At 38.1% G+C, this 57,671-nt stretch carries 50 protein-coding genes, 2 tRNA genes and 3 rRNA genes (2 of these 55 only partly in view); 26 read left to right on the forward strand and 29 right to left on the reverse strand.

Annotated elements, in window-relative coordinates; genetic code table 11:
- The 3 genes from NOX80_RS14555 to NOX80_RS14565 form a co-directional block, all read left to right on the forward strand.
- A protein-coding gene (locus tag NOX80_RS14555; protein ID WP_256550528.1) for a hypothetical protein crosses the window boundary here: on the forward strand, positions 1-338 show its 3' portion. Its footprint begins 94 nt before the window's first position; 338 of the gene's 432 nt are visible here — the last part of the coding sequence; the start codon falls outside the window, past its left edge; its stop codon occupies positions 336-338.
- A 76-nt stretch (positions 339-414) separates the two neighbouring features.
- Positions 415-831 (forward strand): hypothetical protein, encoded by a 417-nt coding sequence (locus tag NOX80_RS14560; RefSeq protein ID WP_256550529.1) that lies wholly within the window; start codon positions 415-417, stop codon positions 829-831.
- 150 nt (positions 832-981) lie between these two features.
- The gene (locus NOX80_RS14565) at positions 982-1,422 is read left to right on the forward strand and encodes a hypothetical protein (protein ID WP_256550530.1); all 441 of its coding nucleotides are present in this window, start codon (positions 982-984) and stop codon (positions 1,420-1,422) included.
- 82 nt (positions 1,423-1,504) lie between these two features.
- On the opposite strand, the gene NOX80_RS14570 is transcribed toward NOX80_RS14565, so the two are convergent.
- Together NOX80_RS14570 and NOX80_RS14575 are read right to left on the reverse strand one after the other, a co-directional pair.
- Positions 1,505-3,259, reverse strand: coding sequence for a carboxypeptidase-like regulatory domain-containing protein (locus NOX80_RS14570; protein ID WP_256550531.1), 1,755 nt, complete (start codon positions 3,257-3,259; stop codon positions 1,505-1,507).
- Positions 3,260-3,417: 158 nt separating this feature from the next.
- The gene (locus NOX80_RS14575; RefSeq protein WP_256550532.1) at positions 3,418-5,487 is read right to left on the reverse strand and encodes a M1 family metallopeptidase; all 2,070 of its coding nucleotides are present in this window, start codon (positions 5,485-5,487) and stop codon (positions 3,418-3,420) included.
- Between the two features lie 90 nt (positions 5,488-5,577).
- On the opposite strand from NOX80_RS14575, the gene NOX80_RS14580 reads away from it, so the two are divergent.
- Genes NOX80_RS14580 through NOX80_RS14590 form a run of 3 tightly spaced genes read left to right on the forward strand, consistent with a single transcriptional unit; the run spans position 5,578 to position 7,569 of the window.
- Positions 5,578-6,300 (forward strand): diphthine--ammonia ligase, encoded by a 723-nt coding sequence (locus NOX80_RS14580; RefSeq protein ID WP_256550533.1) that lies wholly within the window; start codon positions 5,578-5,580, stop codon positions 6,298-6,300.
- Between the two features lie 57 nt (positions 6,301-6,357).
- A complete protein-coding gene (locus NOX80_RS14585) occupies positions 6,358-6,873 on the forward strand; it encodes a hypothetical protein (protein WP_256550534.1) in 516 nt (171 codons plus the stop codon).
- A 3-nt stretch (positions 6,874-6,876) separates the two neighbouring features.
- On the forward strand, positions 6,877-7,569 hold the full coding sequence (locus NOX80_RS14590) for an aspartyl/asparaginyl beta-hydroxylase domain-containing protein (protein ID WP_256550535.1): 693 nt from the start codon (positions 6,877-6,879) through the stop codon (positions 7,567-7,569).
- Positions 7,570-7,691: 122 nt separating this feature from the next.
- Here NOX80_RS14590 and NOX80_RS14595 read toward each other — a convergent pair whose 3' ends face one another.
- The 3 genes from NOX80_RS14595 to NOX80_RS14605 all read right to left on the reverse strand — a co-directional run bounded on the left by NOX80_RS14595 (position 7,692) and on the right by NOX80_RS14605 (position 8,848).
- Positions 7,692-7,970: a hypothetical protein gene (locus NOX80_RS14595; RefSeq protein WP_256550536.1), complete on the reverse strand. Its 279-nt coding sequence runs from the start codon at positions 7,968-7,970 to the stop codon at positions 7,692-7,694.
- 72 nt (positions 7,971-8,042) lie between these two features.
- Positions 8,043-8,480, reverse strand: a complete 438-nt coding sequence (locus tag NOX80_RS14600) for a hypothetical protein (protein WP_256550537.1) — start codon at positions 8,478-8,480, stop codon at positions 8,043-8,045.
- Positions 8,481-8,503: 23 nt separating this feature from the next.
- Positions 8,504-8,848: a hypothetical protein gene (locus tag NOX80_RS14605; protein ID WP_256550538.1), complete on the reverse strand. Its 345-nt coding sequence runs from the start codon at positions 8,846-8,848 to the stop codon at positions 8,504-8,506.
- Positions 8,849-9,134: 286 nt separating this feature from the next.
- Here NOX80_RS14605 and recG point away from each other — a divergent pair, with 286 nt between their 5' ends.
- The 3 genes from recG to NOX80_RS14620 all read left to right on the forward strand — a co-directional run bounded on the left by recG (position 9,135) and on the right by NOX80_RS14620 (position 13,172).
- Positions 9,135-11,237 (forward strand): ATP-dependent DNA helicase RecG, encoded by a 2,103-nt coding sequence (recG, locus tag NOX80_RS14610; protein WP_256550539.1) that lies wholly within the window; start codon positions 9,135-9,137, stop codon positions 11,235-11,237.
- A 45-nt stretch (positions 11,238-11,282) separates the two neighbouring features.
- Positions 11,283-12,146, forward strand: a complete 864-nt coding sequence (locus tag NOX80_RS14615) for a bestrophin family protein (protein ID WP_256550540.1) — start codon at positions 11,283-11,285, stop codon at positions 12,144-12,146.
- Positions 12,147-12,254: 108 nt separating this feature from the next.
- The gene (locus NOX80_RS14620; protein ID WP_256550541.1) at positions 12,255-13,172 is read left to right on the forward strand and encodes an AraC family transcriptional regulator; all 918 of its coding nucleotides are present in this window, start codon (positions 12,255-12,257) and stop codon (positions 13,170-13,172) included.
- A gap of 2 nt (positions 13,173-13,174) precedes the next feature.
- Here NOX80_RS14620 and NOX80_RS14625 read toward each other — a convergent pair whose 3' ends face one another.
- Both NOX80_RS14625 and NOX80_RS14630 read right to left on the reverse strand, forming a co-directional pair.
- Positions 13,175-13,549 carry a DUF779 domain-containing protein gene (locus tag NOX80_RS14625; protein WP_256550542.1) on the reverse strand — a complete coding sequence of 125 codons (375 nt, stop codon included), beginning with the start codon at positions 13,547-13,549 and terminating at the stop codon, positions 13,175-13,177.
- Positions 13,550-13,622: 73 nt separating this feature from the next.
- The gene (locus tag NOX80_RS14630; protein WP_256550543.1) at positions 13,623-15,128 is read right to left on the reverse strand and encodes an aldehyde dehydrogenase family protein; all 1,506 of its coding nucleotides are present in this window, start codon (positions 15,126-15,128) and stop codon (positions 13,623-13,625) included.
- Positions 15,129-15,381: 253 nt separating this feature from the next.
- Between NOX80_RS14630 and pheT the strand changes: the two genes are divergently transcribed.
- Together pheT and NOX80_RS14640 are read left to right on the forward strand one after the other, a co-directional pair.
- Positions 15,382-17,808 (forward strand): phenylalanine--tRNA ligase subunit beta, encoded by a 2,427-nt coding sequence (pheT, locus tag NOX80_RS14635; protein WP_256550544.1) that lies wholly within the window; start codon positions 15,382-15,384, stop codon positions 17,806-17,808.
- Between the two features lie 99 nt (positions 17,809-17,907).
- Positions 17,908-19,133, forward strand: a protein-coding gene (locus NOX80_RS14640) for an IS3 family transposase (RefSeq protein ID WP_256550545.1) whose coding sequence is annotated in 2 segments (ribosomal slippage) — positions 17,908-18,256 and positions 18,256-19,133 — 1,227 coding nt in all. Because the reading frame shifts where the segments join, the coding sequence is not laid out codon by codon here.
- A gap of 44 nt (positions 19,134-19,177) precedes the next feature.
- Here NOX80_RS14640 and NOX80_RS14645 read toward each other — a convergent pair.
- The 12 genes from NOX80_RS14645 to NOX80_RS14700 all read right to left on the reverse strand — a co-directional run bounded on the left by NOX80_RS14645 (position 19,178) and on the right by NOX80_RS14700 (position 32,919).
- A complete protein-coding gene (locus NOX80_RS14645) occupies positions 19,178-19,642 on the reverse strand; it encodes an HAD domain-containing protein (RefSeq protein WP_256550546.1) in 465 nt (154 codons plus the stop codon).
- A gap of 45 nt (positions 19,643-19,687) precedes the next feature.
- Positions 19,688-20,083 (reverse strand): hypothetical protein, encoded by a 396-nt coding sequence (locus NOX80_RS14650; protein WP_256550547.1) that lies wholly within the window; start codon positions 20,081-20,083, stop codon positions 19,688-19,690.
- 193 nt (positions 20,084-20,276) lie between these two features.
- The gene (locus tag NOX80_RS14655) at positions 20,277-20,843 is read right to left on the reverse strand and encodes a fasciclin domain-containing protein (RefSeq protein ID WP_256550548.1); all 567 of its coding nucleotides are present in this window, start codon (positions 20,841-20,843) and stop codon (positions 20,277-20,279) included.
- Positions 20,844-20,990: 147 nt separating this feature from the next.
- Positions 20,991-22,754, reverse strand: a complete 1,764-nt coding sequence (gene rpsA, locus NOX80_RS14660; protein ID WP_256550549.1) for a 30S ribosomal protein S1 — start codon at positions 22,752-22,754, stop codon at positions 20,991-20,993.
- A gap of 256 nt (positions 22,755-23,010) precedes the next feature.
- Positions 23,011-24,387: a nucleoside permease gene (locus NOX80_RS14665; RefSeq protein ID WP_256550550.1), complete on the reverse strand. Its 1,377-nt coding sequence runs from the start codon at positions 24,385-24,387 to the stop codon at positions 23,011-23,013.
- Between the two features lie 140 nt (positions 24,388-24,527).
- The gene (gene cmk, locus NOX80_RS14670; protein WP_256550551.1) at positions 24,528-25,214 is read right to left on the reverse strand and encodes a (d)CMP kinase; all 687 of its coding nucleotides are present in this window, start codon (positions 25,212-25,214) and stop codon (positions 24,528-24,530) included.
- Between the two features lie 12 nt (positions 25,215-25,226).
- On the reverse strand, positions 25,227-26,246 hold the full coding sequence (gene porQ, locus NOX80_RS14675) for a type IX secretion system protein PorQ (protein ID WP_256550552.1): 1,020 nt from the start codon (positions 26,244-26,246) through the stop codon (positions 25,227-25,229).
- Between the two features lie 135 nt (positions 26,247-26,381).
- Positions 26,382-28,841, reverse strand: coding sequence for an endopeptidase La (lon, locus tag NOX80_RS14680; RefSeq protein ID WP_256550553.1), 2,460 nt, complete (start codon positions 28,839-28,841; stop codon positions 26,382-26,384).
- Between the two features lie 367 nt (positions 28,842-29,208).
- The gene (locus NOX80_RS14685) at positions 29,209-29,991 is read right to left on the reverse strand and encodes a hypothetical protein (protein ID WP_256550554.1); all 783 of its coding nucleotides are present in this window, start codon (positions 29,989-29,991) and stop codon (positions 29,209-29,211) included.
- Positions 29,992-30,138: 147 nt separating this feature from the next.
- Complete coding sequence (locus NOX80_RS14690; protein ID WP_256550555.1) at positions 30,139-30,693, reverse strand: lipocalin family protein; 555 nt, start codon at positions 30,691-30,693, stop codon at positions 30,139-30,141.
- A 61-nt stretch (positions 30,694-30,754) separates the two neighbouring features.
- Positions 30,755-32,050, reverse strand: a complete 1,296-nt coding sequence (locus NOX80_RS14695; protein WP_256550556.1) for an MFS transporter — start codon at positions 32,048-32,050, stop codon at positions 30,755-30,757.
- Between the two features lie 56 nt (positions 32,051-32,106).
- Entirely contained in the window at positions 32,107-32,919 is an 813-nt protein-coding gene (locus NOX80_RS14700) for a M48 family metallopeptidase (RefSeq protein WP_256553020.1), read from the reverse strand.
- A gap of 181 nt (positions 32,920-33,100) precedes the next feature.
- Here NOX80_RS14700 and NOX80_RS14705 point away from each other — a divergent pair, with 181 nt between their 5' ends.
- Genes NOX80_RS14705 through NOX80_RS14720 form a run of 4 tightly spaced genes read left to right on the forward strand, consistent with a single transcriptional unit; the run spans position 33,101 to position 35,462 of the window.
- The gene (locus NOX80_RS14705; protein ID WP_256550557.1) at positions 33,101-33,961 is read left to right on the forward strand and encodes an alpha/beta hydrolase; all 861 of its coding nucleotides are present in this window, start codon (positions 33,101-33,103) and stop codon (positions 33,959-33,961) included.
- Between the two features lie 7 nt (positions 33,962-33,968).
- Positions 33,969-34,451 carry a peptide-methionine (R)-S-oxide reductase MsrB gene (gene msrB, locus NOX80_RS14710; RefSeq protein WP_256550558.1) on the forward strand — a complete coding sequence of 161 codons (483 nt, stop codon included), beginning with the start codon at positions 33,969-33,971 and terminating at the stop codon, positions 34,449-34,451.
- On the forward strand, positions 34,426-34,818 hold the full coding sequence (gene msrB, locus NOX80_RS14715) for a peptide-methionine (R)-S-oxide reductase MsrB (protein WP_256550559.1): 393 nt from the start codon (positions 34,426-34,428) through the stop codon (positions 34,816-34,818). The genes msrB (NOX80_RS14710) and msrB (NOX80_RS14715) overlap by 26 nt, the downstream gene beginning before the upstream one ends.
- 2 nt (positions 34,819-34,820) lie before the next feature.
- Complete coding sequence (locus NOX80_RS14720) at positions 34,821-35,462, forward strand: endonuclease III domain-containing protein (RefSeq protein WP_256550560.1); 642 nt, start codon at positions 34,821-34,823, stop codon at positions 35,460-35,462.
- A gap of 127 nt (positions 35,463-35,589) precedes the next feature.
- On the opposite strand, the gene rrf is transcribed toward NOX80_RS14720, so the two are convergent.
- The 6 genes from rrf to NOX80_RS14750 form a co-directional block, all read right to left on the reverse strand.
- Positions 35,590-35,699: ribosomal RNA gene (gene rrf, locus NOX80_RS14725) — 5S ribosomal RNA — on the reverse strand.
- A 111-nt stretch (positions 35,700-35,810) separates the two neighbouring features.
- Positions 35,811-38,690 (reverse strand): 23S ribosomal RNA (locus NOX80_RS14730).
- A gap of 113 nt (positions 38,691-38,803) precedes the next feature.
- Positions 38,804-38,877: transfer RNA gene (locus NOX80_RS14735), tRNA-Ala, on the reverse strand.
- A gap of 95 nt (positions 38,878-38,972) precedes the next feature.
- Positions 38,973-39,046 (reverse strand) — tRNA-Ile (locus tag NOX80_RS14740).
- A 157-nt stretch (positions 39,047-39,203) separates the two neighbouring features.
- Positions 39,204-40,719: ribosomal RNA gene (locus tag NOX80_RS14745) — 16S ribosomal RNA — on the reverse strand.
- Together the 16S, 23S and 5S rRNA genes with 2 tRNA genes alongside form the textbook arrangement of a ribosomal RNA operon.
- 731 nt (positions 40,720-41,450) lie before the next feature.
- Positions 41,451-42,170 (reverse strand): DUF4294 domain-containing protein, encoded by a 720-nt coding sequence (locus tag NOX80_RS14750; RefSeq protein ID WP_256550561.1) that lies wholly within the window; start codon positions 42,168-42,170, stop codon positions 41,451-41,453.
- Between the two features lie 82 nt (positions 42,171-42,252).
- Here NOX80_RS14750 and NOX80_RS14755 point away from each other — a divergent pair, with 82 nt between their 5' ends.
- The 4 genes from NOX80_RS14755 to NOX80_RS14770 all read left to right on the forward strand — a co-directional run bounded on the left by NOX80_RS14755 (position 42,253) and on the right by NOX80_RS14770 (position 47,479).
- A complete protein-coding gene (locus tag NOX80_RS14755; protein ID WP_256550562.1) occupies positions 42,253-43,341 on the forward strand; it encodes a M42 family metallopeptidase in 1,089 nt (362 codons plus the stop codon).
- 5 nt (positions 43,342-43,346) lie between these two features.
- Positions 43,347-45,305 (forward strand): tetratricopeptide repeat-containing sensor histidine kinase, encoded by a 1,959-nt coding sequence (locus NOX80_RS14760; RefSeq protein WP_256550563.1) that lies wholly within the window; start codon positions 43,347-43,349, stop codon positions 45,303-45,305.
- A 2-nt stretch (positions 45,306-45,307) separates the two neighbouring features.
- Entirely contained in the window at positions 45,308-46,024 is a 717-nt protein-coding gene (locus NOX80_RS14765) for a LytR/AlgR family response regulator transcription factor (RefSeq protein WP_256550564.1), read from the forward strand.
- A 114-nt stretch (positions 46,025-46,138) separates the two neighbouring features.
- Positions 46,139-47,479: a hypothetical protein gene (locus tag NOX80_RS14770; protein WP_256550565.1), complete on the forward strand. Its 1,341-nt coding sequence runs from the start codon at positions 46,139-46,141 to the stop codon at positions 47,477-47,479.
- 51 nt (positions 47,480-47,530) lie between these two features.
- Here the strand turns inward: NOX80_RS14770 and NOX80_RS14775 are convergent, their stop codons facing one another.
- Positions 47,531-47,914, reverse strand: a complete 384-nt coding sequence (locus tag NOX80_RS14775) for an ankyrin repeat domain-containing protein (RefSeq protein WP_256550566.1) — start codon at positions 47,912-47,914, stop codon at positions 47,531-47,533.
- 314 nt (positions 47,915-48,228) lie between these two features.
- Between NOX80_RS14775 and NOX80_RS14780 the strand changes: the two genes are divergently transcribed.
- Complete coding sequence (locus NOX80_RS14780) at positions 48,229-48,705, forward strand: hypothetical protein (protein WP_256550567.1); 477 nt, start codon at positions 48,229-48,231, stop codon at positions 48,703-48,705.
- A gap of 91 nt (positions 48,706-48,796) precedes the next feature.
- Here the strand turns inward: NOX80_RS14780 and dnaK are convergent, their stop codons facing one another.
- Positions 48,797-50,686: a molecular chaperone DnaK gene (gene dnaK / locus NOX80_RS14785; RefSeq protein WP_256550568.1), complete on the reverse strand. Its 1,890-nt coding sequence runs from the start codon at positions 50,684-50,686 to the stop codon at positions 48,797-48,799.
- 371 nt (positions 50,687-51,057) lie between these two features.
- Here dnaK and NOX80_RS14790 point away from each other — a divergent pair, with 371 nt between their 5' ends.
- Positions 51,058-52,479 carry an L-serine ammonia-lyase gene (locus tag NOX80_RS14790; protein WP_256550569.1) on the forward strand — a complete coding sequence of 474 codons (1,422 nt, stop codon included), beginning with the start codon at positions 51,058-51,060 and terminating at the stop codon, positions 52,477-52,479.
- Positions 52,480-52,541: 62 nt separating this feature from the next.
- Here the strand turns inward: NOX80_RS14790 and NOX80_RS14795 are convergent, their stop codons facing one another.
- A complete protein-coding gene (locus tag NOX80_RS14795; RefSeq protein ID WP_256550570.1) occupies positions 52,542-53,219 on the reverse strand; it encodes a hypothetical protein in 678 nt (225 codons plus the stop codon).
- Positions 53,220-53,297: 78 nt separating this feature from the next.
- A complete protein-coding gene (locus NOX80_RS14800; protein ID WP_256550571.1) occupies positions 53,298-53,729 on the reverse strand; it encodes a nuclear transport factor 2 family protein in 432 nt (143 codons plus the stop codon).
- A gap of 100 nt (positions 53,730-53,829) precedes the next feature.
- Between NOX80_RS14800 and panB the strand changes: the two genes are divergently transcribed.
- The 5 genes in view from panB to ypfJ are tightly spaced (at most 45 nt apart) and all read left to right on the forward strand, a layout consistent with a single transcriptional unit that may run on beyond the window.
- The gene (gene panB, locus NOX80_RS14805) at positions 53,830-54,648 is read left to right on the forward strand and encodes a 3-methyl-2-oxobutanoate hydroxymethyltransferase (protein WP_256550572.1); all 819 of its coding nucleotides are present in this window, start codon (positions 53,830-53,832) and stop codon (positions 54,646-54,648) included.
- 17 nt (positions 54,649-54,665) lie between these two features.
- Positions 54,666-55,361 carry an RluA family pseudouridine synthase gene (locus NOX80_RS14810; protein WP_256550573.1) on the forward strand — a complete coding sequence of 232 codons (696 nt, stop codon included), beginning with the start codon at positions 54,666-54,668 and terminating at the stop codon, positions 55,359-55,361.
- Positions 55,362-55,406: 45 nt separating this feature from the next.
- Positions 55,407-56,735: a hypothetical protein gene (locus tag NOX80_RS14815; RefSeq protein WP_256550574.1), complete on the forward strand. Its 1,329-nt coding sequence runs from the start codon at positions 55,407-55,409 to the stop codon at positions 56,733-56,735.
- Between the two features lie 34 nt (positions 56,736-56,769).
- Positions 56,770-57,558, forward strand: coding sequence for a hypothetical protein (locus NOX80_RS14820; RefSeq protein ID WP_256550575.1), 789 nt, complete (start codon positions 56,770-56,772; stop codon positions 57,556-57,558).
- An 18-nt stretch (positions 57,559-57,576) separates the two neighbouring features.
- Positions 57,577-57,671, forward strand: partial view of a KPN_02809 family neutral zinc metallopeptidase gene (ypfJ, locus tag NOX80_RS14825; RefSeq protein WP_256550576.1) — the start only. The gene runs 760 nt beyond the window's last position; 95 of the gene's 855 nt are visible here — the first part of the coding sequence; its start codon is at positions 57,577-57,579; the stop codon falls past the right edge of the window.

The raw sequence follows: 57,671 nt of genomic DNA on the forward strand, positions 1-57,671 counted from the left end.
TTAAATCTAAGTCCAGTCCCGAAAAAATTACTTTTCTCAATCAAATGGAAATTAACAGATGGGTCTGTACATCTCCCGGAGAAAATCCAACGGCCACTGTATTACTCAATCATTTTTTCGAACGTAATTCTATCTATCGTGATAAAGGTATCTATTCCAAGTATGGAGGTAATGTAATATTTACTTTTATAGGCAAGATTGGAGGAGAAGGCAGAAGTGATTCTATGATTCTTAATATTTCAATCGTTATGAACTCAACACTTACACTAAGTTTACAAACCCGAAATGAAATAACCGGAGTTGACAAGTTTCAGACATTGGAATTTAAGACAAGTTAAAAATGAAAACACTTCAAAAAATTAATACCGTTTATTTTAAAAACAGTCACTAACATTTAATATAGCAATATAAATTATGAAAAAATCTTTATACTACCTAGCCTTAATCACAATATTAGTGACCGGAATTTGTTTAGCAAACAATTCCGGAGAATTAGCCTCAAACGGGAATAATGACAAAAGAGATTTTATCCACAACATAACTGATGGTGTATGGGAATGTACCTCTGTCGGAGAAAATGTATTTGTTACAACATTTCTTATCAATCATTTGTTTGACTATGATTCTCCTTATACTATAGATGCTTTTTATTTTGATGGCGGTCATTCCTTTTCTTTTTTAGGCAGGCTTGGAAAAGGAGATAAAAAAGATTCTATAATTTTAAAAATTAGCATAGAAGACAATACACTCAAAGCGAAACTATGGAGTACAAATGAAACAACAGGTACGGAAGAAACTCAAGAATTAGATTTTGTCAGAAGACGTAAATAATATGTCATAAAAAAGACCTTTCATTGGTTTAGAGCGTCTTTTTTTTTTCAAGCCGACAAAAAGACAAACAATTGAATATCAAGGACAAACAAGCCAAGTAGATTGCTTTTCAGTTCTATCATTCATACTTTTAGATAAAAACATAAAATCATGAAAAAAACATTACTTTATTTAACTGTTGTTACGCTTCTTACTGTTGCTTGTACCTTAGATATAGATAGTACTACATCAACAAAAGCATCTGAAGGTCTTTTTTCTTCTAAAATGAGTCAAAATAAAAAACGCTTTATTGATAATATGCATGATGGCGTATGGGAAAGTACCGAGGGACATTTATTTGCAACATTGATTATTAATCATATGTTTGACCATCCTCACCTTGTTAAAGGATATTATACCTTAAACGGCAGCACTTATACATACATAGGCAAACTTGGTTTTCCGGGCAGACAAGACAATATTGTATGTAATATAAAAATAATCGGTAACACACTTACACTAATGGTGGAAAGCACCAATGAAGTAACCCGTCTAAAAAAAGGACAAGAATTAACATTTACCAGACAAAGAAATTCTTTAGTTGTTGACTAATCCTAAATTCCGATAGCACAAAGTAAAAAAGACTTTTCAAATCAATGAAAAGTCTTTTCAATTAAAATAACAAACAAAACAATTAATTATCGCGAATTACATGGGCTACCCCAGTAATTGTATGTGTAACAGCCGGGTTATTATTATCCGTATATGTACCGTTAAAGGTGAGATCAATATATTGTCCTACCGATCCGAAACTACTCAAATTAAACGATACCGTATTAGGTGTTTGCAATGAAATATAACCTACTCCGCTTCCTTCTATTGAAAAATTCGTAGTAGTATATATTCCCGGTATATTGGTATTTCCCCAAATATATATCCCGCCAGTTCCTGTTGCACTGGAACTAATCGATAAGCCATTCGGTGTATAATTTGCATTAATTCCTGTGATGTAATAAGTTATAGGATCATTATCAATCTGATAACTGATAAACTCCGTTACTGTATTACAAGCAACCAGGTTACCAACATTAGTTGTTGGATTTGTAAAAGTATACGTAATCTCACCGGTTACCTGCAAATTATCATAATCGGCACCTTCTAAAGTAAAAGTGGCATTCGGTCCGCCGCAAACCAACGTATTGAAGCTAAAACTTCCGTTTGAAACCGGTGCTACCTGTGTAGTATAACCAATATTCATGATCACATAACCATTGGTAACCGCTGCATTATTACAAGTCACCAGATTTCCTTCTACAGTTGTCGGTACTGCTAAAGGGTTATTAATCGTAATCGTAGGCAATGTTGTATTGGAGGACAATGGCCCTGCTGATCCGCTATAAATAGTATTTCCGCAATTATCAATTACAACGATTGTCAGTGTTTCATTTGCCGGAACCAATCCGCAAACCTGTCCGTCTGCATTAGTTGTTCCGATTGAAGGATACGTATTTCCACTTCTTATAATTCCGACCTTAGTATTAGCCAGCGGATTACCGTTAGCATCTTCCAGATTAACACACATGGATACTACCGGGAACGGAGCATCACAATTCCACCATGAAAAATGCGATACGGTTCCTACATAATTATTCCCCTGACGGGTAGCACTACCTTCCTGAATCCAATAGCCTTTATCGTTATCAAAATGCCATAACGGAATCGTGTTAGGCGCGGTACTTAATTGACTGTTATCGATTTTCATTACAATCTGAGCCGTATGCCCGGAAGCAATCTGTAACTTTTGTCCTGAAGCGCCTCGTAACTCCACACTAAGCATACCCAGTGTTTCTAAAGCTTTTGCATTACCGTTTTCATCCTGTGCAAAAAGAGTACCCGGCATTAAATCGGATAATTTATTATCAGATGGCAATAAATGATACATTGAGACCGAAACACTTCCATTATAAGCAGCACCGTTTTCATCCTGAAAAGCACCGTCGAAAACAACTTTAGTACCGGAAGACAATGCTACTTCACTACTTACTCCGGCATTGATCACCTGAGTAGGCTGTAACGGCAGTAACATAATTTTCACATTATTATCTCCATTAGTCGGAACCATTGTACGGGAACCATCTACATAACCCGCTTTTTTAGCAGTGATATAGGCAAAACGTTCGTAAACCGAAGCATTTTTAATGATAAAAACACCGTTAGAATCGGTTATCCCTGTAGTATTTCCAATTTTGATATTGGCATTTGAAACCGGATTTCCGTTGACATCTACAACTTGCCCGATAAAATTTCTTGAAACCTGACTACCGAAACTGGATGACATAGTACCGCCTCCGCCCGGATTATTACCTCCTTCATAGGTGCTATCGGATTCACATCCGATCATCAATATCATGGAAGTAACTATTACTAAAAAAAGTTTGATTTTATTCATACGCTTCCGTTTTGTGTTGTTACTAGTATAGATACATCCTAACGCTTTTAGTTGCGTATAACTTAATGTTATTTTTACACTATTTTAATCACAAATCAATACATATCTTAAAAATCAACACATTACATTGATCAAAAATTAAAAATAAATTTAAAAAATTACTCTTTTAATAATTTATCCAATTGTATTTTTTCATTTTCAGGCAATCCGGGTAATATTTCCTGAAAATACTGTCTGAGTTTTTCATTTTTAAGTAAAGCCCGAATCGTATCTTTCGAGAACTTAACAAATTGCCACTTATGATGTATAGTACCATTTACCAACCAACGCAATGTATTCAGATCACTTTTATTCAGGTATAGCAAGTTAACCAATGCATTCTGACGTGTGCTACTTTCATATTTAGGCGAAGCATAATCCAGTAATTCTTCATACCATTTTAATTTTTCAGCATTCTGATAATCCGGTGTAGCTAAAGCCAATGTCAGCCAACTAATCCGAAGATTTTTATCATTAAATCCCTGTCTGTTTTTTGTTTTATCCAATAACGGAAAACGACCATCCGGGAATTGAGCCCAAAGTGCTTTTAAAGCAATTTCCTGTGTGATATAAGACGAATCATCCAATAAGGTTTCATATTGTTTTTTAAATGATTGCGGAATCGTTCGCAATGATTTAGCTACGGCTTGTCTCACTTTTAAATCGGTTGACTGCATCGCTAACTTCAGCAAGGGTTCATTCTGCTCAAACGGTGTATTTTCCAATTGATAAATAACCTCTTCCTTTGCCGGATAGAACACTTCCGATTTTAATACCTGTTCCAATTGCACCTTTTTGTCCGCTAATAGCTTATCCTGCAAGCCAACTACATCCAGATACTTTTTTATAAACGGGTTTTGTTTTACAATTGCCAGTGCCTGTTCCGTCGGAAAAACCGCATTTTCAAGCCATAATGCTTTAAAATCAGTTGTATCATATCCGGAAGCCGCTCGTATTTCAGCTAAAAAATCATCCGTGTTTACGTTTTTAAAGGCATATTTGCGAAGGTAGTTTTGTACCGCTTTACGAAAAGCGGTTTCACCAACCTGAACTCTCAGGTAATGTAATGCCCAGGCTCCTTTTTGATAAAAAGTCAACGAACTCGCTTTCTCATTTAACAACGGAATTTTATCCGTTTGTGAAACCCGAATCAAACGTTCGGCTGATTCATATAATTCCCAATTAAAATAATCATCGCCAAAAAGCTGTTTTTCAGCCAATAAAGCATAATAGGTTGCAAAACCTTCCTGAAGCCAGTGATGTTTACCGGATTGTGCCGTTATCATATCGCCGAACCATTGATGTGCCAATTCATGCGCATTGACATTCACGTAAGTACGGTCATTAAATCCGATTACATCAACAACAGAATCCTGAGAAAAGACAGTAGCCGTTGTATTTTCCATACCGGCATATAAAAAATCGATTACCGGCACCTGACGATATACCTGCCACGGATACGGAACTCCTATTTCCCGTTCAAAAAAATCAAATATTTCTTTTGAATAGCGATAGGTCGGTTCAAACTTTAACGAATCCGCTTTCCTTATATACATTTCCAACGGAGTACCGGAATTTGTCACTACTGTTTTCTTTTCAAATTTTCCGATCGCTAACATCGCCAGATAAGAACTCATCGGTTTTTCCATCGCATAATGCCATGTGATCAGATCACCCCGATTTTCTTTATTCTTTAAAACTCCGTTAGCAAGCACTTCAAAGGCTTTATCAAAAGTAACGGATAGCGAAAAAATCATTTTTTCATTGACATCATCAAAACTCGGCAACCAATGACTCGTATATTTCCCCTGCCCTTGTGTCCATATCTGGAAATCGTCATTTAATCCAACAAAATAGAGTGTTTGTCGCGGTTGCGTTTCATAATGCAATTCCAGCGTATTAAGTCCTTTTTTATATCCCTGAAACAATTGTAATTTTTTTCCGGTATTTTTAAACTTGACCGCTTTTTTATTTATCGTAACTCCGGTAATATCCATACGTTGCGCATCAATATTAATTGTATCGACCGGATTGATTACCTGGAATGTATATCGGACATCTCCTTTTATTTTTCGCGTTTCCGTATTAAAAGAAAGTCCCGCATCAAGAGAAATAAAATCCACTTTTTCGCTTTGTTGTGCCTGCGAAACGGCAAATATAAAATAGAAAAAAATCGTTAGTCGCTTCATAGTTAAATCATAATAGAATGCTCAAAGTTACAAAGTTTACCACAACATTATACCGGCTTTTTTGTAAGTTTACGCCTTAAATTTTCTATTTTGAAAGCAAAAACGGTTTTTAACTGGAGTAGCGGAAAAGACTCTGCTCTGGCTCTTTATGAGTTATTACAACACAATGATTTTGAAATTGACTGTTTACTAACCAGTATCAGCAAACAATATGATCGAATTTCAATGCATGGTGTCCGAAGCCGCTTATTGGAACAACAGACAGAAAGTATTGGTATCCCTTTAGTAAAAATGGAGATTCCGGAAATGCCTTCGATGGAAGTTTATGAAAATGTAATGCGGGAAACGCTGACTTCTTTAAAAGCCAAAGGAATAACGCATGCTGCTTTTGGAGATATCTTTTTGGAAGATCTGCGAAAATATCGGGAAGAAAAACTCGCTGAAATGGATTTAAAAGCTGTTTTTCCATTATGGAAACGAGACACCTCAACCCTTATTCAGGAATTTATCGGACTGGGCTTTAAAACCATCGTGACTTGTGTCGACGCCCGATTATTAGATAAAAGTTTTGTCGGTCGTATTATTGATGCCGATTTTTTACGCGAATTACCCGAAAATGTTGATCCTTGCGGTGAAAACGGAGAATTTCATACCTTTACTTTTGACGGGCCGCTTTTTAAAAAACCGGTTGCTTTTACCAAAGGAGAAATTGTTTTACGAAAATATGAAGCTCCGAAAAATGACGATTCCTGTTTTACCGATCCGAAGGAAACGCAATACGGTTTCTGGTATTGCGATCTGATTCCGGAATAATCCAAATCAGGTAAAATCACCTAAAATGTCGGTCTTGATTTTTGCTACTTTTGAAAGATGCAGTATAGTCCTACATTACCTATGACAGAAGAAGTAACCAAAGTGTTGCACTTTTTGGATGAAATCGGTATTTCAATTGTCGAAAAACCGCTTACCGACACTTTTTTACCCGGTCTTTCGTTAGGCCCCAACTGTATTTATGTTGATTTTGATCAGTTATTATATCCCGGTGATCTGTTACATGAAGCCGGACATCTTGCCGTAACTACTCCTGAAGAACGTCTGGTAGCCGGAACTGAAGCCCAAAGTGCCGACTGGCCGACAGGCGGTGAAGAAATCGGAGCGATTTTATGGTCGTATGCCGCAGCTGTACATCTGCAACTGCCGCTTGATTTTGTTTTCCATAACAACGGATATAAGAATGGCTCGGAAATGCTGATCACTAATTTTGAAAAAGGAAATTATATCGGTTTACCTTTTCTGGAATGGATCGGACTTTGTCTTGGTGAAGAACGCGCCGCTGCAACAAATCAAAAAGCTTTTCCTTTGATGTTAAACTGGTTAAGACAATAAATCATGGAACTGATTCGTGCAATTAAATTCCCGTTATCCTTTGATGTCGTTCGTTTACAGGCCGATATTAATAAGGTGATCTCTCATAAGTGGACAGATCATTATAATCAAAACGATTATAACGGCAAGTGGACTTCAATAGCTTTAATGTCAGAAGACGGAAATTCGGATTCAATATTTGCTTTAAACCGAAGCGAGCTTATTGATACGGATATTTTAAAACAATGTGACTATTTTAAAACCATATTAGACGAATTTCCATTTGAAAAAACAGCTGTTCGTTTATTAAATCTGACTGCCGGAACCGAAATCAAACCACATCGCGATTATTGTCTGGGTTATGAAGACGGTTGCTTTCGTTTGCATATTCCGATTATCACCAATCCGGATGTCGTTTTTATGCTGGACGACAAACGTTTAATTATGAACGAAGGCGAATGTTGGTATATCAATGCCAATTTTAGCCATTCGGTAGTAAATAATGGTTCCGCAGACCGAATCCACCTGGTTATCGACGGCATACAGAACGAATGGACTGACACGCTGTTTTACAAAGAGGCACATCCGGAACAATTCCGAAAACCATTACCCGAAATGAACGAAGCCGAAAAACAGCGTATTATCGAAGAACTAAATCGTATGAATCCGGTATTGACAGCAACTATTCTAAAAAATATCGAGAACAATCATTCCTGATGAAACAATTGATACAAACAAAGAAGGCAGGCTTAACCAAACCTACCCTCTCCTGTCTATAAACACAATTTATTTATGGAACTCTAAACTATGCCTACATTTATGACACTATTTATGAAAAGTTATGATATTCCGACTCTACAGAATTTTTTAGTAACAAGCACCTCTTTTTCCGGTAAAGGCAAATGCTCTTGTTTTCCGTGTATAATAAAATCAAATGTCGCTTTTGCCAGCGATTCATCAGTAAAACCAAGTAAACCGTAATCGGCTTTTACTTCTTTTAATACAACATCCGAAGAGGCCGAACTGCCGTAACTTCTGTTACTAACCGTTTCAGTTCCCAGATAATATTTTCTCCCGTTAATGGTCGCAAATGCCGACACTATAAATAATCCTTCCATACTCTTTTTGCTTTAGGGTTACTACTTTTTTTATTTGTTGGTTTTTGGTTTTTATATGAAGTCTACAAGAAATTATCGCTTCGGATTTCGTTCATCATCCGTTATTTTGGAATCGGCAATACTATTAGCCAGTGATCCCAACAACAGAAATCCCATTCCAATCAACACAGGCCAGTATATCAAAGGGAAAAACATTTTGCTTATCACAAGCAATAAAGCACCGGTCAAACTAAATATAAAAGGGAGGTAAATTTTTTGTCTTACATTTTTTGACATGGCCCATAAATGGAGAATTAAAAAAAGTAAGATTGCCGGAAAAAGCCATACTTTATAATAAGATTTTACCATCCCGAAAATTCCCAGCATACTACCGTATACTGTCCAACACATGGCACTTTTAGGATAGAACAGCCCTAGTAAACCGAATACATCGGTAACAGTACCTGTACTTTTCTTTTTTTCTGATCCTGCGGTCCAATCCGAAACAAAATTGTACATTCGTTTGTCCATCTGAAACACTTTTATAGTTAGTACTATCTTAAACTCATTTTAAGATTTTGTAACCAATATGTGTCTACAGGCGGTACGTTCTGAAAATCATCATCCGTTACCTCTATTTCCGCTTTACGGACAGGTTCCTGGTTTGGCTTTTTATTGTTGTTTCCGGAATGATTCCCGTGTAACACATTCAAAGCCAATAAAGACATTTCAGTGGAAGTATCCTCTATCAGACTCTGAATAGCTGCCGGATTCGTTTCCGTTACCAATTGTCGGGTTTCCTTTTCCTTTACTATCATTTTTACACCTGCGCGGGTTTCCCGGCAAGTATTGATTAAAAAGAACGAACTCACTAATACGGCAATTTGGGTAATTCTCATTTCTACTATCTTTTTTGGTTACAGTTTAATCGTCAAAAAATACTTAACCTTCTAGCTGACAGTATGATTTTGCTACAGCATTTGATTTTATAAAACTAAAAAGTCAGCCGTTATTTCCTATACGTGTTTTTACCTGTTTTTTTTCGCGTTCTTTCCGTAATTTCCCGTTGATTCCTAATTTTCCGGAAAAACAGCACGATTCTGTTTTTTCCCGAATCGAGTGTTTTTAATTTCCCAATTAAAATCTATCTTCGTAAAGTGATTTATTACTAATCGTAATTTTTGAATGAATAACCTTTTCGAAACTCCTATAGAATACCTGAAAGGCGTTGGACCTCAACGTGGAGAGTTATTACGTAAAGAGCTGAACATTCACCGTTATGCCGACCTTTTAAATCTATATCCGAACCGTTATATTGACCGTACCCGTTACTATAAGATTAATGAATTGCAAAACAGTAATTCAGAAGTACAAATTATCGGGCGTGTTATTCACATTAAATCTGTGGAACAAAAAAGAGGGAAACGACTTGTGGCCACCTTTGTTGATGATACCGGAGAAATGGAACTCGTTTGGTTTCAGGGCCAAAAATGGATCCGCGAAAGCCTTAAACTAAATATGGTTTATGTCATCTTCGGAAAAGTGACTTCTTTTAACGGTACTTTTAATATGGCACATCCGGAAATGGAATTACTTGCCGAACACGAAAAAAGCCTGCGTTCGGCCATGCAGTCTGTATATCCGTCTACCGAAAAACTAACGCAAAAAGGAATTACCAATAAAACAGTAAACCGACTGATGCAACAGTTGTTTATTGAAACTCAGACGTTATTTAAAGAAACGCTTCCTGCTTATTTAGTTGATGAATTAAAACTGATTCCGAAAAACGCAGCACTATTTAATATTCATTTTCCTAAAAGTCAGGAGTTACTGGCCAAAGCGCAGTTTCGGTTAAAGTTTGAAGAATTGTTCTTTATTCAATTGCAACTGATTACTAAAAACCTGATCCGAAAACACAAAATAAAAGGACTGCCGTTTGATAAGGTCGGAGATTATTTTACTACGTTTTACAATCATCATTTGCCGTTTGATCTGACCAATGCGCAAAAAAAAGTATTAAAAGAGATTCGGAATGATTTGGGAAGCAACGCACAAATGAATCGTTTGCTGCAAGGTGACGTAGGTTCCGGAAAAACAATCGTTGCATTAATGACGATGTTACTCGCTCTTGACAATGGTTTTCAGGCGTGTTTAATGGCTCCTACGGAAATATTAGCCAACCAGCATTTTTTAGGAATCCGGGAATTGGCTAAAGGATTAGACTTAAATATCAAAATACTGACCGGATCGACTAAAACCGCCGATCGTAAAATCATACACGAAGAACTTGAAAACGGTAGCGTACATATTATAATCGGTACGCATGCCCTATTAGAAGATAAAGTACAGTTCCAAAATCTCGGATTAGCCATTATTGACGAGCAACATCGTTTCGGCGTAGAACAACGTTCCAAATTATGGAAGAAAAATACCGTTCCGCCTCATATTCTGGTCATGACCGCTACTCCTATTCCGCGAACACTTGCCATGAGTTTATACGGCGATCTGGACATTTCCGTTATCGACGAACTGCCACCGGGCAGAAAACCGATACAAACCGTACATCGTTATGACAGTAACCGGTTAAAAGTCTGGAAGTTTTTAAAAGATGAGATTGCCAAAGGACGTCAGATTTACATTGTATATCCGTTGATACAGGAAAGTGAAAAAATGGATTATAAGGATCTGATGGACGGTTATGAAGGTATTTCACGTGACTTTCCGCTACCGCAATACAGCGTGAGTATCGTTCACGGACAAATGAAACCGGCTGAAAAAGACGCTGAAATGGAACGTTTTGCTTCCGGAAAAACCAATATTATGGTAGCCACTACAGTTATTGAAGTTGGCGTAAATGTCCCGAATGCCAGTGTAATGATCATTGAAAGTGCCGAACGATTCGGACTATCGCAGTTGCATCAGCTTCGGGGACGCGTAGGCCGTGGTGCCGAACAAAGTTATTGTATTCTGATGACCGGTCATAAACTGAGTAATGATTCCAAAATCAGAATCGAAACCATGTGTAGTACCAATGATGGTTTTGAAATTTCGGAAGTGGATTTAAAATTACGCGGACCGGGCGATATCATGGGAACCCAACAAAGTGGCGTACTTAATTTACAGATTGCCGATTTGGTAAAAGACCGGGAGATCTTACAGCTTGCCCGACATGAAGCGATCCGACTTTTAAAAGATGATCCGTCAATGAACAAGCCTGAACATCAGTTTTTAAAACACGTTTTTATCGAATTATCCAAAAAAAGAAACATCTGGAATTATATTAGTTAGTTTCTTAAAAACAGCAATCAATTATCAATCAAATAATTATAAAATATGGTAGCCTACAATCCTAAAGACTGGATTACTTTTATTTTCCGTTTCCATAAAGCGGATACTTTTCGTCAATTGATTCCGATGATGATTACCATCGGGCTATATTCAGCAGCAGTTGGTTATCTCGAAATGGAATATTGGAAGTTATCGGAGAAAAGCCATGTTAAAAACATAACGATCATGCACAATATGTTAGGTTTTGTGATTTCCTTACTATTGGCTTACCGAACCAATACCGCATATGACCGTTGGTGGGAAGGACGAAAATTATGGGGCGCATTAGTCAACAATAGCCGGAATCTTTCGATCAAACTGGCTGCCATGTTAAAAGACGAACGGGATCGTTTGTATTTCCGAACCATGATACCGGGATACGCTTCCATTTTAAGTCGGCACTTAAAAAATGCTGATACCGGCAAACAATTGGATGAAGCCTTTGATTTGAGTCTGGATCATAATAAACACAAACCGAATCAAATAGCCCGTATGTTATTCAATAAAATTAATGAGTTATACGAATCTAAGAAAATTACCGGTGATCAATTAATCATTCTGAATAGCGAAATACAGTCTTTTACGGAAGTTTGCGGCGCTTGTGAGCGTATCAAAAACACACCGATTCCCTATTCGTATAGTGCTTTTATAAAAAAATTCATCTTCTTTTATGTGATGACACTTCCATTCGGTTATGTATTTAGCCTGGGCTATTATGTTGTCCCGGTTGTTGTTTTCATCTTTTATGTTTTGGCGAGTTTAGAATTAATCGCGGAAGAAATAGAAGATCCTTTCGGCGATGATGCAAATGATTTACCAACCGTTAAAATAGCCAGTAACATCAAAGTACACGTAGAAGAAATTCTTTAAATGAAACGTTAATTTTAGTTATTACATTTCCTTATCGGGATATTTTTCAGTAATTTTAATAGCTTGATTCTTCAGGCCGACTAACTATTTATTTTGAAGAGAATCCCGATGAGCTTATCCCGATCATTATTACCGGCCCCGCGTTTAACCCAGGAAAAATCCCTTAAAACACTGGTTGAAAACAGAACCGTTTATTCCTTGAATAATTGCGAGTTAAATCTGTTTGAAACCTATACGACAACCGAAATGGTTCCGTTAAAATTCAACGATCTGGTAGTTACCAGTATGCTCCGCGGGAAAAAGGTGATGCATTTATTTGATGAGCCCGGTTTTGTGTATTTACCCGGTGAAACTGTAGTCGTTCCTTCTAATGTGGAAATGAAAATTGATTTCCCGGAAGCTTCTCAAAATAATCCGACACAGTGTTTGGCTTTAGCTATTGATCAGGTAAAAATCAATGAGACTTTACAATTCCTGAACGAACGCTATCCGAAAGACGGTGATTTCTGGAAACTGGATCATGAAAATTACTTCTTCTATAATAATATCGAACTGGCCACAACGATCAGTAAACTGATAAAAGAATGCATGAGCACGTCAATTACCAAAGATGCTTTAGCCGATTTAAGTCTACAGGAATTACTGATCCGGATTATTCAGACACAAACTGTAAAAGCCATCGATTCGGATACTTTTCTAAATAACAATAGTCCGATATTACCGGTTGTAGAATACATACGTAAAAATCTTCAGAGCAATATCACACTGAAAGACTTAAGCGACAAAGCCTGTATGAGTACCACTTCGTTTTATCGCTTTTTTAAACGAGAATTAGGAATGAGTCCCATTGAATTTATTATAGCCGAAAAAATCAAGCAAGCCAAACAATTACTAAAAAATCCGTCATTGCAAATCAATGAAGTTTGCTTTCAATCCGGATTTGAAGACTGTAACTATTTTATCCGATTGTTTAAAAAATACGAAGGTATCACACCAAAACAATACCAGTTGCTTTATATCAGCTAATATCAATCTTCTTTATACCGCAGCGGTTCCAGATTGTTTCGTTCCGATTCCGTAAACAAACGGGAATGGATAATAAAACGTTTTCCGTAGGGGATTTCCAGTGAAAAACTAGCGCCGCGTCCCACTACTACATCCAGGGTTAAATGCGTATGTTGCCAGTATTCAAACTGATCTTTACTCATCCAAAACGGACAACCGTCGACTTCACCGAGACAGACATCACTATAACCCAGTTTAAACTCTCCTTCCGGAAAGCACATCGGTTGCGAACCGTCACAACATCCGCCACTCTGATGAAACATCAACGGACCGTTACGCGATTTCAATTCTTCTATTAATGCTTTTGCCGCTTCCGTCAGATTAACTCTTGCTACCATAATGTCTTTTTTTAAAAACCCGGCAAGATAGCTCCTGCCGGGTCGGGTATTTGTTTTGGTTTTTGAAAAAAAATTAGAAGAATCCTAGTTTATTTTTGTCATAAGAAATCAGCATATTTTTAGTTTGACGATAATGTTCCAGCATCATTTTGTGGTTTTCTCTTCCGAATCCTGATTTTTTATATCCTCCGAACGGTGCATGTGCCGGATAAGCATGATAATTGTTCACCCATACTCTACCCGCCTGAATCGCTCTCGGAACCTGATATAATTCATGAGCATCACGTGTCCATACACCGGCACCCAATCCGTATAATGTATCATTTGCAATCGCGATCGCTTCTTCCGTGGTTTTAAAAGTAGCTACACACACAACCGGACCGAAAATTTCTTCCTGAAAAATCCGCATTTTATTGGTCCCTTTAAAAACAGTCGGTTCAATATAATATCCGCCCGAAAGTTCTCCGTCCAATGCATTGATATTACCGCCAACCAATACTTCAGCACCTTCCTCTTTACCGATTTTCAGATAAGACTGTATTTTTTCATACTGATCGTTAGATGCCTGAGCACCCATCATAACGGTTTTATCCAACGGATGACCAATTTTGATTGCTTTTACCCTTTCGACAACTCTTGCCATAAATTTGTCATAAATATCTTCATGTACCAAGATACGTGACGGACATGTACAAATCTCACCCTGATTTAAAGCAAACATAACCGCACCTTCAATCGCTTTATCAAAAAAGGCATCATCAGCATCGGCTACCGATTTAAAGAAGATATTCGGCGATTTCCCTCCCAATTCCATTGTAGAAGGAATAATATTTTCAGCGGCATATTGCATGATTAACCTACCGGTAGTCGTTTCTCCGGTAAAAGACACTTTAGCGATTCTCGGTGATGTTGCCAATGGTTTTCCGGCTTCAATACCAAATCCGTTTACAATATTGATTACTCCCGGTGGTACGACATCTTTTATTAAATCCATTAATATCAGAATCGAAACCGGAGTTTGTTCAGCTGCTTTCACCACGGTACAGTTTCCGGCAGCGATAGCCGGTGCAATTTTCCAGGTGGCCATTAGTAACGGGAAATTCCACGGGATAATTTGTCCTACCACACCAATTGGCTCATGCAAACAGATACTAACCGTATTTTCATCGTGTTCGGATATCGTACCTTCTTCGGCACGAATCACACCGGCAAAATAACGGAAGTGATCAATGCAAAGCGGTAAATCGGCAGCCAAGGTCTCACGAACGGCTTTTCCGTTATCAATCGTTTCAACAGTTGCCAGATATTCCAGATTAGCTTCCATAACATCAGCGATTTTATTCAAAACCAGACTTCGGTAAGCCGGCGATGCTTTTCCCCATGTTTTAAAGGCTTCATGGGCGGCGTCCAATGCCAGATCTATATCTTCTTTAGTCGATCGGGCTGCTTTTGCAAACACTTTTCCGTCGATCGGGGAAACATTATCAAAGTATTCTCCTTTTACCGGAGGTACGAATTTACCTCCGATGAAATTATCATATTTTTCTTTAAATTGAGGTCTTTGAAATACATTGCTCATAATATTGTTTTTTGCGTTTATTCAAAATTACGGGCTATATAAAAAGTAAAATAGCATTATTCTTGCAATCAATAGCATATTTTTTTCAGTTCTGTTTTCTTTGTTTTAATTTTTTAAGCATTACCGCTATGATCCGCTTATTTCATTGCACTATTCCCATTCTTTAAAAGATAACAGCGGACTTAAAAAAGCGTAACTTTTCTTTATTCTACGCCCGACAATACTTATATTTGCATCCTTAAATTTTACTGCAATGCGTATATCTTACAATTGGTTAAAACAATTCATCAAATTAGATTGGAATTCTGAAGACACCTCTGCCTTACTTACTGATTTAGGTCTGGAAGTAGAAGGTGTGGACAAGTATGAAAGTTTAAAGGGAGGTCTTGAAGGTGTTGTTGTGGGTCATGTTTTGACTTGCATTCCGCACCCGAATGCTGACAGACTGCGTGTCACTACGGTTGATCTGGGCGAAGGTACTCCTGTACAGATTGTATGTGGTGCTCCCAATGTTGCTGCGGGACAAAAAGTAGCCGTTGCGACTATCGGAACCAAATTATACGACAAAGAAGGTGTTGCTTTTGAAATTAAAAAAGGAAAAATCCGCGGTGAGGAAAGTCACGGAATGATTTGTGCCGAAGATGAGTTAGGCTTAGGTGAAGGTCATGACGGTATTATGATTCTGTCTGAAGACTTAAAACCGGGTACTCCCGCTTCAAAAGTTTTTAATATCGAAACGGATGAAGTTTTTGAAATCGGATTAACACCAAACCGTGCTGATGCTATGAGTCATTTGGGTGTTGCCCGTGACCTTAGAGCCGGATTAATTCAGAAAAACATTAATCATACAGAGTTAATCACACCTTCTGTAAGCAAATTTAAAGTTGAAAAACGTACTTTAAAAGTTGACATCAAGGTTGAAGATAACAAACTGGCTCCTCGTTATTGCGGGGTGACCATTTCCGGTATTACTGTAAAACAATCACCATCCTGGCTACAAAACCGTTTAAAATCGATTGGCCTTACTCCGAAAAACAATGTAGTTGACGTTACTAATTATGTTTTACATGAATTAGGACAACCATTACATGCGTTCGATGCGGCTAAAATCAAAGGTGGAAAAGTAACAGTAAAAACCGTTGCAGCCGGCACGAAATTTATAACACTGGATGATGTTGAGCGAACGTTACATGAAGAAGACTTAATGATCTGTGACGATAATGGTCCAATGTGTATTGCCGGTGTATTCGGAGGAAAGAATTCAGGCGTAAGTGAAAACACGACGGCAATATTTTTGGAAAGTGCGTATTTCAACCCTATTTCAATTCGCAAAACTGCAAAACGTCATACATTAAGTACAGATGCTTCTTTCCGTTTTGAAAGAGGAATTGACCCTACAATCACAGAATATGCATTAAAACGTGCTGCATTGTTAATTCAAGAAGTTGCCGGTGGTGAAATCACTTCTGATGTTATTGATTTATACCCTAAAAAAATTGAGGATTTCTCGGTTTTATTAAATTTCAACAACGTAACTAAAATAATTGGTCAGGAATTATCCAAAGAGACAATCAAGAAGATTTTAGTTTCATTAGATATTAAAGTTAATAGTGTTTCCGATGCCGGTTTAGGATTAACAATCCCGGCTTATCGTGTAGATGTACAGCGTGAAATCGATGTGATTGAAGAAATTTTACGTGTATACGGATACAACAATATCAACTTTACACCAAAATTAAACGCTTCGATCTCCAATTCATCCCGAACTGAAGATTACAAAGTTCAAAATATCATTGCTAACCAACTGGTTTCACAAGGTTTTAATGAAATGATGGCTAATTCACTTACTTCCCCGGAATATGTGAAGTTATCCGAAAAACTAAAAGAGGAATTTAACGTAATGATGTTGAATCCGCTTAGTAATGATTTATCAGCTATGCGTCAGTCACTACTTTTCAGCGGATTGGAAGCTATTTCATTCAACATTAACAGAAAACGAAGTGATTTAAAATTATTCGAATTCGGAAAAAGCTACCATAAATTGCCATCCGGATACGAAGAAAACAAACACCTGACATTGTTTGTAACCGGAAATCGTTTAATGGAAAACTGGTCTACACCACAACAACCATCCGATTTCTTCTTATTTAAAGGTTATGTAACCAGTATTTTGTCTCGTTTAGGAATTGACAAAACGGCAACACAGCCATTAGATAACGATATTTTTGCAGAAGGAACTTCCCTGTCAGTCGGAAAAGACATTATAGTGGAATTAGGAACGGTTAAAAAATCGATCTTAAAACATTTTGACATCAAACAAGAAGTTTTATTTGCCGACTTTAACTGGGGCGCTATTTTAAAATTACTTTCAACGAAAATCAAATTCGTTGAAATTCCAAAATACCCGGAAGTACGTCGTGATTTAGCTTTATTATTAGATCAATCAGTGGCTTTCGATCAGATTTTTTCAATTGCCAAGCAAACCGAAAAATCGCTTTTAAAAGACGTTAATCTGTTTGACGTATACGAAGGAAGCAATTTACCGGAAGGTAAAAAATCGTATGCCGTTAGCTTTACTATTCAAGATAGCTCTAAAACATTAACAGATGCTCAGATTGATAAAATCATGCAAAAACTGCAAGCTAATTTCGAAAAAGAATTAGGTGCAACATTACGATAATCAAATACAATCCTATAACAAAAAGTCCCGACAAAAATCGGGACTTTTTAATTTACACTGTCTCGTCCTGAAATAAGTTGACAACAAATCGACTTTATTATGAAAGACAAAACCAATACCGCTATTAAACGTAGTCAAAAGGATTACAACATGGCTTTTAAATTAGCCATAATTTCGCGAGTTGAGCAAGGTGAAATGACCTACAAACAAGCTCAATCTGTTTACGGCATCCAGGGAAGAAGTACAGTTTTGGTTTGGCTGCGAAAATATGGTAACTTAGATTGGAGTAAACCAAATCTGTTATTTATGTCTAAATCTAAAGAAACTCCGGCTCAGATTATTAAACGACTAGAGAAAGAACTGGCCGATGAGAAACTTCGAAATAAGATTCTCAATACGATGATCGACATTTCTGATAGTCAGTATGGAACTCAGATCCGAAAAAAGTTTTCTCCCAAACCATCTTCCGACTCCGGGAAGGAGCAGGAATAAGTTTGTCCAAAAGTTGTCGATTGTTTGGGATGAGTAGGCAAGCTATATATCAGGAACAAAAAAGAATCTTCAATCGGGAATCTGAGCTACACAAAGTAAAGCATCTGGTTCTTTCTTTGCGATTGGAAATGCCACGTATAGGAACACGTAAGCTATATTACCTACTTTCAAAACAATTTGATCAACAGGGTGTAAAGATAGGTCGTGATGCTTTATTTGATTATCTAAGAAGAGAGAAGCTACTAGTTAAACCAATGAAGAGCTATACTAAAACTACCTATTCTAAACATTGGCTACACAAGTACGAAAATCTTTTGCAAGAGTGTGAAATTAACCGCCCTGAACAGGTATACGTTAGTGATATTACTTATATCAAATCACATCAGAAAACGCATTATCTATCTTTAGTTACTGATGCTTATAGCAGAAAAATAATGGGTTATAAACTGAGTGATGATATGAGTTCTGAAAATGTGGTACAGGCATTGAAAATGGCCCTAAAGAATAGGAAATCAACATTACCACTGATACATCACTCCGATAGAGGTTTACAATATTGTTCTAAAATTTATCAGGAAGTATTAGCAAAAAACAATATTATACCTTCTATGACTGACGGATATGATTGTTATCAAAATGCTTTAGCTGAAAGAATAAATGGAATTTTAAAAAACGAATTTTTGATTTACAAATGTAAAGATGGCGCAACATTAGAAAAACTTGTAAAAACGGCAATAGAAACTTATAATACTAAAAGACCTCATTTGAGTTTAAAAATGAAAACACCTAACTTTATACATGAAAAAACCAGCCAGGTAAGCCTGACTGGTTAATCTAAAAATTTATTGTAAAATCTGTCAACCTATTTTAGGACGACTCACACTTTTTTTAAAAGCATATTCAAATCAACATAACTTTCCTGATTTAAACCTGTATATGGATTAGTAAGTAGCAATCGTTCTTTTAAATTTTCAGGCAATCCGTTTAAGGATTTATCATCATCAATTATAAGTACTTCCTCCGGACTGTATTGGCATTGATCCATCCAACCCATGATCTCTGTTTTTCTCGTTAACTGCTTTTCAAGTGGCGTATTTAAAATGGACACACTCTCAACAGATATAGCCCTCCTATCAAAAATAGCTTTCCATTCCATGACTCCAAAACGAAACCTATGTGAAGTTGACAAAATCAATTCTACTTTCTTTTTTAAACCAATAATGTAATTTAAGATCTCAATAGCAACAGTATTGAATTTATAAAATCCGTCTGCATCTAATTCCACTCTCTTATGAGGATTAGCATGCACCATTACACCGTCTATGTCTAAAAAAATTTTCATCTCATTTATAATAACTTATACATTATTCTATTCTCAGTAAAGAACTCATTCAAATTCGGAAAGAAAGTCATCATTACAGTATTTCCGATGATACGGACAATTTCTATCCCAATCTTCATTTACATCAATCTTAATATGATTAAAAGACCTTCCAATATCCGAAAAAGAACGTCCTGATTTCACCTTATCCACAACAATACCGGCTAACTTATAAGCAATATAGCGATGATTCCCGTCGACAACTAATTTACCATTATTAACCTTGATTGAACCAAATCGATATCCTGCCAAAATTCTTCTGTAAATACGTTGAATAACAGCGAAACAAACCACCTTGTGCGTTGTTTCATATTCGTGATCTACATTTCTTATAAATTGCTCCAATGTCAAAATATCGAGGCAAACTGCTTCCTTAATTGCTACATCTTTTCTTTCCGGCATATTATTTATTTTTATGGCTTATACATCACGAATTTACGAATAATAACCTGTTTTTCAAATCAATGAACGCTACAACACCATAACATAAACACCCAATAACAAGACATTTTAGCCCCAATAGTAAAACTAAACTACCATCATAAAAAAAGTCCCGGCTAACCGGGACTTCTCTTCTCTAATCATCAAAACAACATTATGATTTCGGTAACAAAACCGCATCAACAACATGAATTACACCATTGGACTGATTAACATCCGCTATTGTTACTTTAGCACTGTTTCCGTTTTCATCAGTCACATACAAATCCTTTCCTTTCATCCAAGCAGTTAACGTTCCACCACTAACGGTTTTCAGCGTCGCTTTTCCTTTTCCGTTTTTAATCGCTTTATCAATATCTGTCGCATTCATTTTACCAGCCACAACATGATAGGTCAAAATGGTTTGTAATTTCTTTTTATTTTCCGGTTTTAGTAAGGATTCCACGGTTCCTTTAGGAAGCTTTGCAAATGCGGCATTCGTAGGAGCAAAAACGGTGAAAGGTCCTTTTGATTCTAATGTTTCCACTAATCCGGCTGCTTTTACTGCTGCCACTAACGTAGTATGATCTTTAGAGTTTACTGCATTTTCAACGATATTTTTAGAAGGATACATCGCTGCTCCACCTACCATAACCGTTTTTTCTTTTTGCGCGAAAGAAGCAGTTCCGAAGAATAATGCGCAAGCCACAAAAGCAACGGATAAAATTTTTGAAGTTTTCATAATGTTATTTTTTAATTGTTTATAAATTCATTTACGCAACTAATCCGTTTTTGGTTTTATAAAAAGTAAAAAAAATAGTTTCAGAATAGTATAAACAAAAAAAGTCCCGATAAATCGGGACTTTAAAAGTATTATTCAGATAAGGGATTACTCTCCTTTTTCCATTTTAGCTTTTAATTCAGCTAATGCATCGATATCACCTAATGTTGTTTTTTCAGCATTATTAGTTGATGTTACGTTAGCTTCAGCAGCTTTCACATTTTTCTCTTCTTCTTCACGGAAGATAGCAGTGTGAGAAGCAACTACTCTTTTGAATTCTTTATTGAACTCAATTACTTTGAAATCAGCTGTATCACCTTTTTTCAATTTCTTTCCGTCTTCTTTTTCTAAGTGACGTGTAGGAATGAAAGCAACGATATCATCACCGAATTCTACAGTAGCTCCTTTGTCAACGATTTCAGAGATAGTTCCGTTGTGGATAGTTCCAACAGCGAAAGCATCCTCATACTGATCCCATGGATTAGCTGTTGTTTGTTTGTGACCTAAAGATAATTTACGTCCTTCAACATCCAACTCTAATACAACAACATCTAATTTATCACCTACGTTAACAAATTCAGATGGGTGTTTAATTTTCTTAGTCCAAGAAAGGTCAGAAATGTATACTAATCCGTCGATTCCTTCTTCTAACTCTACAAAAATACCAAAGTTAGTAAAGTTTCTAACGATTCCTGTGTGTTTAGAACCTACAGGGTATTTAGAAGTGATATCTGTCCAAGGATCCTGAGATAATTGTTTGATACCTAAAGACATTTTTCTGTCTTCTCTGTCTAAAGTAAGGATTACAGCTTCTACCTCATCTCCAACTTTTACGAAGTCCTGAGCAGAACGTAAGTGAGTAGACCAAGACATTTCAGAAACGTGGATTAAACCTTCAACACCTTCAGCCACTTCGATAAATGCACCGTAATCAGCGATTACAACTACTTTACCTTTTACTTTATCACCAACTTGTAAGTTAGCATCTAAAGCATCCCATGGGTGAGCGTTTAATTGTTTTAAACCTAATTGAATTCTTGTTTTCTCATCATCGAAATCAAGGATTACAACGTTTAATTTCTGGTCAAGCTCTAATACTTCGCTTGGGTGGTTGATACGGCTCCAAGATAAGTCAGTGATGTGGATTAATCCGTCTACACCTCCTAAGTCAATGAATACACCGTAAGAAGTGATGTTTTTCACAACTCCTTCTAACACCTGTCCTTTTTCTAACTGACCGATAATTTCTTTTTTCTGTACTTCGATATCAGCTTCGATAAGCGCTTTGTGCGATACAACAACGTTTTTGAATTCGTGGTTAATTTTAACAACTTTGAATTCCATTGTTTTGTTCACATACTGATCGTAGTCACGGATTGGTTTCACGTCGATTTGAGAACCTGGTAAGAATGCCTCGATTCCGAATACGTCAACGATCATACCACCTTTAGTTCTACATTTAACGAAACCATTAACAATTTCACCTGATTCGTTAGCAGCGATAACTCTATCCCAAGCTTTGATTGTACGTGCTTTTTTGTGAGATAATACTAACTGACCTGATTTGTCTTCACGAACATCAATCAATACTTCTACTTTATCACCTACTTTTAAGTTCGGGTTGTAACGGAATTCATTTAATGAAATTACACCCTCAGATTTAGCGTTGATATCAACGATAGCATCTCTTTCAGTGATTCTTACCACTACTCCTTCTACTACTTCTTCAGCATCTGTAGAGATGAAAGTTTTTGCTACTAAATCTTCAAATTCTTGTAAGTTTTTTTCGTCAACAGCATCGATACCTTCTTCGAAGTTATGCCAGTTAAAATTCGCTAAAAACTCATCTTGTGTTTTTGTTTGTTCAGACATGTCTGATTAAAAATTTGTATTCTGTGCTTTCCTGAGTTTCTTAATGCGAACGAAAACAGCAGAAGTGTTTTACATAAATTGTTGATACCTAAAGGAAACTCACTATCGCCAAAAGGTGTGCAAAGGTAATACTATTTTTTTGATTTACAAAACTTTATTCCTTTTCAAAAGATCCTGATCAACTGTGATACATCAAGTCTTTTTTACATTATTGTTCCTAAAAAAACAAAAACCGGCGTTAAACCGGTTTTATATTTTAATGTGCTATATTTTGAACATCCTTCGGATCGTGTTTATGTTTAAACATCAAAGCAAAAGCAATTGCGATAACCAAGGCATAAGCTGCAAATGTCAGCCAGATATGGTGCCAGTCTTTCATAAAGATCGGGCTACTAAAAAGTCCGTCTGCCGAAACCTCAATTCCATGTCCTTTTACAAACTCATTCATCAATTCATTTGTCGGTTCCGTTTGCAGGTACGTTGCCAATTCTGTTGTATCAGAGAACGATTTAGTAAAGAAACGGTCAATTGCCCATCCTGAAGTAAAACTTCCTAAAACCGCTCCGAATCCGTTCGTCATCATCATAAACAATCCTTGTGCCGATGAACGATTTTTTGCATTAGTATTGGTTTCTACAAATAAAGATCCCGAAATATTAAAGAAGTCGAACGCCATACCGTAAACAATACAAGAAAGAACGATCATCCATAAACCGGTAACCGGATCTCCAAAGGCAAACAAACCGAAACGCAATACCCACGCCAACATACTGATCAACATTACCTGTTTGATTCCGAAACGTTTTAAGAAAAACGGAATCGCCAAAATAAATAAGGTTTCTGATATCTGTGAAATTGACATAATGATAGTCGAATATTCCACTACAAATGAGTTAGCATATTTTGGAAAATGTTTGAATTCATCCAAAAACACATCCCCATAAGCATTGGTCAACTGTAAAGCACCTCCCAAAAACATGGAAAAAATAAAAAACAATGCCATTTTATAATTTGCAAACAGTTTAAAAGCCTCCAATCCTAATGTCTCCGATAAGGACGCATTTTCACTAATCAAACGCTGTGGCTTACATTTCGGCAATGTAAAGGCATAAAAACCTAAAATCAAAGCCGCAATACCGGCGATATAAAACTGATATTCCGTAGCCTTATTTCCGGTAAGATTCGTAATCCACATCGCTACGATAAAACCGATTGTTCCGAAAACGCGGATTGGCGGAAAATCTTTTACAACATCTCTGTCATTTTGTTTTAAAGCGGTATACGAAATGGAATTCGACAAGGAGATCGTCGGCATATAAAAGCACATCGCCAATAACATCACATAAATAAATGTAGTTGGTGTGGCTACCTGTGGTAATGAAAACAATACTCCTGCATATAATATGTGTAATATCCCGTACAATCTTTCGGCATTTACCCATCTGTCTGCAATAATACCGGTTAGCGTTGGCATAAATAAGGAGGCGATCCCCATTGTCCCGAAAACAAGACCGAATTGGGTTCCCTCCCAGTTTTTAGTTCCGAACCAATAATTTGCAATAGTGATGAGCCAGGCTCCCCAAACAAAAAACTGGAAGAAGTTCATCAGGATAAGACGATTTTTTATAGTCATTATAGGTTGTAATTTTGTGTAATTGGTTAGTTTTAATTTTTAAAAAAGCTGGTAAATCTATTAATAAAAACAGGAAATCCAAAATAAAATGCGTTATAAAACCAATCGCATCCTATTCCGGATTTCATTTTTAAAGATTATCAGGCGCGTTTTTCAGCTGCCAGTTTTAACACCAATTGAAACTGTTCTTCCCGGTTTAAATTGGAATTATCTATTTCGTATGCATCGTTTGCCTTAACCAACGGTGAATCTTCTCTTCCGGTATCGATCCGGTCGCGCTCCATTACGTTTTGCAGTATAGCATCATAAGTAACCTGCTGTCCTTTTGCTGTTAACTCATCATAACGACGTTGCGCTCTTGTTTCTGGACTGGCTGTCATAAATATCTTTAATTCAGCATTCGGAAAAACAACAGTCCCGATATCACGTCCGTCCATTACAATTCCTTTGTCTTCTCCCATTTTTTGTTGTTGTTCAACCAGTTTTGCCCTTACTTCTGACACCTCAGCGATACGACTTACCTGTTGAGACACTTCCAATGTTCTGATTTCGGCTTCAACATTCAGTCCGTTCAGGTACATTTCAGCAAATCCAAGTTCCGGATTAAACTGAAATTGTAAGGTAATTTGCGGCAAAGCCGAAATAAGTTGTTGTTTATCAAAGTGATCATTAGAAATCAATCCCTGTTGCATGGCAAATAAAGTCACCGCCCGGTACATTGCTCCCGTATCCACATACACATATCCCAGTTCTTTAGCTAACTGTTTGGCCAGCGTACTTTTTCCCGTGGATGAGAACCCATCTATTGCTATGGTAATTTTTTTCAAAACGTTTTTATTTTATTGTAAGTTAATTGTAAGTCCGAAGAGACTGGTATTTCCCGCTGAAGTATATCGCGAGTAGGAATAGTCAAATTTTATTGTATTAAAGCGCAATCCGAAACCGGCCGATATTCCGGCAAAAGTTCGTTGATCAGTTATAGAAAGCTCTTCTCCTCTTCTGAAATTATAGCCCAGGCGGAAATTTAAACTTTTCCCGGGAAATAATTCGGCTCCGACAATTACGTGACGCAGCGCATTATTGACAAAAGAAACTTTTTCTTCTTTTACTTCACCGTCGATGCTACTTTCTGCTCTGTTAGGATTAGAAAATGCAATATTCCATTGTTGCAGGTTTTCGAGTGTTAAATGCCAGCGAATCGGTACATTCTCCATTTCCTGTGAAATTCCGGCGATAATTTCAAGTGGTAATTTTTCTTGTAAACCGGCATATGTTGTAATCTGCATACCGATATTCCGCACAGCAAGACCAATATTAATGTCATTATCTTCATCAACATAAATGGCGCCTAAATCGAATGCAGCACCAAAAGAGTTGTAACTTTCCAATGTGGATGAAATCAATTTAGCGTTAGCGCCGACATGGATATCGGTCCACGGAATATTATAGGCATATCCGAACGAAAGCGCAAGTTCACTTCCGGTAAAATCGGCTGTTCGGTTTCCGGTTTCATCATAGCCTTCAAATGTTCCGTAATTCACATAACTCACACCGGTATGAAACGTTTGCACGTGTCGATCCCAGGTATAAGCATATGCCGCCGTACCATAGGTTACTTCGCCATAATAATTCCCGTAATTAACTGCAAGGTGATTATCCATTTCCACATTAATCGTTGCCGGGTTAAAAATAGCCTGATTTACATCATTATCGTATATCGTAACGGTTTTACCGCCCAATGCCGCCTGACGGGGCGAGGTAATTAAATTCAGAAACTGATAGGTATATTTTCCACCAATCTGCCCATAGGAAAGGGCTGTCATGATCAGGAAAAAAGAGGTCAGTATTTTTTTTGCCATTGTTATGGTGATCGTTTCTGAAATTATATAACGCAATTGCGAAGATATTATTTTTTTATTTACAGTAAAAAATAAAAGACAAAAGGCATAAGCCAATTATAGCCTATGCCTCTTTAAAGCCTTTCAGGGCTTATTTTATTTTTCCATTAATTTTTTTGCGTGCCTTGCATTTTGATCCGTAATCGCAATCGCAAGGACTTCACTCATTTCTTTTACGTAATGGAATGTCAATCCTTCCAGGTATTCCGGCTTGATTTCATCGATGTCTCTTTTGTTTTCATGACATAGAATAATCTCTTTAATGTTGGCTCTTTTAGCCGCCAAAATCTTTTCTTTAATTCCGCCAACCGGTAATACACGTCCTCTTAAAGTGATCTCTCCGGTCATCGCCAGACTCTTTTTGACTCTTTTTTGAGTAAAACTGGACACCAAAGACGTTAGCATTGCCACACCGGCACTTGGTCCGTCTTTTGGTGTTGCACCTTCCGGTACGTGAATATGTACGTTATAATTAGCAATCACTTCCGGATTAATTCCCAGTTGCTCTGCATTTGATTTGATATATTCCAAGGCAATAGTAGCCGATTCTTTCATAACGGTTCCCAGATTCCCGGTCATTGTCATGCTTCCTTTACCCTTGGAGATAATCGATTCAATAAACAGAATATCACCTCCAACGCTGGTCCATGCCAAACCGGTTACAACTCCGGCTGTTTCATTATTTTCGTATTTATCGCGTTCCATTCGCGGAGCGCCCAATACTTTAATAATATCTTCATCTGTCACCTTAATGTTGTATTCTTCTTCCATTGCGATAGACTTGGCCGCATTACGTACCATAGCCGCAATTTGTTTCTCCAATCCTCTTACTCCGGATTCACGGGTATAGCCTACTACAATCTTTTCAATTTGTTTTTTACCAATCGTAAGATCTTTTGCCGTTAATCCGTGTTCTTTTAATTGTTTCGGCAATAAATGTTGTTTCGCTATTTCGACTTTTTCTTCAATCGTATAACCGGTCATATTTATCACTTCCATACGATCACGAAGCGCCGGCTGAATGGTTGTCATACTGTTAGACGTTGCTATAAACATCACTTTAGACAAATCATATCCCATTTCCAGGAAGTTATCGTAGAAATCCGAGTTTTGTTCCGGATCCAATACTTCCAGTAAGGCAGAAGACGGATCTCCGTTATGACTACTTGATAATTTATCGATTTCATCCAATACAAAAACCGGATTCGAGGTTCCTGCTTTTTTCAGACTTTGGATAATACGTCCCGGCATTGCTCCGATATAGGTCTTACGATGTCCGCGAATTTCCGCTTCATCCCGTAATCCGCCTAAAGAAATCCGAACATATTCACGTCCTAATGCTTCCGCTACTGATTTTCCGATCGACGTTTTTCCGACACCCGGAGGTCCGTACAAACATAAAATCGGTGATTTCATATCGTTACGCAATTTTAAAACCGCTAAATGTTCGATGATTCGCTTTTTCACATCATCCAATCCGAAATGATCTCGGTCTAATACTTTTTGAGCATGCTTTAAATCAAATTTATCTTTTGAATAATGATTCCAGGGCAATTCCAGAAACAATTCCAGGTAGTTTCGTTGAATCGAAAATTCTGCCACCTGCGGATTCATTCGTTGCATTTTAGCAATTTCCTTATCAAAATGAGCCTTTACCTTATCGTTCCATTTTTTCGATTTGGCTTTCTGACGCATTTCTTCAATCTCTTCTTCATATGAAACGCCACCCAATTCTTCCTGAATGGTTTTCATTTGTTGCTGAAGGAAATATTCCCGTTGCTGCTGATCCAGATCAAAACGTACTTTAGACTGAATATCGTTTTTCAATTCCAGTTTCTGTAATTCCAGATTCATATAACGAAGGGTTTCCAAAGCTCTTTCCGTAAGATCGTTAATCGCCAGTAAATCCTGCTTTTCCGTAACCATCAGATTCATGTTGGATGACACGAAATTGACTAAAAACGATTTGCTTTCGATATTTTTGATAGCAAAAGTAGCTTCGGTCGGGATATTCGGACTTTCCTTAATGATCTGTATCGCCAATTCTTTAATCGAATCGATGATAGCGTTGAATTCTTCATCCTTATCAGAAGGTCGTTTTTCCGGAACTTCTTTAACAGTAGCTCTCAGATACGGTTCTTCGGTTGTAATCTGATCGATTTCAAAACGTTTTTTCCCCTGAAGAATTACTGTTGTATTTCCATCCGGCATTTTTAAAACTCTCAGAATACGGGCTACCGTACCGATAGTATGAATATCGGCCGCTGTCGGTTCTTCTACATTTTCATCTTTTTGTGCCACGACTCCGATAATTTTACCGGCGGCATTCGCATCATTGATTAATTTTATGGATTTGTCTCTTCCGGCTGTTATCGGTATTACTACTCCCGGAAACAAGACTGTATTGCGCAATGGCAGAATACATAAATCTTCCGGAAGTAATTCGTTATTCATTTCTTCCTCATCTTCCGGTGTCATTAACGGAATCAATTCCGCATCCGTATCAATTTCATGAAGTGACAAGTTGTCTAATGTTAGTATCTTTTGATTTGACATAGTTATATTTAAGTCATTTTGTCATTAAAATAGTCTTGCAAGATAAGCGACTTTTTTGCTATTATCCTGAAAATTAACGGTTATTTGGCACAAAGCACCATCCCCTTCTCTAGTAAATCAATCTTTATGCCATAAAAAAACCCGACGTTTTCGGGCTTTCCGGCTTGTTTTTACCGTTACTATGTTTATGTTATTGCAATTAGCTGTTGTATCTTTTTTATCTTGTAAATAAATCGATGCAAAAATACTTTTTATTTCCACTTTTTACCCCGCTAGTCATCCTATCCTTTTTTTATAACACATCTTTTTTATTTGTTATAAAAAAAGCCGCCCGAAAGCAGCTTTATAGTAGTAATATAATCTTATCTTAATGTAAGGTATAACTGGTTAGATTGCTATGGAAAGTATTCGCATCCATAACCATTGTTACCCGAACCGGACCAACATCTTTTGCGAAACAATATTCTGTATTCGAAATCGATATAGCTCCCATAGTCGATATTTCCTGACGTAAATTCATTCGAATCACGTTGGTATAGGTTACTCCGTTTACTGTTACCGTAGCATTTTTTTCAAGGATTTTTCCGGTATAATTTATCGTCATTACAATACTGGTTGGAAGTAAGTTATATGTTGTTATTTGGGTATAACTTCCGGTCCATGTTGCATTTACTGCAATATTATCTTTAAACAATACCATTTCATAACCGGTCTGGGTCCCTGTTAAACCACCGGCATTAATATTCACATCGCTCATTTTCATTGTATATACACCTCCGTTTTTATTAATCCAGGAAGTAGCATCACTACCGGAATTACCACCAAAAGATCCGGATTGAGGCGAAAATTTATAATAAGTTGCTCCGTTAAAATTATCTGTTCCGATGATCTTCATTTCTTTTGCAGTTCCGTCCTGATCAAAATTCCAAACATTGTTGATAGCCATTGGCCAATAATCACCGGAAGATGTTCCTCCGTTGTTTCCACCATTGTTCCCTCCGTTATTCCCTCCGTTATTCCCGTTATTTCCACCTGTATTACTACCGTTGGTTTGGGTTAATGCCGGATCTAACGGTTCTGTTTCACAGGACACAAAAGTAATGGACGAAAATGCTAACAAAACGGTTAGCAAAGAAGTAATTTTTTTCATATTTAATCGGTTAATTAAGTTGTACCAAATATAATTTTATTTTTAACATTTTAACATAGTATCCGAGTGAATATATTTTAAAAAAACAAAACATTTGTTATAAAAAAAGCCGCCCAAAGGCAGCTTTTTCAAATCTCTTTATATTGACTATTGTTTCGTAAAAATAATATCGATATTGGCTGTCAGATAAGCCGGTTCTCCGCCTGATCCTGATCCTACAATTAATCCTTCTGCTAAGGAAATTTTTAATGTATTTCCGGAAACAGTATATTGATCGGTATAGGTTTCTCCATCTTCGGTATACGTTAACTTTAATATATTTCCGGATAAAGTCCATGTTCCGCCGTAACTCGGATCTTCCGTACATTCCAATGTTGTATTCGTTCCGTCAGTAACGATTTCGAGTGAACTGCCTGTTGACGTAAAAGTATTATTGGCACTAAGTACTAACATTGTATTGTTAAAACAACTCGTTTCATTCATTTGATTTGTAGAAGGTGTTCCGTCGCCGTTAAGATCAGTTGGAACCGAAGTATTAAAAGCGGTCATTTTATAAGTTCCCGCTATATTGGCAGGTGTTCCGCCGCCGTTGTTTCCTCCGTTATTCCCGCCATTGCTTCCACCGGTATTTGTTAGTAAATTCGGGTCGGCCGGTTCCGTTTCACAGCTCGTTAATAATAGTCCTCCTGTGAACAGGAGCATAAGGCCAATAGTTTTAATTTTTCTCATGTTGGGTTAATCTCTAGTTGGGTTAATAAATATATTATTCTTTTGGTACTCTGGTGAGTAACAATAATCCTGCCAAAAAGAATACTATTAAAAATAAAACGGCATTTTGCATTTTTCCGGTGATATCAGCAATGTATCCGTACAAGAACATTCCGATAACGATTCCGATTTTTTCGGATACATCATAGAAACTAAAAAATGACGTTGTATCCTGTGTTGCCGGAATAAACTTAGAATAAGTCGATCGTGATAACGATTGAATACCGCCCATTACAATCCCTACACAGGCAGCCGCTACATAAAATTCATTGGGTGTTACTACAAAATAAGCATCAATACAGATCAAAATCCATAAAAAGTTGATCACCATTAATACCTTAATATTACCGAATTTCTTAGATGCAATAGAAGTCAGATAAGCTCCGAATACTGCGATAATCTGGATTAGTAAAATACTAACGATCAATCCCATTGTTCTGTTTTCATCACTTCCCCATTCGACCTCTTTTTCTCCAAAATAGGCTGCGATAATCATTACAGTCTGCACCGCCATACTATAAACAAAAAAGGCTCCTAAATAACGACGTAACGGTTTGATTTCTTTTAATTGTCCCCAAACCTTTTTCAATTCTTTGAAGCCGTTAAATACAACCTGTCCTTTTATTTTTTTTCCGTTTTTATAATCCGGTAGGTAGCGATAAGTATATTGACTGAATCCGATCCACCATAATCCTACCATTACAAAAGAAAACTGCATTGCTTTCAGTTGGCTTTCGAATCCGAAAACCTCCGATTTCATGACCATAATCAAGTTAATGATCAGTAAAATCACACTCCCGATATAGCCTAATCCGTAACCTTTGGCACTAATATGATCCTGTTGCTCCGGAAAAGCAATGTCCGGCAAATACGAATTGTAAAATACCAAACTTCCCCAAAAGCCAATCAAAGCCAACATATACGTTAATAATCCGATGATAATGTTGTCTAATGAGAAAAAATACAACCCCATACATGACAAGGCTCCCATATAGCAGAAAAACTTCAAAAATGATTTTTTATTGCCCATATAATCCGCTATACCGGACAATAACGGTGATAAAATCGCAACAATTAAAAACCCCAAAGCGGTTACATAACTGATCAATGCCTCACTTCGAATCGATAGTCCGAAAAGCGGAATCTCTTCTATCCCCTTAATACGGAATAAAGCTCCGTAATACAGTGGGAAAATAGAGGATGAAATAACAAGGGCATAAACAGAATTCGCCCAATCGTAAAATGCCCAGGCATTTAGTAATTTTTTGCTTCCTTTTTCAAGTTGTTTCATAAATAGGTATAAAAAAAGCTGTTCTTATTGAACAGCTTCGAAGATAGTATATTTTTTTATTTAAAAGCAACACCAAATTTTTTGGCTTCGGCTTTAGATTGTGGTATCAGGTTTTTGATATCTGCAATACGGGTTTCATTACTCGGGTGCGTACTTAAAAACTCCGGTTGTGCCTTGCCTCCTGAATTGGCTGCCATTCGTTGCCAGAAACCAACAGCCGTATCCGGATTGTATCCCGCTATTGCCATTAAGGTTAATCCGATTTTATCCGCTTCACTTTCATGTTTACGGCTAAAAGGTAACATTCCTCCGTATTGCGTTGTCACACCATAAGCCGTCATAGCAATTTGTTGCGTTTCTGCACTTTTATTACCAACGGCAGCTCCTACTCCGGCGGCTCCTAATTGCTGTAATAGTCCGGCACTCATACGTTGTTGTCCGTGGTTTAACAAAGCATGGGCTACTTCGTGTCCCATTACAGTTGCCATACCGGCATCATCTTTACAAATAGGCAATATCCCGGTATAAAATACAATTTTACCTCCGGGCATACACCAGGCATTCACGTCTTTACTATCTACCAGATTGTATTCCCATTTATAATCTTTTAAATACCCCTGGTAACCGTTTGCATTTAACCATTTTTCGGCTGCGGCTTTTATTTTCATCCCGACATCCGTCACTCGTTGCGCATCTTTTGTTCCCTTAATTACTTTGTTTTCAGTCAAAAACTGGTTGTATTGCTGGAAAGAAGATGGAAAAATTTCACTGTCGGGCACTAATGCCAACGTACTTTTTCCGGTAAATGGGTTTTTAGCACAAGATATTCCCAGTACTAATAAACCGGCTACTAACAAACGATAAGTCATTTTCATATGATCCTTTTTTATTACTACAAAATTAATAATTCCTGATAAATTAGTAATGAATATCCTAACAAAATAGTCATACATAGCTATTTTTGACCATTTTCAAAAACGATTTTTTAAGAATAATTTATCAATAAAACGATAGTTATAACTTAACTTGCAACTGTTTTAGTATACTGAAATGAAAGAAAATAAACCCAAACATCAGCAATCGTTGGAAATTCCTAAAGTAATATTATTTACAGCCCGATTGTTTGAAAAGATATCACCGGAACTGGCTACACAATTTGCCATGAAACTGTTTACAACGCCTATTCGCTACAAAATACCGAAAAGAGAGTTTGAAATGGATCGGAACAGTACTCAGGAATTATTGGATATACCGGCAATCCAAAAAAAGGTGATGCTATATCATTACGGAACAAGTGACAAAAAAGTGTTATTGGTTCACGGATGGAGCGGTCGCGGAACACAATTGGTTAAAATTGCCGATGAATTTTTGAAAATGGGTTATACTACAATCAGTTTTGATGCTCCTGCACACGGAAAAGCCCCCGGAAAGACCAGTAATATGACTGAATTTATTGCTGCTATTCTGGAAATTGAGAAAAAATTCGGTCCGTTCGAATTTGCAGTCGGTCATTCATTAGGTGGTATGTCGGTATTAAATGCGATCAAGCAGAAACTAGCCGTAAAAAAAGCAATTATTATCGGCAGTGGTGACATTGTAACCGATATTATTTCCGATTTTATTCTGAAACTAGGACTTAAACCGGATATCGGTATCCGAATGAAAACAAAATTTGAGAAGAAATTTAATCAAACCATGGACAGTTATTCTTCGTATATAGCAGCAAAGACCGTTGCTATTCCGGTATTGGTTATACATGATGAAATCGATGATGATGTTCCGGTTAAAGCGGCATTTCATATTCATGAACATCTTAAAAACGGTGATCTGATGATTACAAATGGATTAGGACACCGTAAAATATTAGGCGACAGTAAAGTTATCAAACGGATTGTTCAATTTATATCGTAAGTAAAACATGAAAAAGTTACTATTTCTTATTGTACTATGTAGTTCTCTGGTTGGTTTCGGACAAAATCAAAAGTTTAAAGTTCAGAAAACGGATAAGGAGTGGAAAGCGCAATTAACCAAAGAAGAATATGAAGTATTGCGCAATAAAGGTACCGAACGAGCCTTTACCGGTAAATACTGGAATACTTTTGACAAAGGAAAATATGTTTGTGCCGCTTGCGGACAGGTAATTTTTAATTCCGATTCAAAATTTAAATCCGATTGCGGATGGCCTTCGTTTGATACTGCTATAAAAGGATCGGTTATTTATAAAACCGACACTAGTTTAGGTATGGTTCGAACTGAAGTGATTTGCTCTAACTGTGGAAGTCATTTAGGACACGTTTTTGATGATGGTCCTACCAATACTACTGGTAAACGTTTTTGTACCAACTCTGTATCTATCAAATTTATTCCAGCTAAATATGAAACACCCCGTAGAAAAAACTGAAGAACAATGGAAAGCGGAACTTGGAGAAGAGCGTTATCACATTCTTCGTCTTAAAGGAACCGAATATCCGCATACCGGTAAATATAATCTTCATTTTCAAAAAGGTACCTATTGTTGTGGTGCCTGTGGTGAACCTCTTTTTGAAAGTTCCTCTAAATTTGATTCTCATTGCGGATGGCCTTCATTTGACGAGTCTATTCCAGGGAAAGTTGAATATATTCAGGATCTTTCTCACGGAATGATCCGTACTGAAATTTTATGTGCCAATTGTGGCGGTCATTTAGGGCACGTTTTTAATGACGGTCCGACTGAAACAGGAATCCGTTACTGTGTTAATTCCCTTTCTATCGATTTTAAAGAAGAATAAGTATGGATTTGTTTAGTGATCCTATAAGCTGGACAGAAAAATTAAATCCTATAGTTGTTCAATATCAGGAGCGTAAACATCCTTTGGCTTATCAAAATCCCTATCAGTTAATGATCATGGTTATTCTATCAGCTCAGGATTCTGATGCGAATATCAACAAAATTGCACCGGCATTATTTAATCGGTTTCCTGATTTTGAAAGTTTAGTTCCTGCTACTCCAGAAGATTTATTTCCATATATCAGTGGTGTACGCCATTTTCAGATGAAAACGGAATGGATACTCGAAACGGCTCAGATGATTAAAACAGATGCGAATATTCCATTAACAATGGATACGTTGACGCAATTAAAAGGAATCGGCCGTAAATCTGCCAATGTGATTATGAAGGAGTTACAGATTAAACCCGCGGTAGGAATTGTTGTTGATCTCCATGTCTTACGGGTAGCTCCCCGAATTGGATTAATACCTGCTACTCAGGATGGTAATAAAGCTGAAAAATTATTAATGCAATTATTACCCCGTGATATTTGGGAAGCTATTGGTATGTGTATTTCTTTTTTAGGAAGAGAAATATGCCGTCCTACCAATCCAAAATGTAGTATTTGTCCGATAAATCAATATTGTTTGTATTATAATAACTAAAAAAAACCGGCTATATGCCGGTTTTTTTATGTCTATAAGTACTTATTATTAGCTTAAAGCAAAGCTTTTTATTCTCAAAACCATATAAAAACAAAAAACCCTATCGGTAATGATAGGGTTTTTAAAAGAAAGGCGGCGACATACTCTCCCACAGGATTGCAGTACCATCTGCGCAGGCGGGCTTAACTTCTCTGTTCGGAATGGGAAGAGGTGAGCCCCGCCGCAATAACCACCTTAAATCGTTGGTCTCGTTCTCTAAACGAGACACTAATATTTTAACATACTGAGATAAAAAATCAAAAACATCAGTCAGAAAGACTTCCCTTCCGCCTTGCGGCGGAAGGACACGTACATAAGCTTACGGGTTATTAGTACTACTCGGCTATGACATTACTGCCTTTACACCTATAGCCTATCAACGTGGTCATCTCCCACGACCCTTTAAAGAAATCTCATCTTGTGGTGGGTTTCGCGCTTATATGCTTTCAGCGCTTATCCCTTCCAAACGTAGCTACTCTGCGGTGCCCCTGGCGGGACAACAGATACACTAGAGGTTTGTCCAACTCGGTCCTCTCGTACTAGAGTCAGATCCACTCAAATTTCTAACGCCCACAGTAGATAGAGACCGAACTGTCTCACGACGTTCTGAACCCAGCTCGCGTGCCACTTTAATGGGCGAACAGCCCAACCCTTGGGACCTTCTCCAGCCCCAGGATGTGACGAGCCGACATCGAGGTGCCAAACCCCCCCGTCGATATGAGCTCTTGGGGGAGATCAGCCTGTTATCCCCGGCGTACCTTTTATCCTTTGAGCGATGGCCCTTCCATGCGGAACCACCGGATCACTATGCTCTACTTTCGTACCTGATCGACCTGTATGTCTCTCAGTCAAGCTCCCTTATGCCATTGCACTCTACGCACGGTTACCAAGCGTGCTGAGGGAACCTTTAGAAGCCTCCGTTACTCTTTTGGAGGCGACCACCCCAGTCAAACTACCCACCAAGCAATGTCCTCTTCACCGAAGAGTTAGGCCTCAGATAAGCAAAGGGTGGTATTTCAACAATGACTCCACAACTCCTAGCGAAGCCGCTTCATAGTCTCCCACCTATCCTACACATCACTTATCCAAGGTCAATACTAAGCTATAGTAAAGGTGCACAGGGTCTTTTCGTCCCACTGCGGGTAATCGGCATCTTCACCGATACTACAATTTCACCGAGCTCATGGCTGAGACAGTGTCCAGATCGTTACACCATTCGTGCAGGTCGGAACTTACCCGACAAGGAATTTCGCTACCTTAGGACCGTTATAGTTACGGCCGCCGTTTACTGGGGCTTCAATTCAATGCTTCTCCGAAGATAACATCTCCTCTTAACCTTCCAGCACCGGGCAGGTGTCAGGCCCTATACTTCATCTTACGATTTGGCAGAGCCCTGTGTTTTTGATAAACAGTCGCCTGGACCTTTTCACTGCGGCCAGCATTGCTGCTGGCGACCTTTCTCCCGAAGTTACAGGTCTATTTTGCCTAATTCCTTAGCCATGAATCTCTCGAGCACCTTAGGATTCTCTCCTCGACTACCTGTGTCGGTTTACGGTACGGGTACTTATAATCTAAGTTTAGAGGTTTTTCTTGGAAGCCCTTAGGTACACTATCACTTTGTCCGAAGACTCCGTGTACTATCGCATTTCACCAGTTCCCGCGGATTTGCCTACGGGACCTATAGCTAGGTGCTTTAACGAACTATTCCGTCAGTTCGCGGTACTTTCATCACTCCGTCACCCCATCACAATTATAAGTAGTACGGGAATATTAACCCGTTGGCCATCGACTGTCCCTTTCGGGTTCGCCTTAGGACCCGACTAACCCTCAGCTGATTAGCATAGCTGAGGAAACCTTAGTCTTTCGGTGTGCGGGTTTCTCGCCCGCATTATCGTTACTTATGCCTACATTTTCTTTTCTAAACAGTCCAGCAATACTCACATATCACCTTCAACCCAGTTTAGAATGCTCCCCTACCACTTGTATCAAATACAAATCCATAGCTTCGGTAGTATACTTATGCCCGATTATTATCCATGCTCGTCCGCTCGACTAGTGAGCTGTTACGCACTCTTTAAATGAATGGCTGCTTCCAAGCCAACATCCTAGCTGTCTGGGCAGACAAACCTCGTTTTTTCAACTTAGCATACATTTGGGGACCTTAGCTGATGGTCTGGGTTCTTTCCCTCTCGGACATGGACCTTAGCACCCATGCCCTCACTGCTGAAAATCATTATATAGCATTCGGAGTTTGTCAGGAATTGGTAGGCGGTGAAGCCCCCGCATCCAATCAGTAGCTCTACCTCTATATAACTAAATCAGCGCTGCACCTAAATGCATTTCGGGGAGTACGAGCTATTTCCGAGTTTGATTGGCCTTTCACCCCTACCCACAGGTCATCCGAAGACTTTTCAACGTCAACCGGTTCGGACCTCCACTGTGTGTTACCACAGCTTCATCCTGCCCATGGGTAGATCACACGGTTTCGCGTCTACCACTACTGACTATGGCGCCCTATTCAGACTCGCTTTCGCTACGGATCCACACCTGAAGTGCTTATCCTTGCCAGCAACGGTAACTCGTAGGCTCATTATGCAAAAGGCACGCCGTCACCCCACTTAAGGGCTCCGACCGCTTGTAGGCGTATGGTTTCAGGATCTTTTTCACTCCGTTATTCACGGTTCTTTTCACCTTTCCCTCACGGTACTGGTTCACTATCGGTCTCTCAGGAGTATTTAGCCTTAGCGGATGGTCCCGCCAGATTCAGACAGGGTTTCACGTGCCCCGCCCTACTCAGGATACCACTATTCTTATCTTCTCTTACTTGTACGGGACTATCACCCTATATCGTTAACCTTTCCAGGTTATTCCAATTCAATCCGCAAGAAATGTCGTGGTCCTACAACCCCAGCACTGCCGTAACAGCACTGGTTTGGGCTTTTCCGCGTTCGCTCGCCACTACTTACGGAATCACTTTTGTTTTCTTCTCCTCCGCCTACTTAGATGTTTCAGTTCAGCGGGTTCGCCCATCTATCGATGTACTATGTCTTCAACATAGTGGGTTGCCCCATTCGGATATTTACGGATCAATTCGTATGTGCCAATCCCCGTAACTTTTCGCAGCTTATCACGTCCTTCTTCGCCTCTGAGAGCCTAGGCATCCCCCATACGCCCTTATTTTGCTTATTGTACTTACTTTTTTAAAATACATCTTACGATGCACCCTAAATTCTGTGCTTTCTAATTTTTTTGTTTTCTTATCTCAATATGTCAATGAACTATTTTCCATTATTATGGAATCGTGGAGAATATCGGAGTCGAACCGATGACCTCCTGCGTGCAAGGCAGGCGCTCTAGCCAGCTGAGCTAATCCCCCATTCTTTCTTATTTTGAATGTTGAATTTCGAATTTTGAATTAATAACCCTTAATCCAAATCCCAACTTCCAGAATTTCCTTCTAAGTAAAAGTTGTAGTCCCGGGCAGACTCGAACTGCCGACCCCTACATTATCAGTGTAGTACTCTAACCAGCTGAGCTACGAGACTATTTTTAACGTATTTTAAATTTTAAATGCTGAATTTTAAATTAAAACTCACATTTTCCTCTAAAAATAGTTTAAACTCTTTTTACTTTTCTTTTTTTTGAACTAACAGCGAGAGTAAAATCTCTTGTATCATAAACCTGATGCTTATCTTTCTCTAGAAAGGAGGTGTTCCAGCCGCACCTTCCGGTACGGCTACCTTGTTACGACTTAGCCCCAGTTACTAGTTTTACCCTAGGCAGCTCCTTGCGGTCACCGACTTCAGGTACCCCCAGCTTCCATGGCTTGACGGGCGGTGTGTACAAGGCCCGGGAACGTATTCACCGGATCATGGCTGATATCCGATTACTAGCGATTCCAGCTTCACGGAGTCGAGTTGCAGACTCCGATCCGAACTGTGACCGGTTTTATAGATTCGCTCCTGGTCGCCCAGTGGCTGCTCTCTGTACCGGCCATTGTAGCACGTGTGTAGCCCAGGACGTAAGGGCCGTGATGATTTGACGTCATCCCCACCTTCCTCACGGTTTGCACCGGCAGTCTCGTTAGAGTTCCCGACATCACTCGCTGGCAACTAACAACAGGGGTTGCGCTCGTTATAGGACTTAACCTGACACCTCACGGCACGAGCTGACGACAACCATGCAGCACCTTGTAAAGTGTCCGAAGAAAAATCTGTTTCCAAATCTGTCACTCTACATTTAAGCCCTGGTAAGGTTCCTCGCGTATCATCGAATTAAACCACATGCTCCACCGCTTGTGCGGGCCCCCGTCAATTCCTTTGAGTTTCAAACTTGCGTTCGTACTCCCCAGGTGGGATACTTATCACTTTCGCTTAGCCACTGAGCTTGCGCCCAACAGCTAGTATCCATCGTTTACGGCGTGGACTACCAGGGTATCTAATCCTGTTCGCTCCCCACGCTTTCGTCCATCAGCGTCAATAAACCAGTAGTAACCTGCCTTCGCAATTGGTATTCCATGTAATATCTAAGCATTTCACCGCTACACTACATATTCTAGTTACTTCCTGGTAATTCAAGTCCTGCAGTATCAATGGCCGTTTGATCGTTAAGCGACCAGATTTCACCACTGACTTACAAAACCGCCTACGGACCCTTTAAACCCAATGATTCCGGATAACGCTTGGATCCTCCGTATTACCGCGGCTGCTGGCACGGAGTTAGCCGATCCTTATTCCTACAGTACCGTCAATCTACCACACGTGGTAGGGTTTCTTCCTGTATAAAAGCAGTTTACACACCATAGATGCTTCATCCTGCACGCGGCATGGCTGGATCAGGCTTGCGCCCATTGTCCAATATTCCTCACTGCTGCCTCCCGTAGGAGTCTGGTCCGTGTCTCAGTACCAGTGTGGGGGATCTCCCTCTCAGGACCCCTACCCATCATTGCCTTGGTATGCCGTTACCACACCAACTAGCTAATGGGACGCATGCTCATCTTGTACCGTTGGAACTTTAGTAATAAAGTGAGGCCACTCTAAAACACTATGAGGTATTAATCCAAATTTCTCTGGGCTATCCCTCTGTACAAGGTAGATTGCATACGCGTTACGCACCCGTGCGCCGGTCTCAGATTAGCAAGCTAATCCTACCCCTCGACTTGCATGTGTTAGGCCTGCCGCTAGCGTTCATCCTGAGCCAGGATCAAACTCTTCATCGTATATTTTTAATATTGTCGATAATTCTCAGGTCTAATTTTTTATACTCGAAAAATCTTACTCTCTCTTTGTATGCTGTCAATCCAATATATCTATGAACGTGTCATTCTCTTTTTCCAACTAACCTCTCTCGGTTAGCGGCTGCAAAAGTAGAAACTTTTTTAAAACTGTGCAAGATTTTTTTGAAGTTTTTTTGAAAAAATTTTCTTCGTTTTTCTTACCCAATATCTTTAAGAACTTCCCTGTTTTGCGGGCTGCAAAGATAATTCGCTTTTTTGTTTCTCGCAAATCTTTTTTTGACTTTTTTTCTATTCCTTAGTCAATTTCCAATCTGCTGCTAACTCTCAATGAACTTCCTTATTGCGGCTGCAAAACTAGAACCTTTTTCCGATTTCGCAAACTTTATACAACCTTTTTTTAAAACTATTTTTTAACTACCTCATTACCATTTGTTAATACTAAACCTTTTTTTCTGCAATCATAAGATCTAAGAGGAAAGAGACAAGAGAAAAGAAAAAAGAATGCTCCTTTCCATATCTGACGGGTTTTTGAAACCTTCGGGTATCAAAAACGGATACTTTACACTATAATATATATAGAGTAATAAACTAAAACCGAAATTCTTCAACTAAAATATAAAACCCGACAGGTTTAAAAATCTGGCGGGTGTGTCCGGATGAAATAAAAAAACCGCAGGAAATCCTGCGGTATACTATTATATATATAGGTATAATTAATTTTGAAGTGCTTGTTTCTCCTTAGCTTCTCTTTCACTTCGGATTTGTCTTGATCGCTCCGCCTTTAATCTCCATGTTGCGGCCAATTCGGCTAAATCAATCGGGATAGCCGGATCCTGTTTCTGTAACTTTCCGCTCTTAAATGATTTTATCAGGATACTTTCGATGTAAAAATCTTCCAAATCATCAAACGGCTTATACTCTTTCTTTAAATTTATATCAAATAGACGAGCCGTATTATTCGACCAAAAAGCCTTCCACCCGCTTTTTAATTCTTTAATAAGACTAAAAGTTGTCTGTCCTGTTTGCCGATGAATTAGTTTAACCAGAATCTGACCATCTTTTCTTGAAAATTTCTTTAACCGGTCTTCAAATTCATTTTGCAGATAATCTTCTACTATCTTAAAATATTTCTTTTTGTCACGCTCAGATGTCAACTTGGCCATATTAGCATTTAAGATAGTCAAATTTTCTGCTGCCACTTTAGCATACGGATAAACCTTCAAAACTCTTCGTTCCAAGATTCGCAATTTTTTCTGCTCTTCGGCATAAGCTGCATTTTTACCTACAATCACTTCATCCATCTGAACCATATAGCTCACCGAAGTATCTTTTACTGTAGCATTCTCCGTTCTCAATGTATCCTGAGGGTTTACCTGTGCAAAAAAAACAGTAGGGAAAAATAGAAATCCCGACAGAAAAAATAGGTGCTTCATATAAAACCAATTAATGCGTAAAATTAGACAATATTCCGAGCAACTATAATACCAAATTTATAAATTAGCAAAAAAAATATTTATGGCGACAAAATCTATATTAACAAAATCATCTCTTACTTTTCTGGAAAAATACCTTAATAATGCTTCTCCGACCGGATATGAAGAAAGCGGCCAGAAAATATGGATGGAATATCTTAAACCTTACGTAGACACTTTTATTACCGACACCTACGGAACTGCTGTTGGTGTTATCAATCCTGACGCTCCCTATAAAGTAGTAATTGAAGGCCATGCGGATGAAATTTCCTGGTATGTCAATTATATTACCGACAACGGTTTGATTTATGTAATCCGTAACGGAGGAAGTGATCATATGATTGCACCGTCAAAACGCGTTCATATTCATACCAAAAAAGGAATTGTAAAAGGTGTTTTCGGTTGGCCGGCCATTCACACCCGTAATCGCGGTAAAGAAGAAGCCGCTCGTATCGACAATATTTTTATTGATTGTGGTTGTGAAACCAAAGAAGAAGTTGAAAAATTAGGTGTTCACGTGGGTTGTGTGATTACTTATCCGGATGATTTTATGATTCTTAATGAAAATAAATTCGTTTGTCGTGCTATCGATAACCGTATGGGAGGTTTTATGATTGCGGAAGTAGCCCGTTTGTTACATGAGAACAAAAAGAAATTACCATTCGGATTGTATATTACAAATTCCGTACAGGAAGAAGTAGGTTTACGCGGCGCTGAAATGATCACCAAAACGATCAAACCGAATGTCGCCATTGTAACCGATGTATGCCATGACTCTTCTACACCTATGATCGATATGAAAATTGAAGGAGACACTAAAATCGGGAAAGGGCCGGTAATTACCTACGCTCCTGCTGTGCAAAACAAATTGCGAGAGTTAATTCTGGATGCCGCCGAAGAAAATAAAATTCCGTTCCAGCGTCTGGCTTCATCACGTGTAACCGGAACCGATACGGATGCATTTGCTTATAGTAACGGCGGAGTAGCATCGGCTTTAATTTCTCTTCCTTTACGCTATATGCATACCACTGTAGAAATGGTACACCGTGAAGATGTAGAAAACGTAATCCGGTTAATTTACGAAAGCTTGCTGAAAATCGAGAATAATGAGACTTTCTCTTATTTCAAATAATTAAAATGTTCCGTTTCGGAAAAATCAAAACAGCCTTATGCGTAGTATTACTTTATGCTTCACTCTGTCATGCCTACGAGGAAAAAGACAGTCTTCGAAATGCATATCGTTCTAAAAATACTATGGATAAGGTTTTTCTTTATGAAAAACTGGACCTAAATACCAAAAGAGCTTATCAGGATTTCTTTTATACGGTTTTTCCGGACTTATCAAACGATCCGAAAATTAAAGGTTCAAAGAAAAATGAGATCCGCTATCGGTTTGCTCTAGCCGAAGTATACAATATAAAAGGAGACGAAATCAAAGCAATCAATATCCTCAAAAGTATACAGAACGACAAGGATTATAAGCTATCGGATTCCGAATACATGAATCTTCTTGTTTCCCTTCAAAAATCGTATCTGAACCTCAACCTGTATTCCAATGTTTTCCAGATCAATTCCGAAATTGATAATTTAAGAAAAAAAGGGGCTTCATTTCCGTTATGGAGCTATAATATCAAAAGTCAGCTATACGCCAAATTGTTTTTATACGAAAAAGCAATTCTTCAATTAAAATCCGAAATACAAGAATTAAAACACTACGCACAAAATGATCCTTTGATCATTCCGTCTGCTTACAACGATCTCGGTTTTTATTATTCCCTGACAGATAATATCGACAGCGCTTTCCATTACTATAAACGTAGCATTCGATTATCGGAACAAAATTTACAAAAATCACATCCGGATGCTTACGATCGGTTAACCGGAACCGTTAAAGGGAACATGGCCGTGCTCTATTGCAAACAAAACAAATACAACATAGCCATTCCGTTACTTTTAGAAGACATTGCTATAAATGCTAAAAACAAAGAGGATCATCTTGGAAATGCCAGCAGCCTGATCCTTTTATCGGAATGTTATTCCAAATTAAAACAGTATGACAAAGCCAATAAAGTACTGAATCAGGTCGAAATACTACTTCCTAAAATAGCACAAGCCGCCACTCAAGTCCATTTTTATAAAACAAAAGCCGAATTATTACAAGCACTTCATCAAACTGATCAGGCATATCGCTATTACAAAAAAGCGTTTCATTTGAATGATTCTATCAACAGACAGAATCAGTCCCGATTATTGGGCGGCAACGAAATTCTTTATCATCTCGAACAACAGGACGATCTGATTACCCAACAACAAGTCGCAATTCAGCATAAACAACAATATATTTTACGAATTGTACTTTTTGGTTTACTGATTATTACTTTATTCTCTTTTATTTATCTGATCAACTCTCGTAAAAAACAGTTGGAGATTCAAAAGATGAATGCTGAAATTTCGGCTAAAAACAAACTGATTAAAGAATCTTTATCCGAAAAGGAAATGTTGTTACGGGAAATTCATCATCGGGTAAATAACAATCTTCAAATGATATCCGGAATCTTAGCCCTTCAGCAAATACACAATGCGGATGATTCGATAAAAGTTATTTTACAGGAAGGTCAGGCTCGAATTCAATCGATTGCATTAATTCATAAAGCATTATATCATTCCGATAACTTTGCCAAAGTTCCTTTTGAAATGTATTTAAAAGAACTGGTTCATGTAATCCGGGAAACGTATCAGAAAGTTGGGCATACAATCCAATGTGATGTTGAAGCTCGCGCCATTGAATTAAACATCAATACAGCAATACCGCTAAGCCTTATTATTAATGAAATCATCACCAATAGCTTTAAACACGCTTTTAAAAATCGCAATAACGGTTCTATTCATATTGTGCTTCAAAAAATAAATGATCATTATAAGTTGACCATAACGGATAACGGTATCGGGTTACCGGATAATTTTAATCCGGCTGTTTTACACTCTATCGGGTTTGATCTGATTATTGGTCTTACCCGACAATTAAACGGAAGCCTCAATTGGAACAACCAACAAGGAACTGAAATTAACATTACATTTAATGAAATAAATTCCTAATCATGACTACACCTTTAAATATTCTTATTGTTGAAGACGAATACATCACGCAGAAAACCATTTCCGTTTTTCTTCAGGAAATGGGGTACCATATCGCCGGCTGTGCTATGAATGCCGAAGATGCCTTGCTTTATTTAAATCAGCATAAAGTCGATTTTGTCATTTTAGATATCACCATTCAGGGTGAAAAAGACGGTATCTGGTTAGCCGAAAAATTGAAACAACATTATAATATTCCTTATATTTTTCTTACTGCTTATGTCGATGATGCTACAGTAAGCAAAGCCATTGGGACCAATCCTTACGGTTATCTCGTTAAACCGTTTCAAAAAGCGACTTTGTTTTCTGCTATAGAAATTGCTTTGATAAATTTCAACAAATGTCAGCGTGTTGAAAAAACAGTTCCGGCTACTATTTTTGTTAAGCATCTGGATATATTTGAAAAGGTAACATTGGACAACCTTTACTATATCGAAAGTCAGAAAAATTATCTTTTACTATCTACTCCCCAGAAACAATACCGGATTCGGGCAACGATAACGGATTTTATGGAAAAACTTCCGGATAATTTTATTAAAACCCATAAAGGTTTTATTGTCAATTTAGATAAAATACAGAGCTATTCAACTGCTATTCTAGTGATTAACGGAAAAAAAATACCGATTTCAAAAACCTATAAAGACATTGTTTTCAACAGATTACAGCATTTTTTATCGTAAATAGCAGTAAATAAAATTTCATCCCAAAAGAATTGGATTATATCCCAGTTTTTTTAATCGGTAGTTCGTTTTAATAATTTTTGTGTTAATAAATTATTAAATCCAAATTACTTTATGAAAAAAATAATACTTCTACTTACATTATGCCCGCTTTTGCTCTTTTCACAAGTAGGTGTAAACACAACAACCCCTCATTCCAGTTCTATTCTTGATGTAACCGCTACCGACAAAGGATTATTAATCCCGCGAATAGCAATTCCAAACCTTAACGCCGCCGCTCCGGTTACAAGTCCCGCAACCAGTCTGTTGGTATATAATACCAATGTGACAACCGGTGCTGGTTTTTATTATTGGAACGGTACTAAATGGATTCCGATATCCGGGGCACATAATGATTGGATCATTTCCGGAAATGATATGTATAATGCGAATTCCGGAAATGTTGGAGTTGGCACAACAGCCCCAACAGCAAAACTACATGTTGAAAATACAGCCGGCGCGAGTATAACACCTTTTTCCGGTGGTTTTGAAAGCGGCACAATTACACCGTTTAGTACTTCCGGTAGCGGTGGTTCCTGGAGTGTTACTTCAACATCCGGTCAGTTTAACGTTGGAACTTACGGTATCAAATCCGGTTCCGGTGTTAGCAGTAGTACTTCAAACCTGGATCTTAGCGTTACAATTCCGACCGGAGGATCTTCTTTTTCATTTAATTATCGCGTAGATAGTGAATCCGGATATGACTACCTCCGTTTTTACATTGATGGTGTACAACAAAATCAATGGTCCGGGACTGTAGCCTGGGCTACTTTTTCCGGAACGCTCGCAGCCGGTAGTCATACTTTATCCTGGCGTTATGAAAAGGATAGTTCCACAAACTCCGGACTTGATGCCGCTTTTCTTGATCAGATTGTGATTGCTAATACGCAAACGCTTTCACCGGCAGTACGAATTGTTGACGGTAGCCAGGGAAATGGAAAAGTGTTGACTTCCGATGCAAACGGTTATGCGAGCTGGCGGAGTACCAACCTACCGGACATTGCGACCTTTCAGGGAATGATCATTCCAACATGTGATACGTATTCCAATGGTAGTACAGGATCATTTACAATTCCAATCCGAGGTGTCAGCACTACCGTTTCCTGGACAATATTAGCCAAACAAACCCGAAGTGCTTCTGCAACCATATCCGGTAATACCGTTGCTTTAGCTCCGATTACTGCCGAACGCCTTCAGGTGCGTTATGACTTTTCGCCTCAATTGCCTTTCAGTCCGTTGGGAATTATCTTTAATGCTTATAATTCGAGCGGTTATCCCGATACATTTGTAATTAATTATGCTAATAAATCGCAAAGTTCAATTACAGTCAATATAGCCCGGGCGGATCTATTTGCGAGTCAAACCTCAAACTGTTGGACCGGACAGTTTTATTTTGATGTGATGGTAATGAACTAAAAAAGAAGAGGGAGCCTGATTAGGGCTCCCTCTAAATTTCTTACGTTTCAATTATTTTCTGGCACCGGCACCTTTTAAAGCTTCGATTACTTCATTGTTTTTAAACATTTCAGCAATTTTTAAAACGGTGTTTCCATTCTGATCTACCGCTGCTAAATCAGCTCCTTTTTCAATTAGTAATTTTACAATTTCAAGGTTATTGTAACGTACTGCGTACATTAAAGGTGTCAGGTTGTTTGTTCTTTCGTTAACATCTGCACCGTACTCAATAAATTTCTTGATTGTTGCAACGTCACCTTTGCTGATTGCTGTACAAAGTGGTGTGGCACCATAGGCGTTTACAGTATACACTTTTGTTTCTGTAACATTTGCAGCTGTAGCAACATTAGTAAAAGTTACTAAAGCCATTCCTAAAATAAAGATCGTTTTTTTCATGATGATTGATTTTTTAAATTATATTTTGATTGTTATAGTTTAGACGCAGCTCTTTTTATTTCGTTACAGGAAAAATCTTATTATAACATTTTTTTAACATATACCCCCTCTAACGAAGTAAATCCTTACGCTTGCCTATATGCTATTTTAGTTACAAATCATAAGTAATAAACTTGTGCTATCCATCATAAAATCAATAGTTCCGGAGTGATCAAGTATTTCATTTCTCTTTATTTCAATATATTTACTGCAGCAAATTATTTGTTACTTTCAATTATCAGTTGATCAACTGTATTTCAAAAAATATATCGAAATTGGAAAATTCATCCTTAAAAAATAAATTCCTCTTTTTCGGAATTGCCGTACTAACTTTCTTATTACTGGATTTCGGTTTAGGTCCGCAAACACTTTTTGGTTTAACTGAACCGATCCTATATCTTACCAATCGCTATTTTGGAATCGGAACAACAACTTTTGATTACGCTATTATTGCTTCTTTTCCGCTTTTCGCTATCGGAATTTCAATCAATCAAGGTAATATTGCCTTAAAAAATATCTTTTCCAATTATTTTAAAATCATAGTTTCCTGTTTCACAACCTTTCTATTTGGATTATTATACCTCTACTTTTTTCAAAAGCCGATAAATCCGTTGTTTCCGGAATATCTAATTACTGAACCGTTTAATTCTTATTCAATGTTGATCATTAGTGCCGGTATATTGTTTTCGATATTACTTATAAAACCTAAAAAAAGTACCGGAAATGAGATGGATCAAATAGGGAATGATTAATAGTAACTTATAGAATATCCACGTCAAAGGCACATTTGGACATAAAAAAACCGGAACATAAGTCCCGGTTCTTTATCTGTAAAGGTTGTAATTATTTTACTTCCTCGTAATCTACATCCTGAGTCTGGTCACCCTGGTTGTCACCTCCTTGAGGTTGTCCTTGTGAAGCCTGACCGTCAGCCTGTGCTTTGTACAATTCTTCAGAAGCATTTTTCCACGCTTCGTTGATTTTGTCTAAAGCCGGTTGGATTGTAGCTACGTCTTTTGTTTCGTAAGCTTTTTTCAATTCCTCTAAAGCACCTTGAATAGCAGCTTTGTTTCCATCAGACAATTTATCACCAAACTCGCTTAATTGCTTTTCAGTCTGGAAGATCATTCCGTCTGCTTCATTCAATTTGTCTACTTTTTCTTTAGCTGCTTTATCTGCTTCAGCATTTGCTTCAGCTTCTTGACGCATTCTGTCGATTTCTTCCTGAGTTAATCCTGAAGAAGCTTCGATACGGATATCATGTGATTTACCGGTTCCTTTATCTGTAGCCGATACTTTAATAATACCATTCGCATCGATATCAAACGTTACTTCAATTTGCGGTACTCCTCTTGGTGCAGGCGGAATTCCGTCTAAGTGGAAACGTCCGATGGTTTTATTATCATTTGCCATTGGTCTTTCCCCTTGTAACACGTGGATTTCTACTGACGGCTGATTATCAGCTGCTGTTGAGAAAACCTGTGATTTTTTAGTCGGGATTGTTGTATTGGCATCGATTAATTTTGTCATTACACTTCCCATCGTTTCAATACCTAATGATAACGGTGTTACATCTAATAACAATACATCTTTTACATCTCCTGTTAATACACCACCTTGAATAGCAGCACCTACAGCAACTACTTCATCCGGATTTACGCCTTTTGAAGGTTTTTTACCGAAGAATTTTTCTACTTCTTCCTGAATTCTAGGAATACGTGTAGAACCACCAACTAAGATTACTTCGTCAATATCTGATTTTGAGATACCGGCATCTTTCAATGCTTTCTCACATGGGATCATTGAACGACGTACTAAATCATCTGACAATTGTTCGAATTTAGCACGGGTTAATGTTTTTACCAAGTGTTTCGGTCCTGAAGCTGTAGCGGTAACATACGGTAAATTGATTTCCGTTTGTGCCGATGCTGATAATTCAATTTTCGCTTTTTCAGCTGCTTCTTTCAGACGTTGTAACGCCATTGGATCTTTACGTAAATCAACACCTTCTTCGCTGTTGAATTCGTTTGCTAACCAATCGATAATTACCTGGTCGAAATCGTCACCACCTAAGTGTGTATCTCCGTTAGTTGACAATACTTCAAATACACCGTCACCTAATTCAAGGATCGAGATATCGAAAGTACCACCACCTAAGTCATATACTGCAATTTTCTGGTCTTTACCACCTTTATCCAGTCCGTAAGCCAAAGCAGCAGCAGTTGGTTCGTTAATGATACGACGTACTTTTAAACCTGCAATTTCACCGGCTTCTTTTGTAGCCTGACGTTGCGCATCGTTAAAGTATGCCGGTACGGTGATAACCGCTTCCGTAACAGTAGTTCCTAAATAATCTTCAGCCGTTTTCTTCATTTTCTGAAGTGTCATTGCTGATAATTCCTGCGGCGTGTAAAGTCTTCCGTCGATATCAACACGTGGCGTGTCATTATCTCCTTTTACCACTTTGTACGCTACATTTCCAGCTTCTTTCTGGCTTTCTGAGTATTTGTTACCCATAAAACGTTTGATCGAAGCGATCGTTTTCGTTGGATTTGTCACTGCTTGTCTTTTGGCAGGATCACCCACTTTGATTTCACCACCTTCTACAAAAGCAATTACAGATGGTGTTGTTCTTTTTCCTTCTGCATTAGGAATAACTACCGGCTCGTTACCTTCCATTACAGAAACGCAAGAGTTAGTCGTTCCTAAGTCAATTCCAATAATTTTACTCATAATTAAATCTCCTTATTATATCTATATTTTCGTTTCGTTTTTTCAACTTGCTTGGTATAAGTCAATGATTGTGCCATTCGCTAAAAGTGTTAAAAATTGTCATAATTCTGTATTTTTAACCTTTTTATACTGACAAGATGACATTTTTAAGATCCGGACTTTTGTCTTTAACCACCACAACACAATATCACATTTCCCGACTTCTTTGTTAGTTTGCAGGAGCACTATATCGTAAATCTACTTGACTCTAAACCAATTAATAGTAAAACCGGAGTCAAAACGCGCACTTGCGCTAAAAGTGTGTTATATCCGTTTTATTTATTGAATTATCGGACTATCTTTGCTTTAGCAAATAAACATTTAGATTACTTATGGAGTGTATTTCTGTATTTGATATGCTTAAAATCGGTGTGGGTCCTTCCAGTTCCCATACTTTAGGCCCTTGGCGTGCGGCCGAACAGTTTCTTGTTGAAATCAGAAATCGCAACCTCATTGACCATGTTAACCGTATTACAGTCGATTTATACGGTTCTTTATCGCTTACCGGTAAAGGCCACGCCACTGATCTGGCGGTTATGCTTGGTCTTAGCGGTGCGGATCCGGAATATATCCCGGTTGAAAGCATCGATGTGATCATTTCGGCCATTAAAAACAAAAAAGAAATCTTTTTAGGTAACGAAATCATTATCCCTTTTGACCCTGAAAAGGATATTGTTTTCAATAAAAACTTCCTGCCGTTTCATGCTAACGGACTTACTTTTACCGTATATAGCGATACTCAGGAATATACATCGACTTTCTACTCGATTGGCGGCGGATTTGTCGTAAAGGAAACTGAAGAAGAAAATCCTGCCAAAGAAGCAACCAAACGCAATTTTCCGTTTCCGATTGATAAGGCCGAAGAACTACTGGCTTATTGTCAGGCGGAACAAAAGAAAATTTCGGAAATCGTTTATGAAAACGAAAAATCCATGCGTTCGGAAGCTGAAATCCATAACGAATTGCTACGCGTATGGCATACGATGTTGGAATGTATGTATATCGGCTGTCATACAGAAGGTACTTTACCCGGAGGTTTGAATGTACGCCGACGTGCTTATGACATGCACAAAAACTTAATCGGGGTTTTACCGTATGACAATCCGCAATCCTGGCTGGAAATCATTCGGATGACAGAAGTTAAATTCCGTCAGATCCTGAAATGGGTTAGCTGTTTTGCGTTGGCTGTTAATGAAGTTAATGCTTCTCTCGGACGGGTTGTAACGGCTCCGACCAATGGTAGTGCCGGTGTAATTCCTGCCGTTTTGATGTATTATATGGTTATCGAAAACCACAGTGCAAACGAGGATCAGATCAAACAGTTTTTAATGGTAGCCGGTGAAATCGGTAGTATCTTTAAAAAGGGGGCTACAATTTCGGCTGCGATGGGTGGTTGTCAGGCTGAAATCGGTGTTTCGTCTGCAATGGCTGCCGGAGCTTTATGCGAATTGATGGGCGGTACTCCGGAACAGGTATTAATGGCTGCTGAAATTGCCATGGAACACCATTTGGGATTAACTTGTGATCCGATTGGCGGCTTAGTACAAATTCCTTGTATCGAACGTAATACTATGGGGGCTATTAAAGCGATTAATGCGGCCGAACTAGCACTCGAAACCGATCCTAAGAATGCAAAAGTGCCGTTGGACAAAGTGGTAAATACGATGTGGCAAACGGCTAAAGACATGAATAATAAATACAAAGAAACTTCTGAAGGCGGATTAGCTGTTGCCGTAAATATGGCCGACTGTTAAACTCTAACCAGTCTTAAAATATAAAACGGAATAGTTTCTATTCCGTTTTTTTCTTTTCTGCACTATTTTATTTCAAATTGCTCTTTATTGATCACACCACTAAATTCGTGTGATATAATATCCTTATTCAATCGCAAACGTAATTTTGTCTTAAATTTTCCATTATCGATCGGAACGGAAGTCACCGCTATACGACCGGGTGGTAATCTTATTGAACGGAGAAAAGTTCCGCAGAAATACATATATTTATCTTCGATTGGTATCCAGTAACCCGATGGGTTTTTCGCCTCTAAAAGAAGTCGCAAATAATTTCCGGAGCCTATATTAAGTGTGTCTTTTCCCTTATTTACAACTACTACCGGAAAGGCTTTATACTTTTTTTGTACTAGCTCTTCTCCTATTTTCCCTTCTAAAAGTGTATGGTTGGAAATTACTTTTGTAGTGTCAATAAATATAGTAATGTCTTCCGGTCCCGACTCAATATCATTCCCTCTAAAATCCGTTGTATAAGCCTCATCTTCTTTAGGAATTCTAACATATACACTATCTTGATTTTTCCCTAAATACAGACATTTATAATTGGCGGTTTGCAGACTAAAAGCTTTTCTATTTTCCAGTTCTCCTTTTAATGTATCAAATACTTCCGGCAATTTGAATTTAGGCATTTTAATAGCACTGTCATTCTTACAGGCATAAAATACCGTAAATAAAATCAGTACAAAAAAAGACAACACTCTCATTTAACAACTTTCTTTTAATTAAAAGGTTAAAAGTAACATGAAAATTCAGAAAAGCAAGATTCTACTTACCGTATATATTTACTTTCTCCGGGTATCAACAATATAAATAATTTTCCAGGTTCCGTTTTCTTTAAAAAGTTGAAATGAGTTAACACCCGAATGGCTTAACTTGCCGTTTATATAAAATTCATAGGGTGTCCAGGCATGTGCCATTGTTCCGTCTATCCGGATATCATATTTTAGTATTTTTTCCTGAAAATGCATCTGAGCCGGAAAAGTAGCTACAGCCTTAAAAAAAGCATTCGGCTGTTCTTCTGTCAATTTGTTCCCTTTCGGTCCTTCCGATATCGATTGCAGGATCATTTTGTCATAGCAAACCGTTTTAATTTTCAGCGTATCTTTCGCATGAAATCCTTCAAAAAAAGTTTTGATTGTATTTTCGACCTCTTTTTCCTGCGCTTGCAGATTAACCCAAAGAAATCCGATCAGTAACAGCAGTTTATATTTCATAATTATACGTTTTGGTTACAGCATCAGTAGGATTAATGCGGATTATGTTACAGTTTTGATAGAATTTGTAGTACTTTTACGTTTCCAAAATTTGAAACTTATGTCAGTTGCGAAAAAAGACTACAAAAGAATTACGACCAAATCTTTGATCGAAATGAAAAGCAACGGAGAGAAAATCTCTATGTTAACGGCTTACGATTATACCATGGCAAAAATCGTTGACAGTGCCAATATTGATGCCATTCTGGTTGGTGATTCTGCTTCGAATGTAATGGCAGGACATGAAACCACATTACCGATTACTTTAGATCAGATGATTTATCATGCTTCTTCTGTTGTAAGAGCCGTAGATCGCGCTTTAGTAATTGTTGACCTTCCGTTCGGAACCTATCAATCCGATCCGAAAGAAGCTTTACGTTCATCTATCCGTATTATGAAAGAAAGCGGTGCTCATGCAGTAAAGCTGGAAGGCGGAAGCGAAATTAAAGACAGTATCAAACGTATCCTGAATGCCGGAATTCCGGTAATGGGTCACCTGGGTTTAACACCACAATCTATTTATAAATTCGGAACCTATACCGTTCGTGCCAAAGAAGAAGCGGAAGCACAAAAATTACTGGACGATGCCAAAATGCTTGAAAAAATAGGCTGTTTTGCTGTTGTTCTTGAAAAAATTCCTTCGGCTTTAGCCAAAAAAGTAGCAGAAAGCATTTCAATTCCTGTAATCGGAATAGGAGCCGGTAGCGGTGTTGACGGACAAGTATTGGTTTTACACGATATGATCGGTATGACACACGAATTTAGTCCGCGTTTCCTAAGACGCTACATGAATCTTTATGAAGATATGAGTAAAGCAATCGGGCAATATGTAAGTGATGTAAAATCGCAGGATTTCCCGAATGCTAATGAACAATACTAATACAATATCGCATTTCTGTGACCGAAAAAACAGTTTCCACTAAAGACAATTTACAGGTTATTTACGAAGACAATCACCTAATTGTGATCAACAAACGTGTAGGCGATATTGTTCAGGGCGATAAAACCGGCGACAAACCGTTAAGTGATGTTGTAAAAGAATATATCAAAGAAAAATACAACAAACCCGGTGAGGTTTTCCTCGGTGTTATTCATCGTCTGGACCGACCTACAACCGGTATTGTGGTCTTTGCCCGTACTTCAAAAGCACTGACCCGTATGAACGAATTGTTTAAAAACCGGGAAACACAAAAAACATATTGGGCGGTGGTCAAAAACCGCCCTTTAAAAGATGCTGATACACTGACGCATTTTTTAAAACGCAATCCTAAAAACAATACGTCCAAAGCCTATACAAAAGAGGTTCCGGACAGTAAAAAAGCAAGTCTTTCGTATACCATCATTAAAGCGCTTCAAAATTATACCGCATTAGAAATCGATTTGCATACCGGACGACACCATCAAATCCGAAGTCAGTTATCCGCTATCGGAAGTCCGATTAAAGGCGATTTGAAATATGGCGCCGATCGCAGTAATCCGGACGGCGGTATTCATCTCCATGCCCGAAAACTAGTCCTTATCCATCCTGTCAGCAAAGAACCATTGCTTTTTATCGCTCCGGTTCCCGATGACAGTATTTGGAAAAGCATTTGATTTTTTTATTATTTTTAACACTTAATTTGTTAATTTCTTTTTCTTATGCGAAAAGTACTTGTCATTACCTGTAGTCTGTTTTTTTCCTCTTTATTAGCACAGGAACATTTTAGCGGTATCAATACTACACGAAGAACCGGTATATTGAATGCTACTGTCAACCCTGCGGAATTAAGCAACCTGAGTAACCGTTATGAGGTTAACATTTTTAATACCAGTCTGAATGTTGCTAATAATAAAGTAAGCTTTAAAGATATCGTAAACGGTAATAATCTGGAGGATAAAATTTTTGAAGGCGATAAAGCCGTTAATATGCGTTTGGATGCCGAAATATTAGGTCCTTCATTCGCAATGAAACATGACAAATGGACTTTTGCGATTGCATCTTCAGCCAAAATAAAGGCCAATCTGATCGATGTTGATGTCAATCTGGCCAATGCCGTTCGAAATTCATTCATCGGATCGGCAATGATCAATCTGGATCATAATCAGCGGGTTAATGCTTTAACATGGGGAGAAATCGGTTTTTCTGCCGCTCGTATCCTTTTTGAAGATCACGCGCATAAATTCAGTGGCGGAGCAACTTTCAAATTACTATTTCCGGGTTCTTATGCCAATATTGCTGCCGATAAATTTTCAGGAACGGTTACCAATGTTTTAGGTGATGTTGAGTTAACTAATGCGCATGCCGCATTAAACGTTTCGTATTCCGGTTCTTTGGCCGACGGTTTTACAGACAGTAGTAATTTTAATCAGTTTTTCGGAAACGGAATTCACGGTTATGCTGTTGATCTGGGCGTCAACTACCAATGGAAGGAACAAGACGACAGCGGTTATAAAATAAATGCCGGTTTGGCCGTTCGTAACCTCGGAAGCATGACTTTTAAAGCCGACAACAATGTTTCCCGCAATTACAGTCTTTCTGTTGAAGGTTTGCAAAGTTTCGACCTGAATCAGTTTGAAGGCGTTGATAATGTAAAAGAAATTGAACAAATTCTACTAAACAGCGGTTATGTAACCGTTGACAATACAACCCGGGATTTTAAAGTCAAAATGCCAACCTTACTTTCGGCTTATGCAGATGTTCATGTCTATAACAAATGGTATGTAACGGCTTATATGCAACAAAAAGTGGTTGATGATAGTAAAAATGACCTTGCTACGGCTCAAAATATAGTTACGATAACGCCACGTTTTTCGGCAGATAATTATGAGATTTATTCTCCGTGGTCCAGCAATGAGATTTCAGGAATTACCGGCGGAATCGGGTTCCGGTTTGGCGGTTTTTATCTGGGTTCCGGTTCGATTGTAACCGCTTTATTGAGTAATACCAAACAAGCCGATGCTTATCTGGGCTTCCGGATAGGTTTTTAATTAAACACCAAAATCATATTTTAAAGAACAAAAAATGCAACAAAACATTAAAAAACGACTTGAAGAAATTCACCAGAGAGGATTAGATCTGGAAACAGGTGCATTGATCGATCAGAGTTTTGATACCTATAAAAAAATCATACTAATGGCCGGAATCGCTTTCCTGATAATAGTGACAATCGTTTCTGTTATCCTGATAGGCGGTATTGCCGTTTTCTACGGACTGGAACGTTATGTAGCCGACTTTTCTCAATTGGAACAAAGTGATCTTTCTCCTAATTTTATTATTGTATCGGCTTTAGTTAATACCGTAATCGGAGCAATAACAGCTCCTTTTTCAGCAGGAATTATTAAGATGTCACATAACGCTGATAATAATCGGGAGTTCAGTGTTTCTACTGCTTTCGAATATTACAAGTCGGCTAAGTTCGGCCCTATTTTTATAGCCAGTCTTATTATTGCATTGACATCGGCTTCGATCGGAACGCTATTACAGTTACTAAATATGAATTTTGTCGGGACTTTCGTCGGACTTATCATTAGCTTTCTGACATGTCTTACCTTACCGCTTATTATTTTGGGGAATCTTTCGGTAAAAGATGCGATCGTTAACAGTATTTCGGTTGTTAATAAAGCGCCGTTAACTATTTTATTAGCTTTAATTGTAGCATTTATCGGTGCCATATCCGGTATTATAGCATTTTGTCTTGGTGTGTTATTTACATTACCGTATATTTATTGTATGCATTATACGATCTATAAAAATATTTTCGGTTCTGAAGAAAGTGAAATTGACGAAATCGGAAAATACAAATCATTCTAATTTTTAAAACCTAAACCTATGAAATGGAGAGGCGAACGTAAAAGTGAAAATGTAGAAGACCGTCGTGGTATGTCATCCGGCGGAAAAATTGCTGCCGGTGGTGGTATTATCGG

This window comes from Flavobacterium cerinum (genome assembly GCF_024496085.1).
Taxonomy (GTDB): domain Bacteria; phylum Bacteroidota; class Bacteroidia; order Flavobacteriales; family Flavobacteriaceae; genus Flavobacterium; species Flavobacterium cerinum_A.

Coding starts and splice junctions, on each gene's coding strand:
- NOX80_RS14615 (WP_256550540.1), top strand. CDS start 11,283: ATGGTAGCCTACAATCCTAAAGACTGGATTACTTTTATTTTCCGTTTC.
- NOX80_RS14790 (WP_256550569.1), top strand. CDS start 51,058: ATGGAGTGTATTTCTGTATTTGATATGCTTAAAATCGGTGTGGGTCCT.
- NOX80_RS14650 (WP_256550547.1), bottom strand. CDS start 20,083: ATGCCGGAAAGAAAAGATGTAGCAATTAAGGAAGCAGTTTGCCTCGAT.
- NOX80_RS14705 (WP_256550557.1), top strand. CDS start 33,101: ATGAAAGAAAATAAACCCAAACATCAGCAATCGTTGGAAATTCCTAAA.
- NOX80_RS14795 (WP_256550570.1), bottom strand. CDS start 53,219: ATGAGAGTGTTGTCTTTTTTTGTACTGATTTTATTTACGGTATTTTAT.
- NOX80_RS14570 (WP_256550531.1), bottom strand. CDS start 3,259: ATGAATAAAATCAAACTTTTTTTAGTAATAGTTACTTCCATGATATTG.
- dnaK (WP_256550568.1), bottom strand. CDS start 50,686: ATGAGTAAAATTATTGGAATTGACTTAGGAACGACTAACTCTTGCGTT.
- NOX80_RS14630 (WP_256550543.1), bottom strand. CDS start 15,128: ATGAGCAATGTATTTCAAAGACCTCAATTTAAAGAAAAATATGATAAT.
- porQ (WP_256550552.1), bottom strand. CDS start 26,246: ATGGCAAAAAAAATACTGACCTCTTTTTTCCTGATCATGACAGCCCTT.
- msrB (WP_256550559.1), top strand. CDS start 34,426: ATGAAACACCCCGTAGAAAAAACTGAAGAACAATGGAAAGCGGAACTT.
- NOX80_RS14575 (WP_256550532.1), bottom strand. CDS start 5,487: ATGAAGCGACTAACGATTTTTTTCTATTTTATATTTGCCGTTTCGCAG.
- NOX80_RS14750 (WP_256550561.1), bottom strand. CDS start 42,170: ATGAAGCACCTATTTTTTCTGTCGGGATTTCTATTTTTCCCTACTGTT.
- NOX80_RS14625 (WP_256550542.1), bottom strand. CDS start 13,549: ATGGTAGCAAGAGTTAATCTGACGGAAGCGGCAAAAGCATTAATAGAA.
- msrB (WP_256550558.1), top strand. CDS start 33,969: ATGAAAAAGTTACTATTTCTTATTGTACTATGTAGTTCTCTGGTTGGT.
- NOX80_RS14605 (WP_256550538.1), bottom strand. CDS start 8,848: ATGAGAATTACCCAAATTGCCGTATTAGTGAGTTCGTTCTTTTTAATC.
- NOX80_RS14800 (WP_256550571.1), bottom strand. CDS start 53,729: ATGAAATATAAACTGCTGTTACTGATCGGATTTCTTTGGGTTAATCTG.
- NOX80_RS14560 (WP_256550529.1), top strand. CDS start 415: ATGAAAAAATCTTTATACTACCTAGCCTTAATCACAATATTAGTGACC.
- NOX80_RS14685 (WP_256550554.1), bottom strand. CDS start 29,991: ATGAAAAAAATTACTTCTTTGCTAACCGTTTTGTTAGCATTTTCGTCC.
- NOX80_RS14590 (WP_256550535.1), top strand. CDS start 6,877: ATGGAACTGATTCGTGCAATTAAATTCCCGTTATCCTTTGATGTCGTT.
- NOX80_RS14690 (WP_256550555.1), bottom strand. CDS start 30,693: ATGCTCCTGTTCACAGGAGGACTATTATTAACGAGCTGTGAAACGGAA.
- NOX80_RS14620 (WP_256550541.1), top strand. CDS start 12,255: ATGAGCTTATCCCGATCATTATTACCGGCCCCGCGTTTAACCCAGGAA.
- NOX80_RS14760 (WP_256550563.1), top strand. CDS start 43,347: ATGTTCCGTTTCGGAAAAATCAAAACAGCCTTATGCGTAGTATTACTT.
- NOX80_RS14820 (WP_256550575.1), top strand. CDS start 56,770: ATGCAACAAAACATTAAAAAACGACTTGAAGAAATTCACCAGAGAGGA.
- recG (WP_256550539.1), top strand. CDS start 9,135: ATGAATAACCTTTTCGAAACTCCTATAGAATACCTGAAAGGCGTTGGA.
- NOX80_RS14585 (WP_256550534.1), top strand. CDS start 6,358: ATGCAGTATAGTCCTACATTACCTATGACAGAAGAAGTAACCAAAGTG.
- NOX80_RS14695 (WP_256550556.1), bottom strand. CDS start 32,050: ATGAAACAACTTGAAAAAGGAAGCAAAAAATTACTAAATGCCTGGGCA.
- NOX80_RS14645 (WP_256550546.1), bottom strand. CDS start 19,642: ATGAAAATTTTTTTAGACATAGACGGTGTAATGGTGCATGCTAATCCT.
- rpsA (WP_256550549.1), bottom strand. CDS start 22,754: ATGTCTGAACAAACAAAAACACAAGATGAGTTTTTAGCGAATTTTAAC.
- pheT (WP_256550544.1), top strand. CDS start 15,382: ATGCGTATATCTTACAATTGGTTAAAACAATTCATCAAATTAGATTGG.
- NOX80_RS14700 (WP_256553020.1), bottom strand. CDS start 32,919: ATGACTTATCGTTTGTTAGTAGCCGGTTTATTAGTACTGGGAATATCT.
- NOX80_RS14770 (WP_256550565.1), top strand. CDS start 46,139: ATGAAAAAAATAATACTTCTACTTACATTATGCCCGCTTTTGCTCTTT.
- NOX80_RS14815 (WP_256550574.1), top strand. CDS start 55,407: ATGCGAAAAGTACTTGTCATTACCTGTAGTCTGTTTTTTTCCTCTTTA.
- NOX80_RS14755 (WP_256550562.1), top strand. CDS start 42,253: ATGGCGACAAAATCTATATTAACAAAATCATCTCTTACTTTTCTGGAA.
- panB (WP_256550572.1), top strand. CDS start 53,830: ATGTCAGTTGCGAAAAAAGACTACAAAAGAATTACGACCAAATCTTTG.
- lon (WP_256550553.1), bottom strand. CDS start 28,841: ATGTCAAATCAAAAGATACTAACATTAGACAACTTGTCACTTCATGAA.
- NOX80_RS14565 (WP_256550530.1), top strand. CDS start 982: ATGAAAAAAACATTACTTTATTTAACTGTTGTTACGCTTCTTACTGTT.
- NOX80_RS14775 (WP_256550566.1), bottom strand. CDS start 47,914: ATGAAAAAAACGATCTTTATTTTAGGAATGGCTTTAGTAACTTTTACT.
- NOX80_RS14765 (WP_256550564.1), top strand. CDS start 45,308: ATGACTACACCTTTAAATATTCTTATTGTTGAAGACGAATACATCACG.
- NOX80_RS14720 (WP_256550560.1), top strand. CDS start 34,821: ATGGATTTGTTTAGTGATCCTATAAGCTGGACAGAAAAATTAAATCCT.
- NOX80_RS14595 (WP_256550536.1), bottom strand. CDS start 7,970: ATGGAAGGATTATTTATAGTGTCGGCATTTGCGACCATTAACGGGAGA.
- NOX80_RS14655 (WP_256550548.1), bottom strand. CDS start 20,843: ATGAAAACTTCAAAAATTTTATCCGTTGCTTTTGTGGCTTGCGCATTA.
- NOX80_RS14600 (WP_256550537.1), bottom strand. CDS start 8,480: ATGGACAAACGAATGTACAATTTTGTTTCGGATTGGACCGCAGGATCA.
- NOX80_RS14665 (WP_256550550.1), bottom strand. CDS start 24,387: ATGACTATAAAAAATCGTCTTATCCTGATGAACTTCTTCCAGTTTTTT.